This is a genomic window from Streptococcus cuniculi (assembly GCF_004570575.1).
Lineage (GTDB): Bacteria > Bacillota > Bacilli > Lactobacillales > Streptococcaceae > Streptococcus > Streptococcus cuniculi_A.
In genome coordinates, this window is the sequence record NZ_SPPD01000015.1 from 1 (window position 1) to 52,496 (window position 52,496).

Sequence of the window (52,496 nt, forward strand, 5' to 3'; positions counted from 1 at the left end):
ACGTAACACCATGAGAAGCAAAAATATCTTGCACTTCCCATGGAGATAGGTGGGAGTACATGGAAAAATCAACCCTAGACCATAAAGCTTCCGCTTCACTATCTGCCTGCTTCTTCAGACTTGTCATTTCATCTAGCCCAAGCTTCGCTGCCTCTGCCATAGAAGAGCCTAAAATAGCACCTTGACCTGCATCCAGAAAGATGGTTTCCTCTGAACTCAAGCCCCCGCCTGTTTTCTGCCATTGGGATTTCAAGGAGTTGAACTGTTCCATTTGGCGGGCACTCTGAGCAAAAACAGTGGCAGGACCACTCATAATCGGTTTGCCTGTCTTGGCATCTACGACCCGTCCTGTCTTTTCATCAAATACCCAATCTGTTATGTCATGGCTCGTTCCAGCCGTCCAATAAATGGTACCTAAACTCTCATCATACCCACTCCAAGTCGGATCATTGCCTGGACCGAGTGCCACAACATTATCATCTGTTTTTCGATAGTCAATAAATAGACCAGGGTGACTTCTTATAAATTCTTTCTCCTCATCACTCAAAGCACCATAGTGAAACCATGCATTAAAAGTGGTGGTTGGAATGCCGTACTTGGCCCCCACTTTTAGCACATAGGCAGATTGGGAGTAGCCCGATAATTGTGTCACTTGTTTGACGCGTTCATCGTCTAGCACCTCTTGGACAAAGGCATCTGCCACTTGATACTGTGGAGATAGATAATACCCATTATTTCTATTAGGATCTATATCGCCAAATACAGCAGTTACTGCATCAATTGTCATAATATCAGTAGCTGCTGCAACAACCGCCACACTACTATAATCAGGCTCCCCGTCCACAATAGGCGCGACTGCCATTCCGTCAAAACCAGTCCTAGGGTCGGAGCAAGTCTTAACGACTTTGAATTGTTGACCGTCTAAGGTCTGTATCTTATTTTTTTCGTTGGTTAGTAACTCATCATCTGGTTTATCTACGACATGCTGATATTTTTCGCCTTTTTTTATTTTTTTATCAACAAAGTTTGCGTTGACACTATAAACATTCCTACCTCTATTCAAATCATTCAATTGTTGATCTGTATATTGAAATGACATTATTCCACACTCTCCTTACCATCAGAAAATATCACTCTCACATTTCCCCCTGTACTTCCAAAATGTGAAGACAGTATTTCCGATTCTGCTGTATTCACAACTCCTGAGCGGTTTATGGTATCAGATAAGCTATGTCCCAACCCATATTGCACGACCTCTCCATCAGAAAACGTTAATTTGATGAAACAACTCCAATCTCCTGGTGGAACAGAATAGCCTGAACTATCAATCTCAATCTCCTGAATATCCCGATAACTATTCTTCAACGCCTCAACCAAACTAACTTCGTATTCCCGATTCCGTTTTTCTTCCGCTGCTTTTTGCAGCTGACCATTGATACTGAATGCCATAATGATTCCTCCTAAAATGAACAGTAAAATAAGTGCTTTCTTTTTCATACTCCAGCCTCCATGCATTGAGCTACTATCTCTTGTGTATACGACTATCTACTATGCATTATACACCATTTTCTAAGGACTTGCTATAAAAAACATAATAAAAATAGTAATTATTTCTATCGTCTGACACTGCTTAGACAAAGGTAGCTACAGCGATAACCGCAACACTACTATAGTCAGGCTCCCCGTCCACAATAGGCGCAACTGCCATTCCGTCAAAACCTGTCCTAGGGTCGGAGCAAGTCTTAACGACTTTGAATTGTTGATTGTCTCTGGTTTGTATAATATTTATTTCATTAGACAAAAGTTCATTATCTGGTTTTGCTACTAAATGCTGATAATCCTTACCTTCTTTTATTTTTCGATTAACAAAATCGTTATTGACACTATAAACATTTTTTCCAAAATTAAACTCATTAAGTTGCCTATCCGTATAGTTATACGTCATTACTCCATCCTTTCTTCTCCATTTGAATAAATCACCCTCACATTAGAATCAGTTGAACCATCATAGCTGTTTAATATATCAAGTACTTCTCTCTTTGCTGTCGCAGATTTATTAATTTTATCAGAAAGTGTACGTCCCAGCCCATACTGCACAACCTCCCCATCAGAAAATCTTAGTGTGACGGAACAACTCCAATTTCCTGGGGGCACTGAGTAATCGGGGCTACTTAGCTCTATCTCCTGAATATCCCGATAACTGTTCTTCAAAGCCTTAACCAAACTAACTTCGTATTCCCGATTCCGTTTTTCTTCCGCGGCTTTTTGCATTTGACCATTGATACTGAATGCCATAATGATTCCTCCTAAAATGAGCAGTAAAATGAATGCTTTCTTTTTCATACTTTAGCCTCCATACATTGAGCTCCTGTCCAAGGATCGGAATGGATTTTGACGACTTTGAATTGTTGATTGTCAACTTCAAGAATATCTGTTTGATTTTTATTTGACGGAGATTCTATGACTTGAGTTGTCTTGTTTTTTCGCGAAAAGTCCGAATTAACACTATATACACATTTGCCTCTATTTAAACAATTTAGTTGTTTATCGGTATAAGCAAAATCACTCATTGAATCTCCCTCTCTCCATTAGAATATGTGACTTCAATCTTCGTACTTGTCACCCCTTCATGTCTATGAAGACTTTCCCACTGCTGATTGATTTGAATATCTGTACCTCCTTTCATTACTCCTCCATAATTGACTGTATCTCCTAAATCATGATTGATTCCGTAAGAAATTTCTTCTTGGTCAGCAAATGATAATACAACACTACACGACCATATCCTTGGCTTCATAGTATAACGGGGATTACTCAATTTTATCTCTGTAATTCCTTCATATGAATTTTTTAATGCCTTAACCAAACTAACTTCGTATTCCCGATTTCGTTTTTCTTCCGCTGCTTTTTGCATCTGACCATTGATACTGAATGCCATAATGATTCCTCCTAAAATGAACAGTAAAATAAGTGCTTTCCTTTTCATACTTTAGCCTCCATACATTGAGCTACTATCTCTTGTGTATACGCCTATCTACTGTAATTATACACTTTTTTCCAAGTGATTGCTATAAAAACATAATAAAAATAGTGATTAACACTATAAACATTCTTTCCGTTATTCAATACACTCAATTGTCGATCTGTATATTGAAATGACATTACTCAACACTCTCCCTCCCATCAGAAAACAACACTTTTACTTTACTCTGGGTACTTCCTTCATGTTCAGATAATATTTCTGACTCTGCTGTAGTCACAACTCCTGACTTATTTATTTTTAAATACAAACTATGCCTCATTCTATATTCAACTACCTCTCCATCTGAAAAAGATAATTTGACAAAGCAACTCCAATCTCCTGGGGGAACTGAATAATCTGGGCTACTTAGCTCTATCTCCTCAATATCCCGATAACTATTCTTCAACGCCTTAACCAAACTAACTTCGTACTCTCGATTCCGTTTTTCTTCCGCTGCTTTTTGCAGCTGACCATGGATACTGAATGCCATAATGTTTCCTAAAATTATCAGTAAAATGAGTGCTTTCTTTTTCATACTATGCCTCCTTAACTCAATGTTCTGCTATTAGCTGAGTACGTTTACTTATCTTTATTATACACTGTTTTCCATAAGATACCATAAAATGATAGGATGTTCCAGTATTAAGAAGCAACTAAAAACAGGGAATTCGATGAAGAAGTACCAGCTGGGGATTTTCCCAGCTGGTTTTACAGTCGTTACTCAAAATCTCAGACATATTATTTGAATGCGAGCTAAAATCTCGGAAAATAGACGAGCTACCCTAGAAATACGATTTTTTCGGTCATCTCCCTAATTTTCTGTCGATTTTTTAACGCTCTTATATCAGTTTTTAAGTTGCAATCGAATGTCGTCAGTTAAGAAAAAATTAAGGTTTAAGAGTTATACTCTGTCTATCCTAATTAACTTTTCTTTTTCATATCGTCCTTGAGGCTGTACTAGATACTTCATCTAAGCAGTTTCTTGTGACGAAATCTCCTTAAAAGCCCTGTCGCATGACAGGGCTTTACTTTGTTCTTCTGTAATACTTTTCTTAGGTGGTGCGGACGGTAGCGACTTCCTACGGAATTCCATACCTAAATTTTGAGCCCAAAGTCTCAAAATTTCCGAGTAGCGTCATCACCGGTCATGACGCTACTTTCACCACAGCGAAAAGTATCTGATGAGGCTCGCTCCACTCGCGAAAATCGGAAATCGAATGTTACGTTAGTAGGGCTTTTGTTCGTATCCTATTTAAAAATATTGCCCAACTCGACATCCACCTTGTTTTCTTTGACGTCAATGTTGGTAACGGCTAGCAGCGATTTGTAGTTGGCTACATTGCGGGCACCTTTTTGATTTTCCGCAAAGACGGCTACACCTGCTAGGCTACTGTCAAATTCTGACAAGAGGCTAATCATCCCGTTAATAGTTCCACCATTTTTCAAGAAGTCATCGACAATCAGCACACGGCTCCCTGCTTTGAGACTGCGTTTTGAGAGAAACATTTTTTCAATTCGGTCGCTAGAGCCAGACACATAGTTGACAGAGACAGTTGAACCTTCGGTGATTTTTAAATCACGGCGCACGATGACAAAAGGAACGTTTAGGACATTAGCCACCGCATTGGCCAAGGGCACCCCCTTGGTTGCGACCGTCATGACCGCATCAATCTGCTCGTCCTTAAAGCTATTGGCAATGATGCGTCCGACATTTTTCAAGATATGAGGTGTTGACAGCAAATCAGAAGAATAGATGTAGCCACCGGGCAAGATACGGCTACTTTCTGCCATCTGCCTGCGCAATTCTTCTGCGATAGCAAGGGATTCCTCGTCCGAAATCGACGGAGTAAAAATCACACCCCCGCTTGCTCCTGTAATGGTCTCAATCTGACCAATGGCGCTTTCTTCAAAGGCTTTTTTGATAATGGCAATATCCTCTGAAATCGACGATTTAGCAGAGCTATACTTCTCTGCAAACATATTTAAGCTCGTTAATTCATAGGGATGGTTGATGAGATAATGAGAGATGACAACCATTCGTTCACTTCTTCTTAATTTCATAGTGGAATCCTTCTTTGCTTTTTTAATAGTATACCATAAAAAAGGAAAAAACGAACTTTTTTTATCCATTAGCTCGCTTTTTTCGTTTTTTATCCTATTTTCCTTCTATTTTACAGAAGGAAACGCTCGTTCACCGAGACTAAAAGAAGGACGATATTAGTCAATATTCGGTTTGTAGAAGGAGCGATTGTCCATGGCAAAAATACGGTTCGTCATCTCGCCTGGTCCAATCTTGTCTAAGGCGGTTAGCATCATCATCATCTCCGCATCAATATTGTCAATCATATGGAGAATCTCTGCTTCCATAATCTGTGGCCGAACAGGGCTGCCGTATTCTAACAAGCCGTGATGGCTGAGAATGACATGGCGCAGAACGGTCACTTCTTCCCTACTATCATCGATACCAAGCTCTATCAAGACCTTGGTAATCTCCTCATCAATCAGAGAAATGTGCCCAATCAGATTGCCTCGGACGGTGTAGTTGGTATTTTCAAGGCCTGATAATTCAATGACCTTTGCCAAGTCATGCAACATAATCCCTGCAAAGAGCAAGCTCTTATTGAGCTGTGGATAGACATCACCAATCTTATCCGCCAAGCGCACCATGGTCGCCGTATGGAAAGACAGACCGGAGTAAAAGGCATGGTGATTGGTCTTGGCCGCAGGATAGGAGTAAAATTCCTGCTCATATTTTCCATACAAGGCCCGCACAATGCGTTGCCAAACTGCATTTTCGATTTTGAAAATCATCTGGCTGAGATACTTACGTGTGTCTTCCACATCAACAGGCGGCTTTTCCTTGAAATCCGCGGGATTATTAGGCTCACCCGGTTTTGGCAGTCTAAGGATAATCTGATTGACCTGCGGTGTATTGTTGTAGACTTCTCTACGTCCTTGCATGTGGACAACGGTGCCCGCTGTAAAATCTTTGATTTTCCCTGGCTGGGCATCCCAGATTTTCCCTTCGATTTCTCCAGTATCATCTTGGAAGGTCAAGGCAAGGTAATCTTTTCCAGCTCTGGTCTGCCGAATGTCAGCGGTTTTAATGAGGTAAAAGCCTTCAAAAGGCTCATCTTTTTTCATTTGGTTAATTTTCATCTTCGTCCCCTTCCTCTTGGAAATGCAATAGGTTCAACGGTTCTGCATCATCTGGTAATTCGATATGGCGCAAGGTGCGTTCAATCGCATTGGTCCGCCTTGTCAAGAGATCATCTAGGTTACCTGAAGCATGCTGTAAATGGCGCTGCGCTTTCATCAAGACAGTACCAAACTTGCCAAATTCCGACTTGACATTGCCTAAGACCTTACTGATATCATCAGCTGAACGCTGGATATTCAAGGTCTTAAAGCCGACAGATAGCGAATTTAAGAGAGCAGACAAGGTCGAAGGACCTGCCACTACGATATGCTCTGTCCGCCGTAATTCATCAAAGAAAATCGGATTGCGCACAACCTCTGAATATAGCCCTTCTGTCGGTAAAAAGAGAATGCCAAAATTCGTCGTAGCAGGAGGATTGAGATACTTTTGCTGAATATCCTTGGCAAAGCGCTTGACAGAAGCCAAGAGATGTTTGCGGTGCAGCTCAATCTGCTCCTTGTCACCTGCTTCATAGGCTTCTTCTAAACGGTAATAATCCGCTAGCGGAAACTTGGAGTCAATCGGAAGATAGACCGAATCGTCCTTGGTCTGACCGGGTAATTTCACGGCGTATTCGACCCGTTCATTCGAGCCTGCCACCGTAGCAAATTCACGCTCATACTGGGAGGGTGTCAAAATATCTTCAATAATCTGTCCCAGTTGCAGTTCCCCCATGATACCGCGCGTCTTGGTATTGGAGAGGATTTTATTGAGGGCTCCAACATCACGCGCCACCGTCTGCATTTCTCCCAGACCACGATTGACTGATTCCAATTGCTTGGACACCGTTTCAAAAGAGGCCTGTAAGCGCGTCTGCAGGGTCTGCTCCAACTTTTCTTCCACTGTCTGGCGCATTTCTTCCAGCCGTTTTTCATTGGAATCTTGAATGGCCTGCAAACGCTGATCCGCCACGTCACGATGTTGCGTCAAGTGGTGATGGATTTCCTGCCGCAGAGCGGTCAACTGCTGGTAAACCTCCCGCCGCAATTCGGTCATATCCTGATGGAGGGCCTGCTGTTGCACAAAGGTCTGCTGATTTTTTTGATCCAAGAGATAGGTCAGCTGGTCTGACAAGTGATCAGCCGTATCTTCTGATTGCATGTAGAGACGCTTGGCATGCTGCTCTAGGCGAAACAGGCTAGCAACTGCAACCGCTAGTATTATAAAGGCTAGGATATCCGCCATCTTACCTCCTATCGCGACTATAGATAAGCACCATATAACCATTATCTATGATACATTCGATTTCTTTGCCGATAAATTCATTACTGCTATAACATTTTTTGACAAAATAATTGCTTTCATTCAACGGGTATTTGGCATGCGCAATCGTCAAGCGGCTCTCATCTGCCGGCATAAAGGACACGTAGGTCATCCCCTCTATCGGTGAAATCTGATGTAGCCCCGCAGGGTAAAAGCGTACAATATTCCACGCATCAACCAGCTCAATCTGACGCATATAGGGAGCCAAATTAGGCTCGCTGGCCAGAAAAAGATTGCTCATCATATGATCCAGCCGTCCACCAAAGGCCCCATAAACCGTGACCATGGCACTTGGATAGCGAGCAAAAACCGCTTTTAAGGCCAGCTCCAGATCCGTATCATCTTTTTCAGCTGGCGCCTCTACAAAGACAGCCGCAGCTTGGGCGATCTGTTGCCGTTCGCTCACTGTGACCGAGTCAAAATCACCGATAGCCATATCAAGAGGCAAATCATGCTCAAGAAGATAGAGCGACCCCCGATCCACTCCCACATAAAGGTCGTAGGACGATGAAATCCCGTCTATGTCGCCACCTGCAATCAAGGCAATCTTAGTCATGGAGAGCCGCTTTCAAGGCGTTGACATTAGCCTGCAAGTCTCCCTTAAACAGGTAAGAACCTGCCACAAAGACATTTGCCCCTGCTTCCTTGGCAGATAGAATCGTCTTGTTATCAATTCCGCCGTCTACTTCAATGTCAAAGGACAAGCCTTTTGCCTCACGAAGCTGGGCTAAAGCCACAATCTTTTCTGCTACTTCTGGAATGTAGGCTTGCCCACCAAAACCTGGATTGACGGTCATCAAGAGCACTTGGTCCACCAGAGTTAGCACAGGCTCAATCACAACAAGCGGTGTCCCAGGGTTAATCACAACACCCACTTTCATTCCTGCGGCGCGAATTTTTTGTAAAGCCCCATGAAGATGCTTGGTTGCTTCGGCATGAATGGTCACAATATCGGCACCTGCACGCGCAAAATTTTCAATATGCTGCTCGGGATTCGACACCATCAAATGGCAATCAAAGACCAACTTGCTATGCGGGCGCATCGCAGCTACCACATCTGCACCAAAGGAGATATTGGGTACAAAATGTCCGTCCATGATGTCAATATGAATGTAGTCAACACCTGTTGCTTCTAAGCGTTTCAACTCTGCTTCAAAATTCGCATAATCCGCAGCGAGGATGGAAGGGGCAATTTTATAATGTGACATAGGAATTCCAACTTTCTATTTTATTTTTTTGCTTACTTTTTTATAGGTTTCACGCACGTTCTGAATTTCAGTCAAAAACTGCACGTAATTGTCATAGCGGCTTTGGGAAATTTCTTGGTCTTCCACAGCAGGTTTGACTGCACAATCTGGCTCGTGCGTGTGGGTACAGGTCCGAAACTTGCACGATTGGCTTTCTCTGGCAATTTCAGGGAAACAATCCGTGAGGGCTTCTGCTTCTTTAACTTCGTAATCGAGCGATGAAAATCCTGGAGTGTCCGCAATTTTTCCACCATAGACATTGTAGAAGCTGACTGCACGCGTCGTATGGCGACCTCGTCCTAGACTGTCTGAAATGGCTCCCGTTTCCAAGTGCAATTCTGGAGCAATACGATTGAGCAGGGTTGATTTTCCAACACCTGTCTGTCCCATAAATACCGTCACCTTGTCTTTCAAAAGAGGCGTTAATTCCTCCAAGGTATAGACAAAATGATAGCCTATCTTCTCATAGATGGCACGATAAGCATCCAATTCGTCCTGATTTTCTAGCAAATCCAGCTTTGAAATATAGATAATCGGCGTCATCTCTTTCTGCTCTAATAAGACCAAAAAGCGATCCAAGAGATTGGCATTAAAGTCAGGCTCCTTGGCCGACATGATGACTACCGCCTGATCGATATTGACAATCGGTGGCCGCACCAAGCTGTTTTTCCGCTCATGAATCTTGAGGATATAGCCCTCGGACTGCTCCTCTGCGGAAAAATCCACAATATCTCCTACGTAAGGTGTCTGGCCTTTTTTACGAAAATGACCGCGCGCACGCGTCTGATAGATTTGCCCCTCTGACTCTACATAATAGAATCCAGCAAGAGCTTTCATGATAATACCTTGCAAATCTGCTCCTTTTTTGCTTCCTACTCTTTCAGAAACTAGCTGCTAACGACTATTTCACCGAGTATACTTGCCCCTATTATATCAAAAATCGGGCAAAATAGTTGGTTTTTTGGGTGAAAACAGAAATTTAAAGGCAGAGAAATACGGAAAGCATCCTAGACACTTTCCGTTCTCTTCTGATTTGAACTATTTACGAATCGATTAACTGACATTCTAAGGGCAGATGGTCGGAAGGATAAGCGTCTCCTTTCCTTTCTGCTACAATCTCGACACGTTGAATGGCAAATTGACCTGAAACGAAGATGTAGTCAATCTTTTGCAAAACTTTCCCTTCAATTTCTTCTGGGAAATCCTCGTCTATAAAGCTCCCCTTGGGACCCAAACAAGAGGTTGCAGCTACGCTTACATCTGTAAACAGTTGACACAAGATGGGATAAAATGGTTCATCTGGTTCTGCATTCAAATCACCCATCAAAATAACCTCTTGATACGGTTTCGCTTTGACAAATGCAAGTAGCTGCTTAGCAGATTCTTGCCTAGCTAGACAGCTCATATGATCAAAATGGGTGTTGATCACTAAGATTTCTTTTCCTGAGATTTTATCCTTTAGAACTGCCCAAGTGGCAATCCTAAAACAGGCTGCCTTCCAGCTATCCGCTTTTGACATTTTCTGAGGTGTTGGCGAAAGCCAGAAGGTATCGCTCTCCAAACACTTGTATTTGGCTGTACGAAATAAAATCGGATTGTATTCTCCATACTCTTCTGTGTCACGAATCGTGCCTAGCTGTTCAAAGTCTTCAAGCTGGGCAAGGGTTTGCCATTGCTCTTCTGTGACCTCCTGCAATCCTACAATGTCCCAGTTTCGAGAGCAAATCATCTCTAGGATAGCCTCTTTTCGATAGGGCCAATTATGTTCTTTTCTTGCTACTGGCTGGGCATTTTTTATATTATATGTCGCAACGGTAATCATTTGGCACCCCTTACTTCCAACTACGCAGATAAATAGCTTTCATTTCGTCCTTGGTTGGTACAATTGGATTATTGGCTGGACTGCCACTCGCAAAAGCATCCTCACACATTTTATCGAGAGATGCTGTAAATTGCTCTTTTGTCACTCCAAAGTCACTATAGGTCGGTATAGAAAGAATCTGACAAATGTCTTCCAATTGTTGTAAGAAATAAGTGGCTTTCTCCTCATCTGTACCCGTAAACGCAGGGTAAACAGCTTGGGTCAACTCAGCTAATTGCCGGATAATCGCAGGCTTAGAGTAAGCCAATACTTCATGCATAAGGATTGCATTTGAAAAACCATGCGGAATATGGAATAGAGCTCCGATTGGACGTGACATCCCATGAATCAATGTGACAGAAGCATTTGAAAAAGCAATTCCTGCTTTCAAAGCAGCCAAGGCCATCTCTTCTCTTGCCGCTAAGTGATTTCCATCTTGATAGGCCGTCACAATATGGTGCATAATCGCTTTTACTGCCGATAAGGATAATTCCTGCGTCAAGGCATGAGCTTTCCTTGAAATGTAACTCTCAACAGCATGACAAAGAGCATCTAGACCTGTCGCAGCTGTAATAGATGGCGGGCTGGACTGAGTCATTAAGGGATCGATAATTGCAACTTTTGGCAAGAAATTCTTGTCTTTCATCATGTATTTAATCTGTTGTTGCGTATCTGTAATAACGGTGACATCTGTTGCTTCAGCTCCTGTGCCCGCTGTTGTTGGAATCGCAATGACTGGTAAAGGTGAGACCTTGAACTCCTTGGCACTAGCCAAAGCAGGAATCGTCGAGTAGCCATTCCGATACATGACAGAGGCTGCCTTAGCTGTATCAATACAACTACCGCCCCCTAAGGCTATGATGGCTTCAATCGGCTGTCCTTGGTCATACATGAGTGTTAGAACTTGATTAACAATCGCATCAGTCGGCTCACTGGTCACTCCCGAAAAGATTGTCCAACTCCCCTCTAATGTCTGCGTTAGTTTATCTACTAGGCCCAACTTCAGCATGGTTTCATCTGTAATAATCAAAAAGCTGTTTCCATATCCTACAATAGTATCACACGCACTTTTAATCGCATCTTGTCCATAAATTATTTCTTGTGGTAAATATAGTCGTTTCATATTTTCTCCAAGCATCTATTTCTAATATCGCAAAGCGGCTGCCAATTTTTCCGCCTTTTCTTCCAAGGCAGCTTGACTTTGATTGTCTCGGGTCACTTGAGCAAGGCCTGTATTCCACCATGATAGATAATTACCTGTCATTGTTTTAGGTAGCACTTTAATATGGATCAAGCTGGTCTTAGTTTGCTGTTGTGCCTCTTTTAATGCTGTTTTCAATTCTTCAGCGCTACCGACAGTATAGCCTACTGCGCCATAAGCCTGGGCTAATTGAGCAAAGTCAACCGTCATCAACTGCTGGTTGACATCGATAAACTCTGTTCCAAAAGATGGCATTCCGCTTCCCATTTGTAAATTATTGATACAGCCAAAACCAGCATTGTCAAACAAGAGAATCGTAATCTTCTTGCTATATTGCAAACTAGATAATAACTCTGAATGGAGCATGTGAAAACTACCATCGCCTACAAATGCATAAACTTCTTGGTCTGGAGTAGCTATTTTTGCCCCATAAGCACCTGCAATTTCATATCCCATTGTCGAATAACCGTATTCCATGTGGTAAGTGTTCACATCTCTTGCTTCCCACAAACGCTGTAGATCTCCTGGCAATGTTCCTGCTGCTCCTACAATAATGCTATCTTTCGAAATCGACTCATTGATGGTTAAGACTGCACTAGTTTGTGTCAAAGTGGTACCCAAAGCTGCAGCATAGTCAGCTAGATGTTCGGGCGTAAAGTGGCCTGCAATTTCTGGCTGATAATCTGTTGTATCAAAGGTGGTCTGTGAAAGCCGCTTTCTCTCTTCTTGCCACGATTGTTGAATCTGCGCTATTTCTTCTCCATAAGCCGTTTGATAGTCCGCAGCAAGACTAGCCGTAATTTGTTCCAAGGCCCTCTTTGCATCTGCCACGATGGACACCCCATCTAGCTTATAGGCATGTTGACGGGATACATTGATATTTAAAAAGCGGGCACGACTATTAGCAAAACCTGTCTTTGATGAGGTGGTAAAATCCGAATACCGTGTTCCAACACCAATAATCAAATCAGCCTTTTTCATCACCTCATTAGCAGCTGCATTTCCAGTAACTCCTACTCCTCCTAAGTTTAGCGAAAAGTGAGCAACTACTGTCCCCTTCCCAGCCTGCGTTTCTACAATCGGAATCTGGTGCTGTGTAGCAAGCCTCTCAAGGATGCTTCCAGCCCCTGAATAATGCGCACCGCCTCCAACTACGAGGACTGGATAGCGACTGCTCTGAATGAGTTCTACAACCTGAGCAACTTCGCGATCTGTAGCTGCGCGCCGATCTAGATAATGCACACGTTTCTCAAAAAATTCTACCGGAAAATCATAGGCTTCTCCTCCAACATCTTGAGGAAGAGCCAAGGTCACCGGCCCACTTGATTCCGCATCTGTTAAAACTTCAAAAGCACGGAGCAAGGCACTCATCAATTGCTCAGGACGATGGATGCGATCCCAATAGCGCGAAACAGGACGTAGGGCATCATTTGTTGTAATACTAATCCCACTTTTTTGTTCAATCTGTTGCAGAACAGGATCGGGTTGCCGTGTCGCAAAGGTATCTCCCGGCAAAAAGAGAACTGGGAGATGGTTGGCTAGAGCGCATCCAGCAGCCGTAACAAGGTTCGCTGCACCCGGCCCCACAGAAGTCGTTACAGCAAAAATTTGCTTGCGCAAGCTCTGTTTGGCAAAAGCGATTGCAGCATGTGCCATTCCTTGTTCATTCTTTCCCTGATAGATTTCCAAATGTCCAGGATCTTCTGCTAAAGCCTGACCGATTCCTAAGACATTCCCGTGACCAAAGATATGAAAGACACCTTTGACAAAGGGAATTTCTTCTCCATCACTGGAGAGATATTGCTGGTTTAAAAATTTGACCAAGGCCTGAGCGGTCGTTAAACGGATTGTTTTCTTCATCAGTCGTCACCCTCCCCATGTTTGTGTTTGAATGACTTCCTCAATTTCTTGAACTGTTGGCATGGCTTCTGACGAGCTATGACGACTCACAACGATGGCTGATGCAGCACTTGCATACTGGAGGGCAGCCTCAATTCCTTTTTCATGCAACAAGGCATAGATGAAGGCTGCCGCATAGGAATCCCCTGCACCAAAGGTTTTTAAAACTTTGGCCTTATAGGCATAACCTCTCGTCACAGTTCCATTTTTCTCATAGGCATAGGAGCCATCCACACCATGCTTAATGACAATGAGCTCTGGCGAGTGAGCAAAGAGCGATGTGACTGTTGTCTCATTGTCTCCACCTTCTTTGTTTTCCAAAATGTCAAATTCATCCCGTGTGCCAATCACGATTGTAGCCTTTTGTGCAACTAGCTGATAATAAACTGCTGTTTCTGCTAGAGATTGCCAGGTATAGGGACGATAGTCCAGCTCAAAGATGACTGGCACATCTTTTTTTCGGGCAATTTCTACTGCTCTGAGAACAGCTTCTCGAGATGGACTTTGGGCTAAGGCTGTACCTGAAACCAATAAGAACTTGGTCTGCTGGATGTAGTCTTCTGAAATCTCTGTCGCATCCAGATACAGATCCGCTACATCCTCACGATACATCAAGATACTGCATTCTGACGGGCTCTTGATTTCTGTAAAGGCAAGACCACTCTTGTGACCTGCATCATCTGAAATCATCTGAGATACATCCACGCCAGATTTCCTCATAAACTCACGGATAAAACAACCATGCTGATCATCTGATACTTTCCCAATAAAACCGACATTCTCACCAAGTTTTGCTAGTCCAATAGCAATATTAGCTGGTGAGCCACCAACATATTTCTGGAAAGTCACGGTCTCTTCCATCGGTTGATTGTAGTCCACCGCATTTAAATCAATACATGCTCTCCCAAAAGCAATCAACGAAAAGCTCATCTTACCATCTCCTATCTATTTTTTGTCCATTGATGATCCGGATCATCTGTAAATTTCCACACCTTATGCAGGCCAGCCATGATATTTAAATAATAGGATTCATATCCATCTGGCACCCCTACTGGGTGATAGCCTTTGGGCACTAAGACAATGTCTTTGTTATGGCATGAGAGGCTGCTGTCCAGCAAGCGATCATTGGTGTAGACTCGTTGAAATACAAAGCCTTGCGAAGGATTTATTTCATGGTAATAGATCTCTTCTAACAAGGATTCTTGAGGAAGATTATCCTCATCATGTTTATGCGGAGGATAGCTAGAGAAATGTCCGCTGTCTGTGTAGACTTCTACCACCAGTAAACGATCACTGATATCACTAGCATCGGATAACATGGTGTGTACACGCCGTTGGTTTTGATTTTTTCCTCGAAATTCAATCTCAACCTCTGTATGAGGGATTAAGGTGACTGGCTTTTTCACTGTCGTTCTTGATTTTGCCAGTAAAATGCGGCAATCTGTATCTGCTACTAGCCTAGACTGATTCTCGATACCGAGGTAGACACTGTCTGTTGGTTTTTTCTCAAAAACGGATTGTCGAGTGCCAAGATGCAAGAAAGAAGTATCAGAATCAACATATAAACTTGCCTGCCCGCACAAAACAACTGCACAACATTCCTCTTGACCTGTAGCAATCATCAGCTCGGCATCGGCTTTCAACTCATAAACTTCGACTGCCGTATACTGCATCCTGCTATTTTCGTGATTTACATACTGGATGAGCTCCACGCCTTCCGTGACCGGAAAATAGATTGGGCGTTTGATTACTTGCATACTTCGTCCTCCTCGTCTTTCATTCCTACACGAACGGTTTTAATCTCATAGGGCTCTATTGCTATATGGATAGGACCCTCTTGTTTGATACTTATTGGGCGTTCTAACAGATCAACTTCCTGCCACCACTGACTATTCTCAAGCGAAAGTTCGAGGCTCTCTGTTCCTCCGGCATACTCGTGGAATCGAAGGATATAACCCTGTCCATCTTCAGCTTTTTTAAAGGCATCCATAGCTACATGTTCCCCACCTGTCAAGGTCATTTTCGGCATTTCAATAGCTACATCTACAACTAATAAGGAATCATTGATTTCCCAAGCTTCTTTTACTGTTTCTCCCTCAATAAAGTCGCCTTTATGCGGATATAAGCTGTAGGTAAATTGATGACGACCAATATCTGCTGTCGGGTCTGGGTAGATAGCTCCTTTTAACAAACTCAAGCGTAAGGTTTGTCCTTTGACATCGCAACCATATTTGGAATCATTGAGCAGACTCACTCCGTAATCTCTTTGCGATAAATCAACCCATTGATGCACAACAGATTCAAATTTGGCCAATTCCCAGCTAGTATTCCAGTTGGTTGCGCGACGCACATTTCCATATTGAATATCGTAGGTTGCGTAAGTGTTCCGGACATTGACATCAAATTTGACTTTCAGCAATTGCTGGCGTTCTTGCCAATCAACTTCGGTCACAAAGTCAATCCGTTTGGTATGATGATAGAGCCTCATCTCCTGTACTAAGGTTGATCTACCAAAACGATAACAAAATTGAACGCTGTCAAATAAAGGATTTGTCGCCAGCACCTCAATGCGGTCTACCATCAATACACGGTATTTCTCTTGATAGAAAATATCAATATCCCAAGCATCAAAATTCATCGGCTTATCTTCAAATAGTTGGAAAACATTTCCTTTTCCTGCAAGCACTTCTTTTTGACACTCTTTATCGTAAATCCGTGTTAACTGCCCCTCCCCATTCCATTGAATCTGATACCATTCATTTTCAACAGATGACGGATCAAAAATGGCGGCTGCTTGGACTGGCTCACCAGCTGTTGGACTGTCTGATAGTTGTACGATTTCAGACCCATAGGCTGGTAGACGCTCCATCAAGGCATAGGTCTTATCTTGCGCATTGAAGCTAGGCAATGGTTTTCCTTTGGAATCTGTATAGGCAGTTCCTAAAGGTGCTAGTGGTAATTCTAGGATGGAAGTCCGCTCCCAAGTGCTGGTGTTACAAACCGTTACAGCTGTGGAAGCCATCGATACTCCCTTGAGTAATCGATTGCATCTGTCTACGACATCTCCCATTTCTAGGCGATAATCCTGATAAACTTCTTTAATCGATGAACCTGGTATAATATCATGAAATTGATTCCGAAGAACTGTCTCCCATAGAGCATACAATTCTTTTTTCGGATATTTAGTATGCGCTTTCATATCAAGCGATGAGAACAGGTATTCCAACCTACGTAAGAACAATTCACATTGTCGATTGGTCTTTTTCACAAATGCTTGGGAGGTATACGTTCCCCTATGGTATTCTAGGTACAGCTCTCCGTCCCAAGTGTGAACATACTCATCCGTATTCTGGAAGGTTTCTTGCAAAGTAGCAAAATAGTCATCTGTCCGACCATTTTTCACATGCGGCAAGCCAGGTAATTGGTCCATGACTCTGCGTTTCTCTAGCATATCGCGAGTAACACCACCACCGCCGTCTCCAAATCCATAAGAGATGAGCAGATTTTGATTAATATTTTTATCCCGATAAGCTTCATAAACCCCTAAAACCGTTTCAGGTTCTAGCTCACCATTATAGGTGTAGTACCAATTGGACTCCCATTCATTTTCTTCTCCTGGCTCTGGCGTCGTAATAAAATGAGTTAAGACCTCAGAACCATCCAAGCCTTTCCAAATAAAGGTGTCATGAGGCATCCGATTGAACTGATTCCAACTGATTTTTGTGGTCATAAACGTATCGATACCACTCTTTTTCAGAATTTGTGGCAAGACCCACGAATAACCAAAGACATCAGGCAACCAGAGATAGTGGACATCTTTCTGAAATTCATCGCGAATAAATTGTGAACCATGTAAAATCTGTCTAGTCAAGGACTCACCTGACGGAATATTGCAATCGGCTTCGAGCCACATAGCTCCATCAACCTCCCAACGACCTTCTGCCACACGTTCCTTGATTTTTTCAAAGAGCTCTGGATAATCTTCTTTGATAAATTGATAAAGCTGCGGTTGGGTCTGTAAGAAGATATAGTCTGGATACTCTTCCATTAAACGCAGAACGGTCGCAAAACTTCTAACCGCTTTTTCGCGCGTATGCTTTAATCTCCACAACCAGGCCACATCAATGTGAGTATGGCCAACCGTTGTCACCGTAATCGGGCTATCCTTAGGCATGGATTGAAGCTCTGATGTTAGCGAGTGATAGGCACCTTCTACTGATTGATAAAAGGCTCTACTACCAGGCTCTGACCAGTCAATCATTTGGAAGGTCTGATTTAGTAGGGTAGAGTAGCGATGATAGAGCGGGTGATTCTCCCCTAACTCCGCCATTGTCTTGTGGAGCAAATCTGCATGACAAACTAGGCTATCTACTGAACGGTTTAGACGGCACACGGCAGCTTTCCGAAATTCATGTGTCTGAATCTTTTCTTCGCCACCACCCTCTAAACCTGACCACAACTTGAGCGAAACGGTAATAGTCTGATTGCGATACTCAGCCTTTAACTTGACTTCCTTATGATTCGAATCGACTCCCTGATAGATTTCTCGATTAATGAACAAAAGAGATTCAAAACCTGAATTATAACCACCACCAGTATGACCAAAATCCAAGTATAGGTACAAATCATCCTCATTAGGGATGGTGATATCTTGTTGAATCCACAGATAATAATCCCTTCCTTTCCATGTATCTCCTAGCACGAAAGGAGCGCTATTAGCAAATGGGGAAGGAGGGTATTTCTCTTGTTTCGTCTCATCTTCCAACAATTTCCATTCTGGAATAGTCTGAATTGTATGAAAGCGATAATTTTCTAATTCATTGATCCGAGCACGTAGCTTCTCTGTTAGATAAAATAAACTCATTTATTAGCTCCTTGAAACGTTTTCTTTCTTTTTTCCTGCTTCATCAACATGTCCATCACCTTGGTAAAACAAACACTAAACAAAATCCCTAGACATACTGAACGAAAACCATAAGAAGTATAGCCCAATCCTAGAACTAGCACATTGATATACCGCAAGTAAGTCCCAACCGAGTATCTAGGAAAACGATTGTGTAAAATAACCGCAAAGACATCCAAACCAGCTGTCGATGAATTTTCTGATAAACAGCAATAGTAACCTCCAGCAATCAAGAAGACAGCAAGCAGAAAATCCACAGCAAGAACGGTATGGAGGGTGAATGGTAGGTGGTAAAAGACATTGAAAAATAGCAAGTAAAAAACACTGCTGACCATCGACGATAGTAGAAACGAGCGCCCTACAAATAGATAGGCTATGATCAGTAAGGCTAAGGTAAGTCCATTTGTAAAAATCGTAATATCCAGCTGAAAAATACGACTAAAAATCAAGGATAGACTCGTCACCCCGCCATTAATAATATGATTCGGTACCATCAGTTTGGCGTAGGCTAAACCCAGCAAAATATTCCCAAACATTATTTTTAAGATTGATTTTTGCAATCCTGTACCTCCTTTTTAAAAATCTAGATCTAAGTCTCCGTAGCGATCCTCCTCTACTTTTTCCTGATATTGTTTTTCGTAGGCCTTAAAGAATGGATAATACATCGCCACCGCAAGTAGCAAAACGACAGCAACCAGTACCAAAGAGCGAATATCTAAAGTCGCAAGAAAAGGCGCAAGTGGAAGTGGCACATCTGCTACAAAAAAGATAGGTGGATTGACCCAGCCTTGTCGAAAAACAAACCATTGAAATACCGCTAATAGCGGAGTTCCAATAACAAAAGGGACAAATAAGTAGCGATTCATTACCACGGGAACACCAAAGACAATTGGCTCTGATACAGACCAAAACATTCCCGAAACCGCTGCTTTCCCTACTTCTTTAAAGGTCTTTTTAGAACTAAACAAGGATAGGATTACCAAGGCCCCTGTGAGCCCAGAACCCGTCACACTGAAAAAATAATCCCACAAATTCGGTGTAAAAATATGCTCTGGCACTTGCCCAGCTGCAAGAGCAGCTAGATTAGCTTGGAAATTATTGACGGCAAAAAAGAGGACAAACGGAACCAAGACGCCATAACCGTTGATACCAACATACCACAAGAGCATCTCTATAAAAACAATGAGAAAAACGATCAAGGGATGATCCAACGTCACGTACTCAAAACAAGAAAGGATGGAGTGAACAGATAACCACTGCGCCACCACCCACAAACCGCCAAATACCAGGATAAGATAGAGCACCTGACAGAAGTATTCTAGCCCTTTCATCGGTAAAGATATAGAGCGCAAAAAGCGCTCCAGCACTTGATGGTAGACTTGAAGAATCCCTGTACTGACAAGAAGCGAGAGAAAGGCGGCAGGCATGTCTACAAGAGCCGAATTCCTTTCTCCTTTCAAGAGAAAGAAGACAATGGCACTACAGCCATAAAACAGGTATCTTGTCTGGTCTCGAGCAACTAAATAGGCTAAAAAAACCAGAAAAATCCATGAAAAATGCTGCGTCAACAGCCCTAACAATTCGGTTGTCACCTGATTGAGCAATGGATAGCCTAAAGAGTGAGTGATAACCTTGAGCATGGCAAGAGCAGACATTGTCATCATCAGAATATTTAGGTGTATAAAGCATTGCTTCAAGCCTTGAAACCAGTTATTTTTTTCAATTGCAGCAACCAAGGGCAACATCAACTTCTGAAATCGTTCAAGCCTATGATGAAATCTATCTCCTAGCACTCTTTACCCCTCTGAATTGGTCTTGATCAAATAAATGGCTTCTTTTAAGATATTTGCTGCATTCATGGTTCCATAATCGGCCGCATGAATCACAGCTACCGGCACATGGTAAGGCCTAGCCTTCTCTTCAATTTCTTCTTTTCGGTGGCCAATCTGCGGCCCTAATAAAATAACTTGATACTTCTCTAATATCTTTTCATCAATGCTTCCCGCCGGTACCGCATCGATGGTTACATTGCTACTTGATAGCTTCTCACTCACTTCAACGATACTTCTCATTTTACCGACAAGTATGCTAGTAGAGGCGCCTAAATTACAAGCTAAACAGATTGATAATGTTTCCATCCTATTCTCCTTCTTTATATAACAAAATAAATTCTTCAACAATGGTAGACATCAAAATAGTATTCATCAGCGTTCCTTGGGCATGAACCAACAATACATTCACTTGATTTTCCTCACCATTCATCTCCTTCACAATCAATTGTGTTTGCAGATTATGGGCCTCATTCATCAATTGCTCTGCTTCTGCTCGTTTTTGTGTTGCAATCTCAAAATGGTGTCTCCTAGCTTCTCGCAACGCTTCTACTAATAGTGAAAAAGCAGTTCCTGCTTTTGAAATCAATTCAAAAGAAATCTCGTTCATCATCTTCCCTCTTTTTTTCCTAATAAAGTATTTATTTTTTGTATACATTTCAAACGATTGCCGCTATCCCGCAGGGTAAATAGCGATTCTTCCTGCGTAATCCAATGGATCAAGCCTTCAATTACCGGGTAGGAATTTTGTTTATCCATCGCAACGACAACGATGACTTGTATGGGCATCCCATCTGTCGAAGGGAAAATGACCGGCTCTTCAAAGACGTGCATACTGAGCCCATTTTGTCTCACACCGTCTTCTGCTCCAGCATGGACCAACATCACACCAGGAGCAATGACCATGTACATCCCGAATTGTTCGATATTGCGAATCATTTTTTGGGTATAGCGTTCTTCAATGCTACCGTGTTCTAGTAAGCATTCCGAGCTAAGTTGGACAGCCTCTCTCCATGCCAATCCCTCGTGATTTTGATGATAGACGAGCATCGTCGGATCAAAGACAAAATCCACAGAAGCAACCGATGGTTTCTTGATAACATTGCTTGCTAGAATGTTGATAATCTTCGCTTCTATCCGATCCATCTGAATCTGATCGCCCAATTCTTCTACTAGAACTTCCATAATCTGCGAGAGCTTAGTCACATCGCGAGCGGGTGTGACAGACATTTGGCCTATCAATAGGGGCTGGATTTTTTGCAAAAAGGCTTCTGAAAAAGCGTTTTCTGTATAAATCACTTTTTCTGAATCCACTTCTGGCAGTTTAATCGTGGTAATAATGTAATCGTAATCCTGAAGCTGTTGCGGCTTAAATTCAAAAACCGCTATCGTATCAATATAGCTCTCATCGACAAAACGTGCGATACGTCCTTTTAAGACACGCGAAATAGCCCGTCCTTCTGCGCAAATAATGAGAATCCGCGGACAACTTTGACACACTACTGGGGGATCATCAATACCATTGATGTAATAAAGAGTCACCAAGGCGGCTTCTGATACGGTCACATGTTGAAATAACTGTCCCTTGTAGGAACGGAGCGCTGTAAAAATAATCTGAAATAACTCTGGATGCGTTTTGACGAACTCTAAATTGACATCTTGCATCGGATTGCGTTGCTTTTGCCGCAAAATGAAGCGCTGGAGATGCCGCGTCAATACTTCTGTAGAGTGTTGTGATTCGACCAGTCGAAATGCGGATGCGATTTTAGCATTCAGGTACGCCAGCAAGTCCTGCGCCAACTGTAAGTCTTCAATTTTTTGTTCATGATTCATCTCTAAGCTAGATAGGAACTGGCTCAGTTGCTTCAGCCTTTCTTCTTGGCTTGGATTAGGCGCTTCCTTTTCCACCTTCATCAATTTATAATTGAGAATCATCATATTCAAAAAGGCCGTATCATCCATCTGATCATCTACCGTCTTGGAATATTCAATCGTTTTTTCCAAGGCTTCAAAGAGCACATCTAATTCAAAAATATCAAAGAAAACCAAGTCGCCTACTTTAGAATAGACATTGTCCTTGTAATAGAAACTGTAGATTTCCCGGATATTGATTAATTTTTTTAGAATCGATACAAAGAAAGTAAATCGCTTAAAGCTGTATTCTGGTATACGATAGCCTCGTCTCAGCACATAGTCCAGTTGAATCGCTTCCCTCGCACACCTTTTTTTAACCTTTTCAAGCAGGTTGACAATGCTAGTTCTAGAAGATCCTAGCACTTTTGTAAAATAATTAATCGGAATATAGTCATCTGCGATGAGGAGCTTCAGTAAAATGAAATATTCCATCTGTCGGGGAGTAAATTTGAACTGCCCTGGTGTTGTATGAGACACAAAAAAGGTAAATTCTTCTAGGACTCTTTCTCGATTTCCAATCACAATACAGTCCTTCTCCACCTTTAACAAACTAGCTTTTCTGCTTCGTAAAAACTGATTGATTTTCCCTATGGTGTATCGAATCTGATTATCAGACAGGCCCAATCTTTGGCGGATATTTTCGATGTCCAGCCCATCTTTTTGCTCTAAAATGAACCGGAGTAAGTCAATTTCCCGCTGGGTCAACTTCATGGTACTCCTCCTTAGCACTAGCTTCTTTCTAGCATCATCTTCTCACTCATTTTATTGAGTAGCTTAAGAAAACTGCCGATGACTATCACCAAACAGGGCGGATAAACCACCACTGCAAAAACTGCCATTAACAACAAAGCAAATAAGACAATCCAACTTGGAACACCTAAGACCAACCCTCTCATCCCTTGATAGACAAGAGCCATAGACGGGACATACCCCCTAGCTAATTGCCATATACCTGTTGTCAAGAGGGAAAAACTGGTAATACTCAATACTGTTAGTAAAAAGCTACTGACAATGACCAAAAGATTCGGCAAGACTGGAAGAAGCTGAAGATTTAGGAACAGAATGGCTAAGAGAGCATAGACCAGAATCTGTGCCCCTATACAAACTGCAATGATCTTCTTGTCTTTTGTAACTGTCCACTTGCTATCTGATAGTGGAGCCAGATATACAAACGCAATCAATAGGCTGTATACCCCTCCAACGACCGTCAACAAGCCCAGCACAATTATCACACTCACGATGATGATATCCATCAATTTTGCTTGCCATTCTATTACTTTTTCTTTCATCGCCTTGCCTACTGCTTCACAGCCCCTTCTGTAATACCTGCAATCAACTGCCTACTAAAGATTACAAATACAACCAATAATGGAATCGTTGCTAATAGCGTTCCTGTGATAACCAAAGGATAATTGACAGTATAGAGCCCTTTTAATTGAGTGAGCGCCAACATCAAGGTATACTTTGACTCATCATTCAAAATAATCAACGGCCACACATAGTCATTCCATGACCCCATAAAGGAATACAGGGCTAAGAAGGCCAATGCAGGTTTCATGATAGGGAGTGCAATCTTAAAGTACACTTTAAAGGTCGAACACCCATCTAATTTTGCTGATTCAATGAGACTATCTGGTATCGCATCTGTACAGTATTGCTTAATCCAGAAAATCCCAAAAGCATTTGCCATCCCTGGAATAATCAATGCTTTATACGATCCGACCCACCCCAACTTATCCATCAAATAGAAAGATGGAATAATATTTAACTGTCCTGGAATCATCATCGTTCCCAATAAAAAGGTAAACAAGAAGCCCTTGCCTTTAAATTTTAATTTTGCAAAGGAAAAGCCTGCCAAGGAATCAAAGAACAAAATAAGTATCGTTGAGGTAATTGCAATAAAGAGCGTATTGAGTACCGAATGAAAGAACGATGTCTCTCTGAACACAGTCTCAATATTATGAAATAACTCAGAACCTAGTAGTAAATTGGGGGGAATCTGATAGATTTCCTTGTTCTGCTTACTGCCCATCACTAACATCCAGTAAAATGGAAAAATGGATAGAATCACACCAATTCCTAGAAAAATTCTCACGAATAATTTAAATGGCTTATTTCCCATACCTATTCTCCCTTGATGCGATAAGTCGTCAAATACCAGTTTAATAATGAGAAGATCATGATAATAATCACCAAAGCCCACGCGATTGCGGACCCGTATCCATAATCATTATTAGAAAACGCTGTATTATACAAGTAATAGACAATGGTCATCGCACCACCTTCTGGCGTAGCGCCTTGCGGTACGAGAACCTGCGCTTCTGAAAATACCTGCAAGCCACCGATTGTCGACATCATCACGGTAAATAAGATAATCGGCTTTAATTGCGGAATGGTAATATGACGAAAGATTTGAAAATTCGTCGCCCCATCCATTATGGCCGCCTCATAATAATCATTTGGAATTTTCGTAATACCTGTCAGATAGATAATGGTATTGTATCCCAGATACATCCAAATATTAATGAGGGCGATCACAATCCGAACCCAGAATGTCGAGGTCACCCACTTTATCGGTGCCAAACCTAAAAACTGCAATAAACTATTTGCGAGACCGTCCAGATTGGAGAAAATCAGACCAAACAGGATGGTAACTGCAACAACAGAAGTAATATTCGGTAAAAAGAAAATGGCCTTTAACAATTCTTTATGCTTCACAAACTTTAGATTGATTATAAAAGCCAACACCAAAGCTATAAAGAGCATCGGGAATGTTCCAACTGCCCAAATAATCAATGTATTTTTCACGGATAGATAAAAATCCGCATCATGTATCAATCGGATAAAATTTCCCCATCCGACAAATCTCATTTCTCCCAGACCATCCCATTTGTTAAACGCTAAGATACCCGCAAATACAATGGGAAAGAGGCCAAAAATCAAAAACAAAATATAAAATGGAGAAATAAAAAGATAGGGAACATACTTGTCAATATCTTTTTTCTTACTCATCGTCCTACCTTTCATCTCTTTGAAAGATAAGTTTTGCTAGTAGAACACACTATCTACTAGCAAAACAATATTCTATCAACTATTTAGAGATTTCTTCTACCTTCTTCATCGCATCATTCCATGCTTGTTCAGGATCTTTTCCTTGCTCTGCAACAAGGGTCATCTGATTTTCAAAACATTCAAAGGCAGCAGATTCACGTGGATCAAATGGAATGTATTCCAAAGCATTCGCTGCTTCAATAAAGTAATGATTGTATTGCTCATTACCGAACAACTCATGTTTCACATTAGCAAATTCATCATCAAATACCTTTTTATTTGATGGGAAGAGCGCCAACTCTTTATAGTTCACTCGTTGGCTTTCTTCATTCGTGAGATATTTAACCACTTCAGCTGCTTCTTTTGGATGAGCAGTTGTCTTGATAACTGCAAGATAGGAACCACCATAGTTAGATGGTAAGAATGGTGATTTCGCAATCAACCATTGTTCAGGAGAAGCTCCATCTTCAGCCAAGTCATTGATCCCCCAAGAGGCTTCAATCATACCACCAAATAGGCCTCGTTGAACGGAGTTCGCACCATCGGCACTGTTTCCTTTTGCCCCAAGTGTATAGCCATTCTTTTCTGCCATAACAGCATAATCCCAAGCTTTTTTCAATTCGCCATCAGCATAGATTAAGTTGCCATCTTTATCATAGATGTGCTTGGTCATCGCACGATAGCGTTGTTGAAGCAGAGACAATGAAGATTGGAACATCGGCATATCAGCTTTTTCTTTCATCTGTTTCGCCGCTTCCATGTACTTCTCATCACTACTCAACAACTCGCTGACTGACTTATCTTCTGTTGGCAACCCTGCTTTTTTAAAGGCTTCAACATTGTAGAACAAGGCCGTTGGCCCAATATCAATCGGCATCGCAATCTGAGCTGATTTATCATTTGTAAAGCAAGAATCCCATTTCCACTCAACATAGTCTTTGGCTAAATCGGCTGTGCCATAGTCTAATAGATTCACAAAGCGATCACTGTAAGGAATGTAGTCGGCAATGTTGCTATTGATTGCGGTAATATCCGGTGCTGATTTTGAATTTAGACTTGCTTTCAATTTGGTATCAAAATCCCCATTGGCTGGAATTTGCTTGAAGTTCAATTCATAATCAGGAAATTCCTTCTTAGCATTTTCGATAGCTGTGTCACTAATGGCACCATTATAATAGTTAATCGATAGCGATACCTTATCACTTGATGTTGATGAACTACTACCACAAGCACTAAGCAGAGCCCCACCTAGCAATACACTGCTCATCAATACCCATCTTGACCTGTTTTTCATCTGTATTTCCTCACTTTTTTAAATTGACAATAAATAATCAAAACTTTTTGCTAAACTATGTAGCATTCCAATCTTCGAGTAATCTTGTTCAATACAATAATACTCTACGCCGTTTGCTTCTCCCCAGCGAACAATCTTATCAAACCGTACATCTCCACTACCCAACTCCGTCAGGTTGTTGTCCATATCTTTAGGATTAAAGCCTTTTTTATAATCCTTGAGATGAACAATCGGAGCACGATACGAGAATTTTTTGAACTCTTCAACAGGATCTTTTCCTGCAACCGACATCCAATAAGTATCTGGCTCAGCATAAATGCCCAAACCGTACTCTGGAGCAGTAATATAGTCCAAAACTGTCACACCCTCTATCTGGTTGTTAAAGTCATACTCTGGACAATGCAGGCCAACACGAAAGCCAAGACCTTTTAACTGCTCTTGAACGCGCAACAGCTGCTGCTTGGTCTTGATATAGCCGTCCAAGTGCTGTTCTTCATCATCGATGTATTTATCATAGATTGTCTTGCAGTTAAAGAGCAAGGCCTCTTCAATGATACCGTCGATGTCATGAAAGAATCGATTATGCTTGATATGCATTCCAGCAATCTCAAAACCATATTGATCCACCAATGACTTGATTTCCTTAGGAGAATGACCACGCATTCCATCCAACTGCACGGCTTCAAATCCAATTTCCTTTAAAGCTTTAAAGGTTTCCTCTGGATTCTTGGCCAATTCCTTGCGAACCGAATAGAGCTGCGCCGCTATTTTCTTTTTCTCCACTGATTTCTACTCTCCTTTCCTTAAAGATTCCATTTCCTCATCTGAAAGGCGAATGTCCAATGCATCAAGCGAATCCTGAAGATGCCACTCTTCTTCTGGACCAATCGTTGCAAATACTGGAAACGGTTGATTTAATACATAAGCTAATGAAACTTGAATCGGCTTTACACCCTTTTTTCGCGCCAATCGATCACATATATCTAAGCGCTTCCAATTCAACTCATTAAAATAGACATCTACAAATTCTTTTAATTCTGGATTGTCCTTGTCTTCTTTTTTGAAGCGATGGCCAAAGAAACCTTCCGCCTGAGCAGACCAGGCAATCAAAGGAAACTGATTGGCTTCATGCCAGTCTAGCATTTCTTGATTAGCTGTTACAGTATTGTCCCAGCGCTGACAGTTGACAGCAGCCAAACTTAAATTGGGGCTATTAAAGGATAGAGGATGCAACTGATGCTCCTGACAATAAGCTAGAGCTTCCTTGATTCGGTCCAAGGTCCAGTTAGATACTCCAAATGCTCGGATTTTCTGTTCATCTACCAGCTGACTAAGTGTCTCCATTAAAGGACCTACAGGATAATTAGTATCATCACGGTGGAGTAACAAAATATCCACATAGTCTGTACCAAGCATTTCTAAACTAGTCGTTAAGTCCTGAATGATATCCCCTGGGGTCACTCTCGGTGCGTGAGGTGCTTCTCGAACGGGATGACAACACTTGGTAATAATCGTATAGGCAGAACGTGGTTTCCCATTTAGCCACTCACCAATGACTGACTCGCTCTCTCTATAATGACGCGCAGTATCAATGGCTAATCCACCTGCATTGACATAAGCCCCAAACATCGCATGGACTTTTGACATATTGTTTAATTTCAGATAATCACTCGATCCCAAAATAATTTTGGATAGCCGAATTTCTCCACTGTCTACCTTTATGATTTCGTTTTTCACCAAGAAATCTCCTTTCTGTTTTTAGAAAACGCTTACTTATACATATCCAGTCTACCATATACAAAAATGACTTTCAACAGAACGAATAACAAACTTTTACAAATTTTATACAAAAAAATGTTATTAATAAACTTGATTTTTAAGCCAATCTTGGTTATGGTAAAAGCATAGAAAGTTTAACGAAAGGATGTTCTTGATGCTCACTTATCCAAACAAAACATTCACTATTTTACAGTTTACCGATATTCATATCGGCGAAGCACCTTTTAATCAAAAGGATCTCAAAAGCTTTGAAAAAATCAAGGCCACTCTTGAGTCAACACCAGCTGATTTGATTTGCATTACCGGTGATTTGATTTGGTCTGATGGCGTGAAGGAGCCCCAAAAAGGATTGAAGGTCCTAGCAGACATCTTTAATCAGTACCCTATTCCACTAGCCATCACTTATGGAAACCACGACTCCGAACAATCCTTATCCCGTCAAGATTTGCAAGCCTTAGAACAAGAATACTTCCATTACCTAGCACCAAAATCACATGTATTTTGCGATAGCCACCATAAAGAATGCTTTACCATTGAACTGTATAAAGACCAACGGTTAAGCAATGTGCTTTATTTCATTGATTCTGGAGCAGATGCTTTGCTAGACATTGAAAGCTATGACTGGGTGTCCTTAGAGCAAGTAAACTGGTACAAAGAAACATCTCAACAATATTTGATGCAACACCCAGATTTGACTCACGATTTACTCTTTTTGCATATTCCACTCCCTGAATTTGAACAGGCAGGAGAACATATTATTGATGGGCATTATTGGGAAATGAACCCTCGTATCTCAGCCCCTAAATTAAATACCGGACTCTTCAGCCATATCTTGTATCAACACCACATACATGCTATTTTCTGCGGACACGATCACGATAATAACTTCGAGGGAGTCTTCTTAAACCATCGGTTTATCTATGGAAATGTTTCTGGCTATAATTGCTATGGTGTTTTACCACGAGGCTACCGATCAATCACTCTTTCTCCTAATAATATGGAAACGGAGATTCACACCTACTCATAAAAAATACCGAGAGAACACGGATACCCTGTTCTCTCGGTATTTTTATATCTCCAATCAATTTCTATCCCAATCCTTCTGCCTTTAGGCTATCTGCCAAACGTGCAAAATCTTCTAAAGTAAGAGCCTCCCCGCGGACAGTCGGTTGCAAGCTGGCTGCGTCAAGTGCTGCTTCTAGCTTTTCTTTGACACCATCAGCCTTGCCAAAATAGCTGGTCAGATTGTTCCACAAGGTCTTGCGGCGATGGGTAAAGCTGGCTTTTGCCACCTTGAAAAAGAACTTTTCATCTGTCACCGCTACCGCAGGTTCTGGACGTCTGGTCATTTTCAAAATAGCGCTATCCACATTTGGCGCAGGCACAAAGACCGTACGCGGTACGATAAAGGCTACTTTAGCCGTCATGTAATACTGTACCGCAATCGACAAGCTCCCGTAAGCCTTGGTGTTGGGCACTGCTGAAATGCGGTCAGCCACCTCCCGCTGCATCATCACGACAAACTCGCTAAAGGGAATGCCACTTTCAATCAAGTGCATCAAAATCGGTGTCGTAATGTAGTAAGGGAGATTGGCCACCACCTTAATCGGCAAGGCTGGATTTTTAAACTGCTTAACAGCTGCTTCCAAGTCAGTCTTTAAAATGTCCTGATTGACCACGGTCACATTGTCAAAATCACGGAGCGTATCCGCCAAAATCGGTACCAAGCGCTCATCAATCTCAAAGGCCATAACCTCCGCTGCTCGCTCTGCCAAAAACTCTGTCAAAGCCCCAATTCCAGGCCCAATCTCAATGACATTGACCGCCTCATCAATCTCTGCCGTATCCACAATCTTCTGTAAAATATTGGTATCGGTCAAAAAATTCTGACCAAAGGACTTCTTAAACGTAAAACCATGACGCTCCAAAATCGCGCGCGTCACGCTGTAATCTGCAATATGCATACCTTCTTGTAACTCTCTTTCATTTCAGGGTTATCATTTTATTACTTTTCTTCCTAACAATAGCTTTTGAATTTGCCGTTCTACAAAAGAAAAATAAGGTTTTTCAATAAATTTTTGGCGTGCCACTTCAACCAACAAACACATTGTAAACACAAGTATAACTGCTAGTATAGAATAGGGGATTAAATAGGGACTATTCGAAAAAGTCGCATTTTTAAATACCGTAACCCACCAGAAATCACGTAATAACGGATGCTCATGTATGATATAGATTCCAAACGTGGTCGAAGAGACGAGATTAATGAATCGATGATGACCAATGTCTAATTTTCTAAAACCTAGAAATATGAAAAGAGAGGCTAACGCTGTCGGCAACTTATTTTTCCCATAAAAATAGATAGCTTCTCCAGCAAAACCTGGCCATCTCAATCCCAATAAATCTAGCACAAGAACACTACTATAAATGAATACGATAGATAACATCGCCCAGAAAAGATAGATACTGGCTCTCTTTTGCAATCGATCCCCGTATAATCTAACATATCCAGCAACCGAATAAAGATACATAAACCATAACAAATCATTACTTTCAAAGCTCTTTTTCGTCACAGTAGGAATTATAACCCACATAAATCCTACTAACATCAACAGTCTTTGATAACTTTTCCTATCTAAACTTGTGAGCAATCAATTTATATATGGAGATAGTATCAATAATACTATGTAACAGCTGATGAACCACCATTTTCTATATAGTATAGGTACTATATAGGTAAACGCCCAATGAACATCAAACTTAGCAGGTCCAATAGCTATTCCTAACAAAAAGAAAGGAAGAGAGTAAGTGGAAAGTTGCAACCAAATCGCTAAGACCTTACGCCATTCTAAAGTGGTTTTATGGATTAAAAAGTAGCCTGAAATGAGAACAAAAATATTAACGCCTATATTTCCAGCCAAGGGCAAAAATTGAATCCATAGCCTATTCATGCTGATAGTGTTTATGGGAAAATCAAAGTGACCAAAAACCGAAAAATGAGAAGCAATGATTCCAAGCATTGCAACAATTCTTAATAATTCAATATTGGACTGTCTGACTAATCGATTCTGCGCTTTCTCCATCGTTCTTCCCTAAATTCCTCACAATCATCTTTTTCTTTCTATACCTTATCCTACTAACAGCTTCTCCATCCACCATAAAAGCCTCCATATATAGTAATGAGCAGACTATCGTTCAAGCTGTTGTTTCATCTCGTCAAGACTTTCCTGACTAATATAGAGTCCTGCTTGAGGAAATGTTGTCGCATTAATAGTACAGTCAAATTTTGAAATCATTCCATCTATCGGCTGGATCCAGCCCTCCCATGTCTCATCAAATACCATTCCCATTCGTTTCCAGTCTGTAAACATGGGAAGAACATATCCATCCCCATTTCCCTTCTTTAAAGGAAAACTAAATGTCGTGTCCTTTGTCAGAGTGGTTTTCCCCTCTTCATCCGGCTGCTCCATCTCCCCATCTCGTTTCGTTGGGACTAAAAATTTTGCTTTTACCAACTCTTGTGACATAAAACGATGATAAAGCCTGTAAATGAGTTGCTGATCTTCCGTCTCAAGATTTCCGAGCTGTCCCATCAACAGCATCCAGCGCACAAGGTCAGGATTCGTAATCGGTATTTGAATAGCCGGTAGATGCGACCAGTCTGGTGGTGCTACCAAATCCTCCGCAGAAACGGACACTTGCTCCTCTAATGTAAAAACACCTACAGCACCATTTAGATAAAAAGACGCCTCTAAAAAATGAACAATTCCCTGTCCATCCTCGCCCTTGACAATCTTTTCAAGAGTAAATTTAGGCTCCTGCTCTATATAAGACTGTAACTCACTATGAGAGACTAGAGGACAAATCTGAATCAGTGGACCTGAACAAGAATAGGAACCATCGTCATACTTAAACGTTTTGGAAAACAAATGTGGCTCTCCCGTAGCAGTGGAATAAACAGCGTAGAAAGCATTGACTTCAAGTATTTTATCTTTTAAAATCCCTTTTAAGATTTCTAATTTCCCTTGATAGGCTTCTTGCATGCCACTAGCTTCATTTTCCGCATTCTGGGAATGGTACCAAATAAATAATCGGATAATTTCTGCTATGTCTGAGAAGCTGACATCCGCAATATCTGCTTCACTCAATGTTCCATTTTGTAGTCTAACAAAGGAATTTCCAAGCGCTGTCACATAAGCACCATAACGTTCCTTATCCGAAGAACTCTCATTAGAAATAACGGTTCCCTTTTTCAGTAAAGAGGAATCTACTTCAATCAGCAAGCTCCCCTTTGTATCCACTAATTCTGATACTGACTGTTGTTTGATATTTTGTATCTGCTTGATGTTCACCAAAAAGGACTTCGCATCTTCATCGCCAATATTTCTAGCCCATAGGGTATCTCCCACTCGAATCTGCCCCTTGACCTCTCCGACCACCACCAGATCACCTGACCTTTTCAGATTGAAAATATCCTCTACTCCAAACACGCTTGAATGTTCTTGAGCTGCTGGTTGTTGCTGCTCTTTGTTCTTTTTTAAAAAATCAAATAATCCCATTATTCATACCCCTCCATAACCTTTTCGACTTCAGCTAGCGAGATGCCAAACATCTCTAGGCGTTTCAAAAGTTGCTTGCCGTTGGTATAGCCAATGCGGAGCTGCTCACCGAGGTACTCCCTGCGCTTGCGGCTGTCTGAACCTGCGAGAAAACCGAGGCGAATCAAATCGCTCCGCATGATGTCAAAAGCAGGCCTTTCTTCCTCTGCACCCAAGACCTGTGAGAGGGCCTTGTCCAAGTCCTCAAAAGACGCATGCTCGATGCCGAGCGACTTGCCCTTGGTCTTGGAGCTGGGTACTGCCTCATCGCGATTTAAAAAGGCGTGCTTGGCGGTCGGAACAGCTGCCATAATCAGTTTCCGAATCCGCTCACCGTTAAAATCTGGATCTGTAAAAACAATCACCCCATGCAGGTCATTCAAGCGCTTAATCCGCTCGAGATCCGCCTGCGAAATGGCAGACCCTCTGGTTTCATAGGTTTCTACCTCGTAAAATCGTTTGAGATTGGCTGTGTCATCTCGTCCTTCAACCACAATGATTTCTGATATGTTTTTCTTCATATCAGTCTTTCAATCCAAACAGCTCTTGCGCATTGGCGTAGGTTCTACTTGCGACTTCTTCGCTAGATAAACCGCGGAGCTCTGCGATTTTATCGACCACATAGCGGGTATAGGCCGTGCGATTTTCCCGTCCACGTTTGGGAACAGGAGCTAGATACGGAGCATCGGTTTCAACCAAAATTTTATCTAGCGGCAAGTGAGTCGCTGCTTCTTGAATATCCGTTGCTTTCTTAAAAGTGACAACGCCCGAAAAGGAAATGGTCATCCCAAGCTTGATAAAGCGCTCTGCCATTTCCAAAGAGCCTGAATAAGAGTGCATAATCCCACCACGTAGTCCAACGCCCTCGCTCTTGATGATGTCATAGGTGTCCTCTAAGGCATCGCGGGTGTGGACAACAAAGGGCAAGTCCAATTCTTTTGCTAAAGCAATCTGCCGGCGAAAGACCTGCTCCTGCACCTCTTTGGGCGCCGTCATCCAGTAGTAATCCAAGCCAATCTCCCCCAGGGCGATGACCTTATCGTGCTGCAATTGCTCACGCAAAAACTGCTCAACCTCATCAGTATAGGTACCAGCTTCAGTCGGATGCCAGCCAATGGTCGCATAGACTTGCTCATAGCGAGTTGCCAAGTCCAAGGCACGTTTAATTGTCGGCCTATCAAAGCCCACCACATTCATTCTGGTCACGCCCATTTCTGCTGCTAAGGCTAATTCCTCATCAGCCCGTCCTTCAAACTCTTCAACGTTGAGGTGAGTATGGGTATCAAAAATTTGAATCATTTTTTCTCCTGTACTATTTGCAACTCAAAAACTCATTTTCTTTATTATACCGCTTTTGCCATAAAAAAACCAACAGACTCGAGTTTCTGCTGGCTTTTTTATCGTTTTATTATGCCACTGCAAGCACTTTGCGTCCTTTACGACGACGAGCTGCTAACACGCGACGGCCGTTTTTAGTTGACATACGGTTACGGAATCCGTGTTTGCGTGCGCGACGGATTTTACTTGGTTGAAAAGTACGTTTCACGATGAATACCTCCTCATAGATTTTGTATTCGTTTAGCCGGCTAGTTTTGATCAGTTACTAAACATACTTTACCATTCTATCTGATTCTGTCGGCTTTGTCAAGCTATTCTGGTTGGTCGTGTGTGTCTATCTTTTTGGGAACGTTCGGATATTCCTTATATATAGCCAAGAAAACTGATAAAACTAGTATTCTTATCAAAAAAGACTGAGACAAATTATTTTTTCTTTGCCTCAGTCTTGACGATATTGTCCTTAATCTGTTACAATACTGTTTGACTGATTAAGCAAAGGTCTAGTTTGTCTTAATCGGTGGTGTAGAAGCTGGAACTTCTGCACCATTTTTCATTTTCTGATAAGCTTATTATACTATATCCTCCCCCTGGATGCAACTATTTGAATGAAAAAACATGACGAAAAAGCCTCCAAAAAATACAATTTTTAGCAGGTTTTATATGTGAAATTACGAATTACTAGTGGCCTCGTCTTCGCCTCTTGCCAGACCTATATGCTTTATAGGTCCGTACTGAGGATGTTTCTTTAAATACTCGATCAGCTCGTCCTGCGCTTGAAGAATTGTTACGATAATACTCGTATTCCTTTCTCCATTCCCCAAAGAATAACTCTCGCAATTCGTCCGCATCAAGAATAAGCATTTGACTCATTGCCTCCGATCCCCTGCTAGTCCAGTACATGCCTCTATTTTTCATTCGATAAGTAATTTTTCGATGTTGACTCTCCATGATTCCTACTCCCTCTGGAGAAATATCACGCAGTTTAGCCGTTTTCGTATACTGGAAATTTTTCATAAATTTTGATTTGTATTGCTCAAATCTTTCTTGCTCTTTTTCAGAATCAATCAACGACTCTAGTGTATCAAAGCAAGTTTTTAGCTGTGCTTTGGAATGTGCTTGTATAGCTTGAAAAAAACTAGCTTTTAGCTCCGCTGAATAGCCTCTTGTGAGTAGGCGAATATCCTTATAGACATGATATTTATCCCAGAAATGTTCATGATGTTGAATTTTGAGAGCTTTTGCTAGCTCTTTGAAAACATAGGGAGTATAGCCCTTTCCCCCATCAGAATTGGTAATCAGTATCGTATCTTTCGTAATCTCAAAATGATTGTAGATATAGTCAAGAACACGTTCTCGTGACTTACGATTATTTGAGGAACTGATTTCTTTCTTGTTCTGAAGCTCATAGCGATCTTTACCAACTTCCTTACTTCCTGTGTGAATCACAAAATGAGAAAATTCTATGTGTTTTTTCTCTTTTTCCTGAGATTTGAGAAACAGTCCGTCACCTTCCACATAAATGATTGGAGAGGAAATTTTCTCAGGTGCTGCCTCCTCCTCGTAAAAACGATAATCTTCTCGATCTTCCAGTAAGGTTGCGGTCATCTGAACAGCCTTATTGACTGTATCTTTTGAGATAAAAATGCCGTACATCATTTCAATAATTTCTGGTACTTTGCGGTAAGGAACCTTTTGAGACAGCCGTACAACTTGATACATGAGTTCCTGAGAATAGCGGACATGTTTGGTAAGACCTAGCTTTTCATCAACTGGAATACGGCACTGCTTCCCCTTATACCAGCGACTTCGAGAGAAAGTCAATTCTCCAAAGGTGAATAACACTGTCCTCTCTATTCGATCCTTGCACCGATAACCTTTTGCCCGCATAATCGGTGCAACATAATTCTCGTACTGCTCAAGAAATTGAAAAAATTTTTCGTGATTTTCTTTCCGAAGTTCTGATACAAAATCTCTTTCATCAATAGGTCGGGTATCCATCCTAGTCTCCTTAAAAGCATTTTTAAATATTGTATCTACTTCAAAGGAGGTTTTCAAATTTCTTTTGGTTCTGAGAAAAATCCATGATATAATACTAGTTGGCACAAACAAAACACCGCCTGTCGAAAGGAGGTGAGTTGCCTGTGTGGTCAAATATCTTTCAAAATCTCATCGCACCGATTTTGGTCGGGATAGTCCTTGCACTATTTTCTAAATGGCTAGATAAGAAAGAAGATGAGTAAGTGCCGCTAGCTCGGACGTAGTTAATCGCAGACTACGCAAAAAAAAATCCCCTTGCATTTGTAGGATTTTGCAAGGGGATTTTCCGTTGCCTCGTATAGAGGTCAAACATCTTTCATCGCATTGTCATTATAACACGCATAAGGTACGGTTGTCAAGTTACAAGTTTTCAATCAGTGCATCCAAAAAGGCAGAATCTGAGCGATAGCCTCTTGATTGAGCAATTTGATGCAACTTTTCTCGATTGCTAGGACGCAAAGTAAATTGAAACTGTTTCTTATTCTCTGATCTATGTGCAACTGGAATGATTGATTGGTTGCCTATTGGCGCTGGTTTTTTCACTCCTAGCGCCTTTCTGATATCGTCTTTTGTCCCATTAAAAGCCATATTTCTCTCCTATCATATATAATTATATTTATACTTATATACACAATTATATTCTACCATATATTCCAGAAAATGTCTCATCAATGGAGTTAAAGAACTTCTTGTGTTTACAATAAAGAGTCTCATCCTCTCGCATTTCAGCTATGGAAATTTTATCCAATGTTGAACGATTGAATAGTTCCTTGTTAGGAATAATCCCTATCAAATTCGGTTCATTCTCTAAACGTGCCAATAGTTCTCTTGACGAATTCGTATTATTCTTTATCATATTTGCAACAAAGAATAATTCGGCGGTCACATAACTTTCTCTTGTTTGAAAATTGATGGCACTTGCCTTAAAATCTTCTAGCTTCTCTTCAATGTTGAATTTAGCGAGGTACCCAAAATCGCTTGGAATAATCGGACTAATGATGGAATGACTAACTGCCACCGCATTTCGTGTAGCTATCGAGAAGTCTGGACGACAATCAAAAATCACATAATCATATTGCGCCAGTTGATACTCTTCACAATGATCCTGAAGCCACATATACAACAACATGTACTTATTTGTATTATGCTCTAAACTTGCTTCAATCCAATCTAGATTCATACTTCCTGCAATTAAAGAAATGTTCTCTTTAATAGAATGAACCGCCACATTTCCTTTTCCTAAAAAAATATTTGCGACTGTATCTTCGCTCGTATAAATTTGATACGTTTGAGTAAGGTTACATTGATGATCTAAATCCACAAACAAGACTGACTGTCCCTGTTTTGCGAGCCACTCACCATAATTAAATGCAAGAGTTGTTTTTCCAACACCACCTTTAATCGCTGAAAAACTGATTAACTTCATCTTTCTTCTCCTTTTCTAAGGAGTACAACACATTGTACTCGAATGAAATCACAAAATAGAGTACAGTATGGTATAATAGCTCTGTACCTATTTTTTAGGTTTTGCTACTTCATCTAGGGGTCCAATCCAAGTCATGAAGTAGCTTTTTATTTGTTTAGAAGATAGGTTCATTCCTATCTTCTTTTATTATACCACACTTTATTTATAATTACAAATACAATTGTAATTATATTTGTAATTATATCTATATCTATCATTGTAGGGAATCATCATCTTGTAGGAAAGAACGAATTTGAGAAACGGCTCGCATATCACCATTCAAAGCCTTCTGAAGAATGACTAAAACAAGGGCGGTTTCATTGGTTGGTTCGTATCCCAAGGAAACAAGTAGCTCCTTCATCTTGTGATTACTAACCTCTGATTGCAAGAGAGTCTCTAATGTCCGCTTTAGGTCAGTTTTCTTCTTTCGTGCAACTCCTGAAGCACGACCACCCATTCGTGCGATTTCTCTTTGTTCACTCTTTGTTCGTTGGTTTAAGGGAATCAAGTTTTTTTCGTTTGCCAAAATAACCTCCTCTATTCAACTAACTGCGCTTTTTGACCTGTCATCTCTTCCCAGCGTTTAATAATGACATCAACGTATACCGGATCTATTTCCATAGTATAAGAGATTCGGCCAGTTGCCTCACAAGCTAGAAGTGTTGAGCCGCTTCCTCCAAAGGTATCTAGCACGATTTCTCCTTCACGACTAGAGTTCAAAATCAATCGTTTAATAAGGGAAATAGGCTTCATAGTTGGATGTAGCCTGCTACTAGTAGGGCGGTCTACTTTCAAGATTGTTGTTGGAGTATCTTCTTGATAGGTTTTAATCAGTTCTATCAAATCAGATTTTCTCATTTTCTCTAAGCTAGCTTCATCTTCTAAAATGGTTGTAAAGCTACGGTTGGGAAGAAAATAGTGGCTTGCTCCCGGCTTCCACCCATATAAGCAAGGTTCATGCTGCCAGTGATAGTCTTGCCGACCTATCACAAAACTATTTTTGACCCAGATGAGATTCTCCTTCACATCCCAACCTGCTTCCTCGAGGGCAATCTGAACATTCACTCGCTCTGTATCCGCATGCCAAATATAGAACGCTCCTCCTGGTTTTAGGTAAGAATTAACTGCAAAAAAGCACTGCCTCAAAAACTACCGATACTGTGCTTGCTCCATTGCATCATTTTGGATAGTCAGTGCCTCCTTAGTTTTTCCAACGTAGGCTACGTTATAAGGCGGATCTGTCACATAGAGATCAATAGTCTTGTTTCCTATCAGGCGTTTCATATCTAAGGGATTGCGCACATCCCCACACATTAAACGATGCGGTCCAAGTTGATACAATTGACCTGCTTCTATTTGTGGTTCTTCCTTAACAACGGGCATCGCAATTTCTTCTTTATCCTGATGAGAAAAGAGTGAAGCGGAAAAACCAAATAGGGACATGTCAACATCTAAAATGTTTTGTAATTCTAGTTGAAGCAACTCCATGTCAAAATCAGTATTTAAAGTCAATTTGTTGTGCGCAAGAATGTATGCTCTCTTTTTCTCATCTGATAAGTGACTCAAGCGAATGACTGGCACCAGCTCATGCCCCAATTCTTTCAATGCTAGATAGCGACCATGCCCTTCAATAATGACATTATTCTCATCAATGGCTATGGGGTCATTGTTTCCGAATTTCAGAATAGACTGTTTAATTTGCTCAATCTGAGTTTGTGGATGTTTCTTGGCGTTTCGTTCATAAGGAACAATAGCACCTAATGCAATTTTTTCTAATTTCATCATACCTAGTATTCCTTTCTAGTTTATAGACGAGAACGACTCTGTTCTCGGGTATGAACATTTTGCTTGATCCGAGTGAGCTCCTCATGCTCATCTACAATGGAGTTAAATCGTTGGTGAAGAGCGTCTCTCTCAAGCTGGATTTCTTGAATTAGCTTATCAATCTCACTCTTACTTGCAGAAGAATCAAGCCCCAAATGGTTTAGAATTGTTTGAGCAATCTCTCTCTGCTCTGGAGAACCTTCCTCCATTGCAAGGAGCACTGACTGTAGTTTATGAAGCTCCGCCAGTCGATCATCTAATCGCTCTAGCTCCTTTTGTGTCTCACTCACTTGTTCCCTAAAGCGATCTAAAAGTGCTTCAAACTGTCGACCATCAGTCACATCATGACTGCTCAAGAAATTAAATTCTCGAACTAGCTGATCCATACGAGAGATGTATGGATTTTTGCGAATAATTTGCTCACCGTTATCATAAGAAAGCTGTCTTGCGAGCGTCTCTCCCTTGATCGCTTTATTTTGTGAAGCGTCTTTTGGGTTTGTGAAATAGAACCAGTCATTTCGTTGAATGAAAATATCATAGCTACCGTCTTCTCTCTTATCAACACAGCGAGCTGGAATCAAAACAACTCCTTTATTGGTAAGACCATACTCAACCTCAATATACAATCCCTTGGTTGTCTCCTCAAGAACCTGCCACTCATGAACCGTCAAACGAATTTCAAAGTCTTCTGCCTTTTCTGCCTGATGAGCTTGATAAGCCTCCTTGATTTCATCAACTGATAAAGTCACTTGGTTACCAGATAATTTTTTCTCTAACCCCTCAAGAGAATAGTTCCCTCTCTTTGACAGCGTCCTGTCACGTGCAAAACGCTCCTGATATTTTCCACCTAACGGAACAAGGAGCTTGTATCGTACCTCCTTCCGGGAGAGATCCATTTCAATATCCAGTGCTCTTGCTTTTTCTTGGAAATCTTTTAACGAAGTAGAATGCTTCAGGAGAAAGTCTAACCGCTCATTAATCTCATATCGAAAAACATGTTTCTTCCGATAGGCGACATACTCCTTACGAGAAGTTCTCATCCTCTCATCCAAAATTTTTGCGCCTGCAAGTCCTGCATGTTTGTCTGAAATTTGCATCAAGCTGCGCTTCGTTCCTTTTTGCCAACGAAACTTTTTGAGAGTGACCATATTAGTCGCATTAAAAATGATATGGTTATGTATATGCCCACGATCAATGTGTGTGGCGATTTTAAATTCATGTTGTCCGCCCGTCAATTCAAGAATTGTCCGTCGACCAATTTCATGAATTTCTTGTGGACTTAAGTCATCTTCTGGGCTAAAAGATTGGATAATATGATGGGCAATCACATCTTCCCCACTTCCTCGTTTCCCAAATTTACTCTGCGCATTCATTCGGGTCATCTCAAATTCGTCTGTAGCGGTGGAGTGATGACTAACACCATAAGAAGACACTAGCTGATAGACTACTTTACCATCAACGACTTTATGAGGAAACTCAGTAATATTTTCTGAAGCATTCGTAAACGTTTTGGCTTCATTCACGATGTAATCCATCGCACGATGAAGCGCATCTTTTTCAAGTGTTTTTGAATCATCGGCAATATACTTCATTGCTCGATCAAGGGATTGCTCTGACTTTATCTGAATAACTTTGGTCACTACCATTTCTTTTTTCCCCTTCTCTAACTTCCGATTGAATGAGGTTATTTACAAGCTGTCTTATCTCCTCCAGTTGCTCTTGGCACTCTTGAACGTCCGAACGACTAGCATGGTCATTCTCATTCACTTTCTTTGCGATCTGGTTGATATTGACACCAACCTTATTGATTTCGAGTCGGAGTTTTTTGAGTGCTGGAAAATCAATCATCTGTACCTCTCCTGTCACCAACATGAGACGGGCAAAGAGAGAAAAATTTTTGATTCCTGCCTTCTCCATTTGTCTTTTGATGAACTGATTCTCTTTGTCATCCACAAAAAATTCTTTTTTGATTGAACGACTACGATTACTTGTTATTGTCATAAAATTCCCTCCTTTTCTGTATAGGCTCAACTCCTCCCTTTTCATCTGGCAAGCATAGCATTTGTCAGGACAAACGCTAAAAATCAAAAAGGTCAGGGAACATCAACCCTACACGAATTGACGCCCTTTCCTTTTTGAAATTTTGGGGAGTCCCCCAATCCCCCTGGTCAGTGCTACGCACTTTTTCTTGTCTTGTCAGACAAGTTTTTTCCATCACGAGGGGAGGTCTGCGACCTCTAAGCTGAGAATTTCTGCACGTAAAATTTCAAATTCTCTATCTTGCAATTGCTCAATTTCTTGATAAGTAATACGGTATTCCTCTTGTAGTTCTTCTGAAAAATCTGCGATAGCTTTTCCCTCTTGACGGATAAGATGGAGGCATAATTTCTTGTTCACAGAGGTCATCTCTTCTTTGGGGCGAACCGTGTCCATTTCCAATCCTTCAAGGAATAAATCCGATAGGACATTCAGTGTTTCTTGTTTAATCTTTTCGATCATCTTCTTGTTCTCCTTTTGGTGGTCTAGTGAATAATTGGTCTAATGTTCTTTGCGTGGAGTTAGTGACTTTTTTGTCATTTGCGTTTTCCCCTCGACCTTCTTCTGTTCAATGGCTTGTTTGGTTTCAGTCTCTGCCTTTTCAAGCTTAGACTGAAGCTTGTCTGCAAATTTAGATTTGGTTTTTACTTCCTCAAGTCTCACATCAATCTTCTCCATCATTCTCTTGCTCTCAGACTGAATCACCTTCAATTGCGCTTCCAAATCAGAATAGTTCTGCTGGTCTTGTGACCATGAGTGAAGATATGCAAACGAGTAATCACTCGTATCAATTCCGTAATGGCTGGCCACAACATAAGCAATACTTTCTGCCTGTAGTTCTCTCTCTACAGTTGTGAATCCATCTGCTTGATGATGAAGTCTTGAGTGAGCCATTTCATGAAAAAGGGTCTTCATGATTTGTGCTTCACTCATCTGTTTCTCCGCAATGACTATCTCTCTTGTTTCCAGATTGTAATAACCATTTGCGTCTCCCTTGATTGCTTTGAAAGAGATAGGGACATGGTTGTCGAGAGAAACTTGGCGAGTAGCTCGATACAGATTTTCATAGTCTGGAACACTACCCTCAAGCAAATGAATTGGTTTGGGAAGTTCCTTACCTTCAGTTTGCTTCACATCAAATACCGTTCCAAATTTGAAGCGAGTAACCGTCATCTCTTTCCCGTTTTCATCCTTCTTTACCTCACCATTTTCATCCCGCACCTTGACTTGAACAGGTACAAAAATCTTGAGCCCTTTCTCCCCTTTTTGAACCTGTCTGTCAAATTCTTTTTTCCAAGTTTGATAAGAAGCCACATGTGTAATGTCTCTATTTTGAGCAAGCATCAGCTGGATATTTTTAACTGAGTAGTCATGGAACTTACTCATAGCAGTCAAGAAATTCTTGTACTGGTCTGACTTCGTATACTCCTTCATTCCTTCTTTTAGATGAGCAGAAAGAGCTTTTGTATCTTTCTCTTTTAGGATATCCGACAACGTTTTTTGAGAGGAATCTTTAGACAAATCTGTCTCCTTTTTAGAGCGATGGTATGGACTAGAAGTGACATTATAAGGGTCTGTACCTAGAGAGCGTTCCACCTCATCTGATACACCATCTCCATCGCTGTCTCTGGCTTTTCCAAGCTCTTCTTTGACAATTGTTTCTTGCGTTTTTACTTCTTCAAAATCTTTGTTTTTGAGAATCTCAAGAAAAGCTTTCCCTTTGTCTTTGACATACTCTTCGTTGATAGATAGTTGGTTGATGACACCGTCTCGTTCACGGTAAACACCTAGGACCGTTCTCTCTTGCTTAGAGTGTTCTAATTGGAGTTTTAGTCCTTCTCTTAGTTTCATCAGGCTAGCTGGAAAGGTCACATCGTCTACTGTTCGCAAAGCTAAAACAATATCTTCATCTCCTGACTTAATTGCTTTATTCATATTTAGGGAGTGAAGTTTAGGTACTTCAGATAAATCACCAAAATAGAATGAATCTGCCTCCACAATCGCAGGTAACTCCAGTAGCACCTTTAACTTATCAAATGTAGCACCTTTGTTGGCCAAAAGAATCGCATCAAACGCCCCCTGACCTTGCGCAAAATCAACCAGAGTTTGTTCAGCTGTTTGACCTTCTTTGTGAGGGAATACCCCTGTTAAATGTTGAAACTTGTCTTTATCAAATGTAACCTGTAGACTGTTGACCACGTCACCTTCTTGATAAAAATAGATGATCTTACTATCTGCGACTGTATCCAGATACCACTGCGCCGTCTGCTGGATGTTGCCCGCATAGCGATTCAATTTCACCAATTCACTATCAGAAATGGGGTGATAGTAATCCTTATGAATTGACTTATCACCGTCATTTATAGTAAAATGAAGATAAGATTGAGATCGAGTTTGATTTGGTGACAAGTCATCCAAAGGTTGCGACAGGTTCGCTTCAGGTAGAGGTGCTGCCTCCTGAGTTTTTTCAGGGAAATCCCCGAGTTTTGTCTCAATCTTTTTTGTTTGCCCTTGAGAATGCTCAAGAGCTCTTTTTTCACTACGAATGGAACGATAACCGAATTTTTCTTCTAGTACTGCTAGAGTCAATTCTGGTCTATCATCATACTCGTCATATTCAATTGCCCTGTCATCTATCCGCAAATCTTCTGCTGTTAAACTAATGTATAAGTCTTCTGCGGATGGATAGCCATAGTCTAAATGATCCGCCTCAATCGGCAATGTTGTGACTATATAATAATCCTTTTCGTCATCTCCAAACGTCAAAGTATCCCAATGTTCTGCAGAATAGTCATACGGTACAGTACGGTGAAATTTGTCTTTATGTTCTTGTAAAAAGGCCTTGACCCTTTCAACTTCTTCTCCTTCAATTCTTGGATCGTCGACAAAGGTTGCCTCTGGTTGGAACTCCTCAGTGGTCATTTCCCCGGCTATGCTTTGTTGCTCTTGATTTTGATCAAGGGCTTTTTCTTGTAATTCCATTTTCTCCTCCTGTTTCTCTTCATTCTGTTCTTTTAGATAGTCATTCCAGTCCATCTTCTCTTCTCCCTCTTTCAGTGGAGGAATATCTGCCCGGACTGAAACTCCTTTCTCTTCTAAACGAGCAATAAACTTCCTACCTGCTTTATCATTATCAACCGCTAGGGTAATAAAGTCCTGGTTCTTCTCCTCCTTGAAGAAAGAGGTCGTTTGAAAGGCTTTTAGAACTGTATCTATTTTCTGAGGATTAAACTGGTAGTCCTTTACCCCCTCTAATTCCGCAAGCAATTGCATCGTATGCCTGGCAATCGTTCCTGATTTTAGACCGTCCATGGCAACCAGTCTCACATCGCTCAGAATGCCCCTATTTAGCTCGTAATAGCTCATAAGGTCAATTGGTGCCTCCGCAAAAACAAGGCGCTTAGGCGTGCCGATATCGACGCTCAGGCCATGTAAACCATCTGAGTTGTAGAGGATTTGTTTGAGGTAGCCCCTGCCTTCATAGCGCTCCTTGTTTGGAGGGATTCCTTGCAGGCTAGCTCCCACTACTTTCTTATTTTGATTTAAGAATTTAAAGACCACTACTGGCTCAAGATATCCGTCTTGAGCTTTTTTCATAGCTTGAGCGAGGACCCCTTGGGACATGAAGAAATCGATTGTTTCATCTGAGAGTCCTCGCTGTTCTTTCAAATAGCTTCTCGCTTCTTGAAAGGGTTGCTCGTAAGGGGCTAAGGTATAGCGGAAAGGCTCTCTCTTTTCTTCCTGAATCGATACAGTTGGAAATTCCCCTGTTTTTAGATAGTGCATCGCTTCTTTGAAAGTCACTCCCTTGATTTCCTGGACAAGACCAATCGTATCTCCACCCTTGTCCTCATGCGAATACCATGTCCATTTGTTTTTTCGGATGTCTATCTTGAAAGAATCATGTTCTGTCCATTCATAGATAGTTGAGCTATTTCTACGTAGCTCCATCCCTAATGAAGAAGCCACATCGAGAATCGACATGGCTTTGGCATCTTCTTTTGTAAATATTTTTTGTTCTTCTGGCATATACTCCCCCCTCTATAGACTACGATGTTGGTCAGGTGCTTCTTGCTGAATAGATTTCTCCAATTTGACTTGAGAATCTTCTACAGCCTGAAAGACAGCTAAATCTGGATAGCGTTCAATTGCTTTTTCAAGTGGATTGACAAAAAATAATTCCTCTTGGTCAATGTGACAGACATGTTCTTGTGTGCCGTTAAAACCCTTTTCCATATCGATATTCTCAAACTTGATGACTGCAAGTTCTGTCAAACTTCCTCTGTAATAAGCGCCGACCTCATGCTCAAGGTAGTCAAGCACCTCTTCCCGTGTTTCCTGCTCGATATCACGAAGATAGGCTAACTCCCAATGTTCACCTTGAGAATAACCAACCACTTCATGCCATATTAATTCTTTATCTTGCATTGATAGAATGGTGTTGATAGCTTCTAATTTATCGTTCATAAACTCGTTGGCATAGTGTTGATACTCTAATAACGAGTATTCATAGATAAATTGATACCGTGCCATAATATAACGATCATATGTCCCATATTGCTCATTAAAACTATCAAATTGTCTAGCGTACTCATAGAATTCTCTTTGAGTACTAAAATTTGGAACATCTATCGGGTCTAACTCGTCAATGGCATATCTGTCCACATCAGCACAGCCTCTGTACAAATCATGGTCTAAAACATACTCATAAGCCAACACTGCAATATCAAAATAATGTGCCACTAAATAATCCACGACTTGCTGGTGCGACGTTAAATCTGAACGATAATCAATTAATAAATTGTCACGTGACACCTCCCAATCATCTATATATGCATTTTCTGGCGCTCGTAGCAAGAGGAGCTCTTCTTGTTCCATATCAAGACCAATGACCCGGTCACCGTTTTGAACCCTGTCTGTCTCCAGTTCTGCAATCTTCTGGTCAATAGTTTGGTTGAGCTGCTTGATGTCTTGCTTTAAGTTAAACAACTCATCCGCTTTTTGTTGTAGCTCCTCAAAATACTCCCGAGAGATTTCAATAGGCCGAACCAAACGATCCGCTTCTCGTTGCTCTCTTGGATAAGAGAACAAATAAGGCGCTACATCTTTAAAATCCTGATAATTCATTGCTTTAATCGCTTCTGTCACTAACATATTGCGGATTGTTCCATCGTCTGTACCACGGCTGATAAAGCCTTCTTCACTTATTACTCTCACTGCATCCACCAGCGAATAGTCTGGCAGATGCGAAAAGATGCCATCAAAAAAGCCGACCCCATAGACCGACTCTTCAACAACTTCTTGTTTCATTCGTTTATAGTCTTTTTGACTTAATATTTTTTGGGGCATAAGATTCCTTCCTTTCGACAAACTTAAAAATGATTAATGTGATATACTGAAAATAAATAATATTTTAAAGAGGTGCTATTATGTCTGACAATGTTTATCCTACCGCTTTTTGTTTCACTCCCTCTATCCAAAGTGATTTACCTCCAGAGGTAGCTCATCGCTATTCATTAGATGGCATTATTAAAAGTCGCAAAGACTTTCGATGTAGTGAAAACTGTGATTTTCAACTAAGTTTAGTTAATTTCGGCAAAACAATTACAGATAAGATGCAAGCTCCTCACTACAGAGCAGGTAAATTAGACCAAATTCACAACCCTATCTACTGTAATCTAATGCAGGAGCATTTTCGTGCTAGGGAACTAGAAGAAACAGTCGAGGATAGTCATGCTTTTCAAAGAGATAAAAGCAAGATAACTGTTCACATTGATTTAGTAAATGCTACACTTGCGAATATCCCTTCCAGCCGTTCTACAAACAATAAATATGTGGACAACACTACCCCTCTTCTTAGTAGGAAAAATAGGAGTATTTCTTCCAAATCTCTCAAATCCATTTCCCAACATATACGCTCTTTAAAGCGATTAGTGACCTATTTTCGAGATGCAAAACATGGCGAATTATATACTTTCACAAATGAAAATAACATTCCTATTGATTTAGATAACCATTTTATCAACTTGGATAAAAAAACTTTACTTACTGAATACAGGCCACATGTGTATTATGGAAAGGCGACAGTTCAAAAAAGAGAAAAAACTGATGAAAGTAGCTTTTATCTCATTCGTTTATCCACGTCTTGCCAACTGAACAATGTAAACGTACAGCCGACTTTTCTCGTTAATGCAGACAAAGAAGAACATAAAGAAAACGGTAAGATTATTCGAGGGACTGTAAGTCAACTAAAGATTCTAGAAAAAGCAAGCACTTCCAAAGAAGAAATAACCCTTTACTTCCTAGGTTCATTTAAACTATACAATTCTACTTATATCAACCCTGCGATTGAGCATTCTCAGCTACTAAAATATCTAGTATTTTCTAAGGAATAATCTCCTTTTTCACACACTGGTCTGGAGATACTGAAAAAATTTGATAGCTACCAACATGGCCAAAAACTTCCAGAAATTCTTGCTCTACTCTTTTGACTGCTTCCTCTTTACTTGAGAAACAATAAGCTCCTTCAAGAGAAGGTGACCACATTGGCCTTTCATCACGAAAGCCTAGCCAAACCTCTTGATCCCAATTGACTGTCATTAATGCTAGAAAATAAACTTCTTTCATTTTTTACTCCGTTTCTAATCTAAAAAAGGGAATCGTAAAATCAATCGGTAAAATCTCTACCGATTGATTTTTTATGAAAACAATACTTATTCAAATCTCGCCTCTGTATCTCCTTTCCATAATCAAGCAACCTTCTCCACCTCTTCTTCGGCCAGCTCTATCAAACGGCTAGGCCGTACTTGACCTCTAAACTCTTCAATATCACTCATATAGCGAACATAGCGATACCAAGTATCATCCTTTGGATGATTTCCTAAAAATGACGCTCGTGGGTGACTGTCTAGGTCAAACTTCTGATCACGAAAAACATTGTGCCTATTGACAAAGACTAAAGTCTCTGTGATTCCAATCGTTGAAATCTCATGAGGAGTGAGGAGCTCCCGCTTAATTTTTGAATTCTGAATGGAGCTTGAGCCGTTACGCCCTCTATTCTCGCTCGCATTACGGTCATCAATCGTTCCAGGTCCCGAGCGCTCTGATAACCATTTAAGAGTGTCATCATCACTTCCTCCAAGATAAATAATGGAACCACAGTTATTGATGATGGTCTTGGTATCTTCCTTACCATACAGTTTCTCTAGCTGAGACTTGGATTGGATCATCATTTTAAGACTAATCTCTCGTGAACGGATGACCGCAATAACTGCCGCAAGATGTGGAACTTTCCCAACTTGCGCCCACTCATCACCTTCGATTTGTAAGTGGAGCGGATAGTCGATATCTGTCCGTCGACCTAAGAGAATATCATCTGCAGTTTTGAATGTCACATCAAACACTATAGAAAAGAAGAGAGAAGTTAAAAATTGATAGGCTGGATTGACCTCGGGCATCATGACAAAAACAGCTGTCTTTTGGAGATTCCATGTATCAATTTCCATGTTGTCTGTCTCAACCAAGCGCCTTACTACATCATGGTCAAAGACAGAGACAATACTTGCGACCATGGCATAAACGGAAGTTCTGGTCTCGCTCTTAAAGAGTTTAAACAGTTGCCATTGTCGGTTGGCGTAGTTGTCTGGTAACTCTTTCTCTAAGTCCTCAAACATCCTCTCTACCACACTTTCAACTTCTGGATCTTGCCGATCGAGATAGCGAGCGATATCTGATAATTGAGGAAGATTGGCTTCATAACCTGAAACTTGACTATCAAAGTAGAGATAGCCAATCAAAGCACGCATCAAAAGCATCTGCGCCTGAATCCAGAAATCTTCTCCCCTATTATCACTTCGTTTCGTTGCGGTAACAATAGCTTCTGCGATTCGATCTATATCCAATTCATTTCTCATATAGTGAAAGCAGTTAAATTTATTAGAGTTAAGGAACGTAATCACATCAAAAATTTTGATGTGATATCCTGCTTGCTCAAGAGAGTGTCCTAATTCATGAACTAGTAAGCCCTTGGTATCCGTGAAAAGATAGCTTGAGTTTTGCTGCAAGGCGTTCGGTTTTATAAGGGAGCGAGTCTTAGAATCTCCTGTACCTCCAATCCCCAAAACATTCTTATTCACCTGTCGGTCAAATGAAAGACGCCGATTATAGAGACCCATACGAGCTTTTTGAGAGAGAATCATGTTCTTATATTCATCTTTGTCTTTCAATCGATCAAGCTCCTCTTGAGTCGCATAACGAGCGGAACCATGCTCTTCCCCGTAGCGAAATGTACCTACCGTTTGTCTGCGTAAGTAGAATAACAAGGCGCAAACAACTCCTACCATTCCTGCAAGCAAAGAATTTCCCGTCATGGCAAGATCAATCCAGCTTTTCTCTCCTAAATGAACCAAGGTCCACTCAATGCGGGAAATCCCAAAAATATCTTCTAAGGGGTTAGGAACTGGAGACACTTCATAGAGCTTCCACAACCAATGAAAGAGATAGAACAAGAAGAGACTAAGAATTGCATACGGCCAGAACTTTCTTTTTTTGACCACTACAATACTCATTTTTCCCTCCTCCTAACCGTGGCTTTTTTCACAGCTCGTTGGAATGTGCCCTCCTTCTTCAGCACACGAGAATAGTAGGCAGTTTTCTCTTTGGGAGTCATGTTACGAGGTGTTTTCATAACCTTTCTGGCAAACTCCTGAGGATTTTTTTGAATGTCAGACAAGATTCTTGTCAAGGCGCTTTTCACAATTTCTTGATTTTTGAAGTCGTACACCAAGGTCGTTGTCCCGTCCCCGTTTTCTCTGAAAGCAAAGCCAACCCCATACCGCTCTAGTTCTTTTTTAAAAGCAGTCAAATTGACCTCATTGTTCAGAAATTCCTGAATCTCTTTCTTCCCACTGGTCGCAAGAAAGGCATTCCACTCAGCCTCCCCATGAAATACACGATTAGCCCTATACTCTGAAAGAATCCTATAAGCAGTCTTTGAGGCAAGGTATAAACTTTTTAACAGAAATTTTCCTGTGACAATACCTGTCCGAGTTACCTGGGCTACTACACGTTCTTCATCCATATAAAAGTACCCTCCTTTCCATTAAAAAAGCACTTACGAACATTCATAAGTGCTAGTCTATTGTAAATTGTTGGATATGATGTAAGAGCTTGAGATGGCCTTCCTTTTTCTTCGTAAGCCGTGCAATTAACTCATCAATCTGATCCACCTCTTCTTGCAATTGAAGCTCAAAGGACTGCTTCTGACGAGTGACGGTGAGGCTCTCAATATCACGACTCGCTACTACCTTTAAAATAGGAGCGTCAACCTGACGATTGGCAAAGGAAGTTTGTTCTTCCCCCTCAAACCCCTCTTTTATTTCAATAGGTGTATGTTCCTCAAACTCTGATTCTGATTCTGTTTCCGGCAAAGACTGCTCCTCTTCTTCTCCCAGGATTTCCTCCTGTTTATCGTCTACAGAAGCTGGATTGCCCACATGGCCAAAGATGGAGTCTGAATCATCGTTGTTGGACTCCTCTAGGTCATGAGAAACGTCCTCTAGGCTCATTTCAGATTCTTTTGTGACCACTTCATCATAAAACGGTGTCTCAAAAACCGTCTCTTCTTCTACTACATTCGTGAGCTCAAGCAAATCAGAAACCGATAATTCTTCTTGTTGTGCGCTTTTAGCAGGTGAACCTTTACCTGTTGAAATAGCCTCTACTTGTGCTTCTGTAGCCTTGTCTCTCTTTTTAAAGGAGAATAAACGTTTGAAGAAACCTGTTTTTTGGTTAGCCTGACCAAAGTCTGCCAAAACCTCATCAACTATCCCCTCAAGAGGAAACGTGAGGCTTCTCTTATCTTGCAAGCGACCATCCTCGTCCAAATAGAAGACATTAAAGGTGGCATTCTCGCCCTTCTTTTTCTGTCTTGCACCTAAGAGATCTAATTCAAAGAGAAGCTCGTCTCTAGTCTTGACTTGAAATTGACTATAGGTCGCTTGATTCTGTACCTGAAACATGTCCAGATCCTCCTTCTTTAGTTTGCGCAATGAGTTTCTTTGCGTCTTCAAACGTCACATCATATTCTGTAAAGAGAGCAGTCATCCGCTCTGCGAGAAGAACCTTCTCTTCTTCTTGGAGTTTTCCTAACTTCTCCTGAAGTTGCTTAAGCTGATTCTGAGTCTTTTGGATTTCGGCTTGCTTTTTTACGACTCGTTGTTCTGCTTGGTATAGTTTCTGACTCATCATTTCTCCTTTCCTTCCGTCTTGTCAATGATTGCTTTTGCGGTTTCTCCTACAGATAACTCGGAGCCATCTGTAAGGACAATTGGCGCTATGTTGTTCACAAGAAATTGATCTTCTGTCTCGCTATACTGTAAGCGAAGAGTCGCGGTCCCTTGCTCATTATAGGACTTCCCGTCACGGTTGTCCTTTTCTTCTAAAATCGTTTGGGAATAGCGGACTTGTGCAATCACTTCCTTATTCTCACTATCGATGTAGATGGTGGCGTTTTGGTAGATACGGTCCACCACATAGCCTTTATAGGTCTTTTGAAGCGGTGTATCTTCGTCAGAAACGGTGGCGTTGTAGAGGCCTTCTGTCATAAAGGGTTTGTAGCGCTTGCGATTTTCTCCCAAGTCCTTCCTAGTATAATAGGCAATCAAGAAGTCTTCGACTTCTTTTCGCTTGAGTTCATGAGCTGCTGCCTCTTTCTTCTTGACCGTTTGGCTTATTG

55 protein-coding genes and 1 pseudogene are annotated in these 52,496 nt (G+C 41.2%); 3 read left to right on the top strand and 53 right to left on the bottom strand.

The window, feature by feature from the left end; genetic code table 11:
• The 30 genes from E4T82_RS09060 to E4T82_RS09205 form a co-directional block, all read right to left on the bottom strand.
• A partial coding sequence (locus E4T82_RS09060) for a hypothetical protein (RefSeq protein WP_135182513.1) occupies window positions 1-1,099 on the bottom strand: 1,099 nt, incomplete at its 3' end.
• Entirely contained in the window at window positions 1,099-1,497 is a 399-nt protein-coding gene (locus E4T82_RS09065) for a hypothetical protein (protein WP_228065125.1), read from the bottom strand. The genes E4T82_RS09060 and E4T82_RS09065, both read right to left, overlap by 1 nt.
• Window positions 1,498-1,630: 133 nt before the next feature.
• On the bottom strand, window positions 1,631-1,945 hold the full coding sequence (locus E4T82_RS09070) for a hypothetical protein (protein WP_135182514.1): 315 nt from the start codon (window positions 1,943-1,945) through the stop codon (window positions 1,631-1,633).
• Window positions 1,945-2,343, bottom strand: coding sequence for a hypothetical protein (locus tag E4T82_RS09075; RefSeq protein WP_135182515.1), 399 nt, complete (start codon window positions 2,341-2,343; stop codon window positions 1,945-1,947). The genes E4T82_RS09070 and E4T82_RS09075 overlap by 1 nt, the downstream gene beginning before the upstream one ends.
• The gene (locus E4T82_RS09080) at window positions 2,340-2,570 is read right to left on the bottom strand and encodes a hypothetical protein (RefSeq protein ID WP_135182516.1); all 231 of its coding nucleotides are present in this window, start codon (window positions 2,568-2,570) and stop codon (window positions 2,340-2,342) included. The genes E4T82_RS09075 and E4T82_RS09080 overlap by 4 nt, the downstream gene beginning before the upstream one ends.
• The gene (locus E4T82_RS09085; protein ID WP_135182517.1) at window positions 2,567-2,986 is read right to left on the bottom strand and encodes a hypothetical protein; all 420 of its coding nucleotides are present in this window, start codon (window positions 2,984-2,986) and stop codon (window positions 2,567-2,569) included. Before E4T82_RS09085 ends, E4T82_RS09080 begins: the two co-directional genes overlap by 4 nt.
• Window positions 2,987-3,161: 175 nt before the next feature.
• Window positions 3,162-3,557, bottom strand: a complete 396-nt coding sequence (locus E4T82_RS09090) for a hypothetical protein (RefSeq protein ID WP_228065126.1) — start codon at window positions 3,555-3,557, stop codon at window positions 3,162-3,164.
• A 713-nt stretch (window positions 3,558-4,270) separates the two neighbouring features.
• Window positions 4,271-5,083: a pur operon repressor gene (gene purR, locus E4T82_RS09095; RefSeq protein ID WP_135182518.1), complete on the bottom strand. Its 813-nt coding sequence runs from the start codon at window positions 5,081-5,083 to the stop codon at window positions 4,271-4,273.
• Between the two features lie 156 nt (window positions 5,084-5,239).
• A complete protein-coding gene (locus E4T82_RS09100) occupies window positions 5,240-6,181 on the bottom strand; it encodes a 3'-5' exoribonuclease YhaM family protein (protein ID WP_135182519.1) in 942 nt (313 codons plus the stop codon).
• Window positions 6,171-7,406 (bottom strand): DNA recombination protein RmuC, encoded by a 1,236-nt coding sequence (locus tag E4T82_RS09105; RefSeq protein WP_135182520.1) that lies wholly within the window; start codon window positions 7,404-7,406, stop codon window positions 6,171-6,173. Before E4T82_RS09105 ends, E4T82_RS09100 begins: the two co-directional genes overlap by 11 nt.
• Window position 7,407: 1 nt before the next feature.
• Window positions 7,408-8,040, bottom strand: a complete 633-nt coding sequence (locus tag E4T82_RS09110; RefSeq protein ID WP_135182521.1) for a thiamine diphosphokinase — start codon at window positions 8,038-8,040, stop codon at window positions 7,408-7,410.
• Complete coding sequence (gene rpe / locus E4T82_RS09115) at window positions 8,033-8,692, bottom strand: ribulose-phosphate 3-epimerase (protein ID WP_135182522.1); 660 nt, start codon at window positions 8,690-8,692, stop codon at window positions 8,033-8,035. Before rpe ends, E4T82_RS09110 begins: the two co-directional genes overlap by 8 nt.
• A 15-nt stretch (window positions 8,693-8,707) precedes the next feature.
• Window positions 8,708-9,583 (bottom strand): ribosome small subunit-dependent GTPase A, encoded by an 876-nt coding sequence (gene rsgA, locus E4T82_RS09120; RefSeq protein ID WP_135182523.1) that lies wholly within the window; start codon window positions 9,581-9,583, stop codon window positions 8,708-8,710.
• Window positions 9,584-9,773: 190 nt separating this feature from the next.
• The gene (locus tag E4T82_RS09125) at window positions 9,774-10,553 is read right to left on the bottom strand and encodes an endonuclease/exonuclease/phosphatase family protein (protein ID WP_135182524.1); all 780 of its coding nucleotides are present in this window, start codon (window positions 10,551-10,553) and stop codon (window positions 9,774-9,776) included.
• 10 nt (window positions 10,554-10,563) lie between these two features.
• Window positions 10,564-11,715 (bottom strand): iron-containing alcohol dehydrogenase, encoded by a 1,152-nt coding sequence (locus E4T82_RS09130; RefSeq protein WP_135182525.1) that lies wholly within the window; start codon window positions 11,713-11,715, stop codon window positions 10,564-10,566.
• Between the two features lie 21 nt (window positions 11,716-11,736).
• Window positions 11,737-13,653 (bottom strand): 3D-(3,5/4)-trihydroxycyclohexane-1,2-dione acylhydrolase (decyclizing), encoded by a 1,917-nt coding sequence (iolD, locus tag E4T82_RS09135; RefSeq protein WP_135182526.1) that lies wholly within the window; start codon window positions 13,651-13,653, stop codon window positions 11,737-11,739.
• Between the two features lie 6 nt (window positions 13,654-13,659).
• Window positions 13,660-14,622 (bottom strand): 5-dehydro-2-deoxygluconokinase, encoded by a 963-nt coding sequence (gene iolC / locus E4T82_RS09140; protein ID WP_135182527.1) that lies wholly within the window; start codon window positions 14,620-14,622, stop codon window positions 13,660-13,662.
• An 11-nt stretch (window positions 14,623-14,633) separates the two neighbouring features.
• Window positions 14,634-15,449 carry a 5-deoxy-glucuronate isomerase gene (iolB, locus tag E4T82_RS09145; RefSeq protein ID WP_135182528.1) on the bottom strand — a complete coding sequence of 272 codons (816 nt, stop codon included), beginning with the start codon at window positions 15,447-15,449 and terminating at the stop codon, window positions 14,634-14,636.
• Window positions 15,440-18,556 (bottom strand): alpha-mannosidase, encoded by a 3,117-nt coding sequence (locus E4T82_RS09150; RefSeq protein ID WP_135182529.1) that lies wholly within the window; start codon window positions 18,554-18,556, stop codon window positions 15,440-15,442. Before E4T82_RS09150 ends, iolB begins: the two co-directional genes overlap by 10 nt.
• Window positions 18,553-19,155, bottom strand: a complete 603-nt coding sequence (locus E4T82_RS09155) for a YitT family protein (protein WP_135182530.1) — start codon at window positions 19,153-19,155, stop codon at window positions 18,553-18,555. The genes E4T82_RS09150 and E4T82_RS09155 overlap by 4 nt, the downstream gene beginning before the upstream one ends.
• 15 nt (window positions 19,156-19,170) lie before the next feature.
• Complete coding sequence (locus tag E4T82_RS09160; protein WP_135182531.1) at window positions 19,171-20,388, bottom strand: PTS transporter subunit EIIC; 1,218 nt, start codon at window positions 20,386-20,388, stop codon at window positions 19,171-19,173.
• A gap of 3 nt (window positions 20,389-20,391) precedes the next feature.
• On the bottom strand, window positions 20,392-20,733 hold the full coding sequence (locus E4T82_RS09165; RefSeq protein WP_135182532.1) for a PTS sugar transporter subunit IIB: 342 nt from the start codon (window positions 20,731-20,733) through the stop codon (window positions 20,392-20,394).
• A gap of 1 nt (window position 20,734) precedes the next feature.
• On the bottom strand, window positions 20,735-21,037 hold the full coding sequence (locus E4T82_RS09170; protein ID WP_075104918.1) for a PTS lactose/cellobiose transporter subunit IIA: 303 nt from the start codon (window positions 21,035-21,037) through the stop codon (window positions 20,735-20,737).
• Window positions 21,034-23,049 (bottom strand): BglG family transcription antiterminator, encoded by a 2,016-nt coding sequence (locus tag E4T82_RS09175; RefSeq protein ID WP_135182533.1) that lies wholly within the window; start codon window positions 23,047-23,049, stop codon window positions 21,034-21,036. Before E4T82_RS09175 ends, E4T82_RS09170 begins: the two co-directional genes overlap by 4 nt.
• Before the next feature lie 17 nt (window positions 23,050-23,066).
• Window positions 23,067-23,627, bottom strand: a complete 561-nt coding sequence (locus tag E4T82_RS09180; RefSeq protein ID WP_135182534.1) for a hypothetical protein — start codon at window positions 23,625-23,627, stop codon at window positions 23,067-23,069.
• Between the two features lie 8 nt (window positions 23,628-23,635).
• Window positions 23,636-24,460 carry a carbohydrate ABC transporter permease gene (locus E4T82_RS09185; RefSeq protein ID WP_135182535.1) on the bottom strand — a complete coding sequence of 275 codons (825 nt, stop codon included), beginning with the start codon at window positions 24,458-24,460 and terminating at the stop codon, window positions 23,636-23,638.
• 2 nt (window positions 24,461-24,462) lie between these two features.
• Complete coding sequence (locus E4T82_RS09190; protein ID WP_135182536.1) at window positions 24,463-25,350, bottom strand: carbohydrate ABC transporter permease; 888 nt, start codon at window positions 25,348-25,350, stop codon at window positions 24,463-24,465.
• Window positions 25,351-25,429: 79 nt separating this feature from the next.
• A complete protein-coding gene (locus E4T82_RS09195) occupies window positions 25,430-26,683 on the bottom strand; it encodes an ABC transporter substrate-binding protein (RefSeq protein ID WP_135182537.1) in 1,254 nt (417 codons plus the stop codon).
• Between the two features lie 18 nt (window positions 26,684-26,701).
• Window positions 26,702-27,466 carry a sugar phosphate isomerase/epimerase family protein gene (locus tag E4T82_RS09200; RefSeq protein WP_135182538.1) on the bottom strand — a complete coding sequence of 255 codons (765 nt, stop codon included), beginning with the start codon at window positions 27,464-27,466 and terminating at the stop codon, window positions 26,702-26,704.
• A 6-nt stretch (window positions 27,467-27,472) separates the two neighbouring features.
• The gene (locus E4T82_RS09205) at window positions 27,473-28,420 is read right to left on the bottom strand and encodes an aldo/keto reductase (RefSeq protein WP_245167497.1); all 948 of its coding nucleotides are present in this window, start codon (window positions 28,418-28,420) and stop codon (window positions 27,473-27,475) included.
• Window positions 28,421-28,616: 196 nt separating this feature from the next.
• On the opposite strand from E4T82_RS09205, the gene E4T82_RS09210 reads away from it, so the two are divergent.
• Window positions 28,617-29,489: a metallophosphoesterase gene (locus E4T82_RS09210; RefSeq protein WP_228065127.1), complete on the top strand. Its 873-nt coding sequence runs from the start codon at window positions 28,617-28,619 to the stop codon at window positions 29,487-29,489.
• A gap of 61 nt (window positions 29,490-29,550) precedes the next feature.
• Here E4T82_RS09210 and rsmA read toward each other — a convergent pair whose 3' ends face one another.
• From rsmA to E4T82_RS09250, 8 genes are all read right to left on the bottom strand, one after another.
• The gene (gene rsmA / locus E4T82_RS09215; protein WP_135182540.1) at window positions 29,551-30,426 is read right to left on the bottom strand and encodes a 16S rRNA (adenine(1518)-N(6)/adenine(1519)-N(6))-dimethyltransferase RsmA; all 876 of its coding nucleotides are present in this window, start codon (window positions 30,424-30,426) and stop codon (window positions 29,551-29,553) included.
• A gap of 33 nt (window positions 30,427-30,459) precedes the next feature.
• A complete protein-coding gene (locus E4T82_RS09220) occupies window positions 30,460-31,071 on the bottom strand; it encodes a hypothetical protein (RefSeq protein ID WP_135182541.1) in 612 nt (203 codons plus the stop codon).
• A gap of 42 nt (window positions 31,072-31,113) precedes the next feature.
• Window positions 31,114-31,545, bottom strand: coding sequence for an acyltransferase family protein (locus E4T82_RS09225; protein ID WP_135182542.1), 432 nt, complete (start codon window positions 31,543-31,545; stop codon window positions 31,114-31,116).
• 105 nt (window positions 31,546-31,650) lie between these two features.
• The gene (locus E4T82_RS09230; RefSeq protein WP_135182543.1) at window positions 31,651-33,021 is read right to left on the bottom strand and encodes a hypothetical protein; all 1,371 of its coding nucleotides are present in this window, start codon (window positions 33,019-33,021) and stop codon (window positions 31,651-31,653) included.
• Window positions 33,021-33,581 (bottom strand): ribonuclease M5, encoded by a 561-nt coding sequence (rnmV, locus tag E4T82_RS09235; protein ID WP_135182544.1) that lies wholly within the window; start codon window positions 33,579-33,581, stop codon window positions 33,021-33,023. Before rnmV ends, E4T82_RS09230 begins: the two co-directional genes overlap by 1 nt.
• 1 nt (window position 33,582) lies before the next feature.
• Window positions 33,583-34,359 (bottom strand): TatD family hydrolase, encoded by a 777-nt coding sequence (locus E4T82_RS09240; protein WP_135182545.1) that lies wholly within the window; start codon window positions 34,357-34,359, stop codon window positions 33,583-33,585.
• Between the two features lie 109 nt (window positions 34,360-34,468).
• On the bottom strand, window positions 34,469-34,606 hold the full coding sequence (gene rpmH, locus E4T82_RS09245) for a 50S ribosomal protein L34 (RefSeq protein WP_018368178.1): 138 nt from the start codon (window positions 34,604-34,606) through the stop codon (window positions 34,469-34,471).
• A 470-nt stretch (window positions 34,607-35,076) separates the two neighbouring features.
• Window positions 35,077-36,396: an ISLre2 family transposase gene (locus E4T82_RS09250; protein ID WP_135182546.1), complete on the bottom strand. Its 1,320-nt coding sequence runs from the start codon at window positions 36,394-36,396 to the stop codon at window positions 35,077-35,079.
• Between the two features lie 143 nt (window positions 36,397-36,539).
• Here E4T82_RS09250 and E4T82_RS09255 point away from each other — a divergent pair, with 143 nt between their 5' ends.
• A complete protein-coding gene (locus E4T82_RS09255) occupies window positions 36,540-36,638 on the top strand; it encodes a type I toxin-antitoxin system Fst family toxin (RefSeq protein ID WP_135182564.1) in 99 nt (32 codons plus the stop codon).
• A gap of 157 nt (window positions 36,639-36,795) precedes the next feature.
• Here E4T82_RS09255 and E4T82_RS09260 read toward each other — a convergent pair whose 3' ends face one another.
• The 9 genes and pseudogenes from E4T82_RS09260 to E4T82_RS09300 form a co-directional block, all read right to left on the bottom strand.
• The gene (locus tag E4T82_RS09260; RefSeq protein ID WP_135182547.1) at window positions 36,796-37,023 is read right to left on the bottom strand and encodes a hypothetical protein; all 228 of its coding nucleotides are present in this window, start codon (window positions 37,021-37,023) and stop codon (window positions 36,796-36,798) included.
• A 46-nt stretch (window positions 37,024-37,069) separates the two neighbouring features.
• Complete coding sequence (locus tag E4T82_RS09265; protein WP_135182548.1) at window positions 37,070-37,861, bottom strand: ParA family protein; 792 nt, start codon at window positions 37,859-37,861, stop codon at window positions 37,070-37,072.
• A gap of 253 nt (window positions 37,862-38,114) precedes the next feature.
• Complete coding sequence (locus tag E4T82_RS09270) at window positions 38,115-38,426, bottom strand: KGG domain-containing protein (RefSeq protein WP_135182549.1); 312 nt, start codon at window positions 38,424-38,426, stop codon at window positions 38,115-38,117.
• 11 nt (window positions 38,427-38,437) lie between these two features.
• Window positions 38,438-39,682: pseudogene (locus E4T82_RS09275) on the bottom strand (site-specific DNA-methyltransferase).
• A 23-nt stretch (window positions 39,683-39,705) separates the two neighbouring features.
• A complete protein-coding gene (locus tag E4T82_RS09280; protein WP_135182550.1) occupies window positions 39,706-41,370 on the bottom strand; it encodes a helical hairpin domain-containing protein in 1,665 nt (554 codons plus the stop codon).
• Window positions 41,324-41,725: a plasmid mobilization relaxosome protein MobC gene (gene mobC, locus E4T82_RS09285; RefSeq protein WP_135182551.1), complete on the bottom strand. Its 402-nt coding sequence runs from the start codon at window positions 41,723-41,725 to the stop codon at window positions 41,324-41,326. The genes E4T82_RS09280 and mobC overlap by 47 nt, the downstream gene beginning before the upstream one ends.
• Before the next feature lie 213 nt (window positions 41,726-41,938).
• Window positions 41,939-42,223: a hypothetical protein gene (locus E4T82_RS09290; RefSeq protein ID WP_135182552.1), complete on the bottom strand. Its 285-nt coding sequence runs from the start codon at window positions 42,221-42,223 to the stop codon at window positions 41,939-41,941.
• A gap of 39 nt (window positions 42,224-42,262) precedes the next feature.
• A complete protein-coding gene (locus tag E4T82_RS09295; RefSeq protein ID WP_135182553.1) occupies window positions 42,263-45,790 on the bottom strand; it encodes a PBECR4 domain-containing protein in 3,528 nt (1,175 codons plus the stop codon).
• A 12-nt stretch (window positions 45,791-45,802) separates the two neighbouring features.
• Window positions 45,803-47,110 carry a hypothetical protein gene (locus E4T82_RS09300; protein ID WP_135182554.1) on the bottom strand — a complete coding sequence of 436 codons (1,308 nt, stop codon included), beginning with the start codon at window positions 47,108-47,110 and terminating at the stop codon, window positions 45,803-45,805.
• A gap of 80 nt (window positions 47,111-47,190) precedes the next feature.
• Here E4T82_RS09300 and E4T82_RS09305 point away from each other — a divergent pair, with 80 nt between their 5' ends.
• Window positions 47,191-48,156 carry a hypothetical protein gene (locus E4T82_RS09305; protein WP_135182555.1) on the top strand — a complete coding sequence of 322 codons (966 nt, stop codon included), beginning with the start codon at window positions 47,191-47,193 and terminating at the stop codon, window positions 48,154-48,156.
• Here E4T82_RS09305 and E4T82_RS09310 read toward each other — a convergent pair.
• The 6 genes from E4T82_RS09310 to E4T82_RS12535 all read right to left on the bottom strand — a co-directional run.
• A complete protein-coding gene (locus E4T82_RS09310; RefSeq protein WP_135182556.1) occupies window positions 48,146-48,388 on the bottom strand; it encodes a hypothetical protein in 243 nt (80 codons plus the stop codon). The genes E4T82_RS09305 and E4T82_RS09310 overlap by 11 nt on opposite strands.
• A 122-nt stretch (window positions 48,389-48,510) precedes the next feature.
• Entirely contained in the window at window positions 48,511-50,328 is a 1,818-nt protein-coding gene (locus tag E4T82_RS09315; RefSeq protein WP_135182557.1) for a VirD4-like conjugal transfer protein, CD1115 family, read from the bottom strand.
• Window positions 50,325-50,840 carry a DUF3801 domain-containing protein gene (locus E4T82_RS09320; protein ID WP_135182558.1) on the bottom strand — a complete coding sequence of 172 codons (516 nt, stop codon included), beginning with the start codon at window positions 50,838-50,840 and terminating at the stop codon, window positions 50,325-50,327. Before E4T82_RS09320 ends, E4T82_RS09315 begins: the two co-directional genes overlap by 4 nt.
• 52 nt (window positions 50,841-50,892) lie before the next feature.
• Window positions 50,893-51,780: a hypothetical protein gene (locus E4T82_RS09325; protein WP_135182559.1), complete on the bottom strand. Its 888-nt coding sequence runs from the start codon at window positions 51,778-51,780 to the stop codon at window positions 50,893-50,895.
• Window positions 51,749-52,006: a hypothetical protein gene (locus E4T82_RS09330; protein WP_135182560.1), complete on the bottom strand. Its 258-nt coding sequence runs from the start codon at window positions 52,004-52,006 to the stop codon at window positions 51,749-51,751. Before E4T82_RS09330 ends, E4T82_RS09325 begins: the two co-directional genes overlap by 32 nt.
• A partial coding sequence (locus tag E4T82_RS12535; RefSeq protein ID WP_167753608.1) for a hypothetical protein occupies window positions 52,006-52,496 on the bottom strand: 491 nt, incomplete at its 5' end. The genes E4T82_RS09330 and E4T82_RS12535, both read right to left, overlap by 1 nt.

Excerpts from the sequence above, each read along its gene's own strand:
- E4T82_RS09065 (WP_228065125.1), bottom strand. The coding sequence starts at position 1,497 with ATGAAAAAGAAAGCACTTATTTTACTGTTCATTTTAGGAGGAATCATT.
- E4T82_RS09070 (WP_135182514.1), bottom strand. The coding sequence starts at position 1,945 with ATGACGTATAACTATACGGATAGGCAACTTAATGAGTTTAATTTTGGA.
- E4T82_RS09075 (WP_135182515.1), bottom strand. The coding sequence starts at position 2,343 with ATGAAAAAGAAAGCATTCATTTTACTGCTCATTTTAGGAGGAATCATT.
- E4T82_RS09080 (WP_135182516.1), bottom strand. The coding sequence starts at position 2,570 with ATGAGTGATTTTGCTTATACCGATAAACAACTAAATTGTTTAAATAGA.
- E4T82_RS09085 (WP_135182517.1), bottom strand. The coding sequence starts at position 2,986 with ATGAAAAGGAAAGCACTTATTTTACTGTTCATTTTAGGAGGAATCATT.
- E4T82_RS09090 (WP_228065126.1), bottom strand. The coding sequence starts at position 3,557 with ATGAAAAAGAAAGCACTCATTTTACTGATAATTTTAGGAAACATTATG.
- purR (WP_135182518.1), bottom strand. The coding sequence starts at position 5,083 with ATGAAATTAAGAAGAAGTGAACGAATGGTTGTCATCTCTCATTATCTC.
- E4T82_RS09100 (WP_135182519.1), bottom strand. The coding sequence starts at position 6,181 with ATGAAAATTAACCAAATGAAAAAAGATGAGCCTTTTGAAGGCTTTTAC.
- E4T82_RS09105 (WP_135182520.1), bottom strand. The coding sequence starts at position 7,406 with ATGGCGGATATCCTAGCCTTTATAATACTAGCGGTTGCAGTTGCTAGC.
- E4T82_RS09110 (WP_135182521.1), bottom strand. The coding sequence starts at position 8,040 with ATGACTAAGATTGCCTTGATTGCAGGTGGCGACATAGACGGGATTTCA.
- rpe (WP_135182522.1), bottom strand. The coding sequence starts at position 8,692 with ATGTCACATTATAAAATTGCCCCTTCCATCCTCGCTGCGGATTATGCG.
- E4T82_RS09125 (WP_135182524.1), bottom strand. The coding sequence starts at position 10,553 with ATGATTACCGTTGCGACATATAATATAAAAAATGCCCAGCCAGTAGCA.
- E4T82_RS09130 (WP_135182525.1), bottom strand. The coding sequence starts at position 11,715 with ATGAAACGACTATATTTACCACAAGAAATAATTTATGGACAAGATGCG.
- iolD (WP_135182526.1), bottom strand. The coding sequence starts at position 13,653 with ATGAAGAAAACAATCCGTTTAACGACCGCTCAGGCCTTGGTCAAATTT.
- iolC (WP_135182527.1), bottom strand. The coding sequence starts at position 14,622 with ATGAGCTTTTCGTTGATTGCTTTTGGGAGAGCATGTATTGATTTAAAT.
- iolB (WP_135182528.1), bottom strand. The coding sequence starts at position 15,449 with ATGCAAGTAATCAAACGCCCAATCTATTTTCCGGTCACGGAAGGCGTG.
- E4T82_RS09150 (WP_135182529.1), bottom strand. The coding sequence starts at position 18,556 with ATGAGTTTATTTTATCTAACAGAGAAGCTACGTGCTCGGATCAATGAA.
- E4T82_RS09165 (WP_135182532.1), bottom strand. The coding sequence starts at position 20,733 with ATGGAAACATTATCAATCTGTTTAGCTTGTAATTTAGGCGCCTCTACT.
- E4T82_RS09170 (WP_075104918.1), bottom strand. The coding sequence starts at position 21,037 with ATGATGAACGAGATTTCTTTTGAATTGATTTCAAAAGCAGGAACTGCT.
- E4T82_RS09175 (WP_135182533.1), bottom strand. The coding sequence starts at position 23,049 with ATGAAGTTGACCCAGCGGGAAATTGACTTACTCCGGTTCATTTTAGAG.
- E4T82_RS09180 (WP_135182534.1), bottom strand. The coding sequence starts at position 23,627 with ATGAAAGAAAAAGTAATAGAATGGCAAGCAAAATTGATGGATATCATC.
- E4T82_RS09185 (WP_135182535.1), bottom strand. The coding sequence starts at position 24,460 with ATGGGAAATAAGCCATTTAAATTATTCGTGAGAATTTTTCTAGGAATT.
- E4T82_RS09190 (WP_135182536.1), bottom strand. The coding sequence starts at position 25,350 with ATGAGTAAGAAAAAAGATATTGACAAGTATGTTCCCTATCTTTTTATT.
- E4T82_RS09195 (WP_135182537.1), bottom strand. The coding sequence starts at position 26,683 with ATGAAAAACAGGTCAAGATGGGTATTGATGAGCAGTGTATTGCTAGGT.
- E4T82_RS09210 (WP_228065127.1), top strand. The coding sequence starts at position 28,617 with ATGCTCACTTATCCAAACAAAACATTCACTATTTTACAGTTTACCGAT.
- rsmA (WP_135182540.1), bottom strand. The coding sequence starts at position 30,426 with ATGCATATTGCAGATTACAGCGTGACGCGCGCGATTTTGGAGCGTCAT.
- E4T82_RS09220 (WP_135182541.1), bottom strand. The coding sequence starts at position 31,071 with ATGTTAGTAGGATTTATGTGGGTTATAATTCCTACTGTGACGAAAAAG.
- E4T82_RS09225 (WP_135182542.1), bottom strand. The coding sequence starts at position 31,545 with ATGGAGAAAGCGCAGAATCGATTAGTCAGACAGTCCAATATTGAATTA.
- E4T82_RS09230 (WP_135182543.1), bottom strand. The coding sequence starts at position 33,021 with ATGGGATTATTTGATTTTTTAAAAAAGAACAAAGAGCAGCAACAACCA.
- rnmV (WP_135182544.1), bottom strand. The coding sequence starts at position 33,581 with ATGAAGAAAAACATATCAGAAATCATTGTGGTTGAAGGACGAGATGAC.
- E4T82_RS09240 (WP_135182545.1), bottom strand. The coding sequence starts at position 34,359 with ATGATTCAAATTTTTGATACCCATACTCACCTCAACGTTGAAGAGTTT.
- E4T82_RS09250 (WP_135182546.1), bottom strand. The coding sequence starts at position 36,396 with ATGGATACCCGACCTATTGATGAAAGAGATTTTGTATCAGAACTTCGG.
- E4T82_RS09260 (WP_135182547.1), bottom strand. The coding sequence starts at position 37,023 with ATGGCTTTTAATGGGACAAAAGACGATATCAGAAAGGCGCTAGGAGTG.
- E4T82_RS09265 (WP_135182548.1), bottom strand. The coding sequence starts at position 37,861 with ATGAAGTTAATCAGTTTTTCAGCGATTAAAGGTGGTGTTGGAAAAACA.
- E4T82_RS09280 (WP_135182550.1), bottom strand. The coding sequence starts at position 41,370 with ATGGTAGTGACCAAAGTTATTCAGATAAAGTCAGAGCAATCCCTTGAT.
- mobC (WP_135182551.1), bottom strand. The coding sequence starts at position 41,725 with ATGACAATAACAAGTAATCGTAGTCGTTCAATCAAAAAAGAATTTTTT.
- E4T82_RS09290 (WP_135182552.1), bottom strand. The coding sequence starts at position 42,223 with ATGATCGAAAAGATTAAACAAGAAACACTGAATGTCCTATCGGATTTA.
- E4T82_RS09295 (WP_135182553.1), bottom strand. The coding sequence starts at position 45,790 with ATGCCAGAAGAACAAAAAATATTTACAAAAGAAGATGCCAAAGCCATG.
- E4T82_RS09300 (WP_135182554.1), bottom strand. The coding sequence starts at position 47,110 with ATGCCCCAAAAAATATTAAGTCAAAAAGACTATAAACGAATGAAACAA.
- E4T82_RS09305 (WP_135182555.1), top strand. The coding sequence starts at position 47,191 with ATGTCTGACAATGTTTATCCTACCGCTTTTTGTTTCACTCCCTCTATC.
- E4T82_RS09310 (WP_135182556.1), bottom strand. The coding sequence starts at position 48,388 with ATGAAAGAAGTTTATTTTCTAGCATTAATGACAGTCAATTGGGATCAA.
- E4T82_RS09315 (WP_135182557.1), bottom strand. The coding sequence starts at position 50,328 with ATGAGTATTGTAGTGGTCAAAAAAAGAAAGTTCTGGCCGTATGCAATT.
- E4T82_RS09320 (WP_135182558.1), bottom strand. The coding sequence starts at position 50,840 with ATGGATGAAGAACGTGTAGTAGCCCAGGTAACTCGGACAGGTATTGTC.
- E4T82_RS09325 (WP_135182559.1), bottom strand. The coding sequence starts at position 51,780 with ATGTTTCAGGTACAGAATCAAGCGACCTATAGTCAATTTCAAGTCAAG.
- E4T82_RS09330 (WP_135182560.1), bottom strand. The coding sequence starts at position 52,006 with ATGAGTCAGAAACTATACCAAGCAGAACAACGAGTCGTAAAAAAGCAA.